Below are 57671 nucleotides of genomic sequence, written 5' to 3' on the forward strand. Positions count from 1 at the left end.
GGCATAGATGTATATTTCTGTGACCCACATTCACCTTGGCAAAAAGGCACATGCGAAAATATGAATGGTTTAATTAGGCAATATTTACCTAAAGGGATTGATTTAAATCAGGCAGATCAGCATTATTTAAATCAAGTTGCCATGTCACTGAATACTCGTCCTAGAAAGGCGTTAGATTGGCTTACACCATTAGAGAAATTTGCTCAGCTTGTTGATTATCATATGGCTTTTGAAACTGTCGCACCTCATGTTTGAATTCGCCGAATAAAGAATACTTAGATGCTTGGGCCTTATTAGCTGAATTGGAAACAGATATAGTTTTTTTAGAAAAAAATATTGACGATAACTTTTCTAAAATATATAAAGTTTTCTTTTATAAAAAAATGATAGAAAATTGGCAATCCTTATTTCCGTATAAAATATTTTTCAGTATGGGGTTTACTGTAAAATATTATTTATGCTCAATTTGTTCGGAAGTAGTAAAGCCACGGAATAGGTGTAAGCATAAAAAAGGTATGCTTTATAATGGAGAGCTATGTTTCCATATTGGGGGGGAAATTGAGGAAATTAAAGAAATCTCTATTGTAAAAACACCAATGCAGAAAATTTGTATACCACATATAGATTATGACTATTCTATTGTAGATTATGTTTCTGAAAGGCTTCAGCACCCTTTTGATGGATGGGAACCTTTTAAATCGAAAATAACGTTGAATAGATCTGAATTTAACCACCTTAGTGAGGGAGCTATATGTCCGTGTCAAGAAGAAATGGTTTTATTCAAAGACTGTTGTTTTAATAAGGATAAAATTGAAATTCCTCATCTCGATATAATTTTTGAGAAAAATTTTTCTCCAGAATTGGAAAATGAAATTATTAAAATCGGAAGTAAAGTCTTAACAGGGACTATCTAGTTGTAAGTATTTCTAAAATTAACATAATACGCCTTATGCGAAATTTAATTTTTTATCTGATATAAATCATAGTTTTATTTTTTAACAAAAGCCCAACTCATAGTACTTGGGCTTTTTTAATGATTTGTCATCTTTCAGGATTACTTATTGATCAACTCCCCCCAATTTCATGTAATCTCTCTTAGTCTAAAGCTGATCAATATCTAATCTAAATCCTTCATATATCGTAAGAGTTACTAAACTTTTGAATTACTGAAATAGAAAATGACAACTTATGTGTCACATGACAAACAGAAACCATGGCTTATGTCCGCTAGCTCAAATCCAAATACCCAAACACAGCCCTTTCAACTCGCTGCTGCAAATCATTTAAATTACTTTCCCCTGCTATACCTGCCGCGTTAATCATTCCTTTACTTAAGGCAATTACATCTTGTGCGGCTATCTGTGCATGTGAAATATCAGAACGTATAAACAGATCAGAAATTATGGTTTCAAGCTCGTGTTGATGCTCACTTTCCTCAATGTCTTTTCCAATGAGTTCAGAAGCAAATTCTAGAGTTCGTGCCAATTGCGGACGGCTCAATTGATGTTGCACAGCAGTTTGGATGATGAGTTTTAGTTTATCTTTTAAGTCTGCGGCATCGTGTTGCTGTATGGCTTCAACAATATGGGTTGAAAGCTTGGCGCGCTCACGTCGAATTAACTCAACGATTAAAGCATCTTTAGATGGAAAGTACTGATATAGGCTACCAATGCTTACACCAGCAAGTTCAGCCACAGCATTTGTGTTAAATCCAGCAAAGCCTAAAGACTCCAAAATGCGAGCAGCCGCCTCTAAAATAGCTTCAAATGTAGCCACTGAGCGTGCTTGACGCGGGCGTTTTCGTGGGTCTGGGAGGGTTTCTGACATGAGCCGAAATGCGAGTATTTAATGTGAGTAATCACTCATATACTGACTGAGTCATATTGATATGACAAGCAAATGCTGTCTTTTCAGTTGAGCTACAACTCGCCTCAGTCATGGAGTGGTTATGTCTAGAACCTATACTTTTTTTATTCATTTAAGAGCCTTGCCCGCTTGGTTGGTTTTAGCTCGTGAAAAGCGGGCTGAGTTTAATACACAAAAGCTTGAACCTATTTTTGAGAAGTACCCGACTGTAAAGGTTCGGTGGTATGACGTTGAAGCGTTTAGCACTAAAGCCAGTGATATTGCTGTGTTTGAGACGACATCTTTGCAAGATTATTATTTTGTGATTGATGCAATTCGAGCCTCTGAATTTTGTACAGTGCCCTACTTTGAGTTTGTAGAGATTATTCCAGCAATTGAAGATGAATATGTGGAGTATAAAAGTTCTTTATAAACTCTATTAGTCTAATTAATTAAAAACAGATATTACATATCAATTTCAAACAATTACAATAAATTTTTAAAATTTGTAAGAACATATAAAATTAAATCTACTAAAAATAAAAAAATATTCAAAAAAACAACACCATTACCACTTCAGGGTCATGGTGTTATTACAAATAATCTATTTTACTTAAACCAATTTAAAATCCATGTTTTAATATTATTGAAAGTACTAACAATAGAATCCCAAGCACCTTTTATCCATACAATAATATCTGAAACAATTTTAACAATATAATCAACCAACCTAGTAAATAAATCATTGATTAAATCACTAATTTTTTGTGCTGCAACGATGATAAGGTTTTGAGCTACAGGAAAAGTATTACCAATCTTTTCTGCTTCTGCAAAAATCTTCTCAATATTATCATTTGCTTTCTTCTTAGCATCCTCTTTAATTTTATTCAGTTTATCTTTAAATTTTGATTGTGAACTATCAGAATTACCACTGTCTTTCAGCTCTTTAGCAGATTTTTTTAATTCTTCTTCGATAGTTGAAGCAGTATTTGTAGACAAATCCTTTGCTTGATTTTGTAAATCATTCAATTTACTTTGAACAGAATTATCTGCTAATTCACTATCATCAGCGACCAGATACTTATTCGTTGCCTCCATTAAACCTAAAGAATCTTCAACCAAATTAGGATAATATGGTATTGCCACACCATTATTAATATTATTTTGGTAGTGCTCTTTCATTTCACTTAGAACATTAACGAAGTTTGTCATATATTATTCCTATAATACTTTTAATAATTAGTAAGATATTTATTATGATTAGATTTTTTAAACTTTATCATTATGATTAGTATAAAATAATTCTCATCACAATATAAAATAGATTAACATAGCAAATCTATAATTAAATATCTCACTCCACACTAATTACAAATAAAAAACAATAAAATTATTATCAAATTAAAATTAAAAATTATTTAAAAAAATCACAAAAGCGCTTAAAAAAAATACATTTTAATTAATTATTTTAAATATTAAAATAATCTAAATAATATTGTTAGCAGAAGTATTTCATAAATGTTTTAATGCGAACTGTCACCTCTAAAATATCCTCAAATTATACCCTGAACCTATACTTTTTTTATTCATTTAAGAGCTTTTCCTGCTTGGTTGGCTTTAGCTCGTGAAAAGCGGGCTGAGTTTAGTGCACAGAAACTTGAACCTATTTTTGATATGTACCCGACTGTAAAAGTTCGGTGGTATGACGTTGAAGCGTTTAGCACTAAAGCCAGTGATATTGCTGTGTTTGAGACGACATCTTTGCAAGATTATTATTTTGTGATTGATGCGATTCGAGACTCTGCATTTTGTACAGTGCCCTACTTTGAGTTTGTAGAGATTATTCCTGCAATTGAAGATGGGTATGTGGAGTATGGAAGTTCTTTATAAAAGTTTTGGTTCCACTTAATCAGGTCTTAGGCTGTTCTAAGTACATAGCCAAGCTACTGATTTTTATATATGATTAAAAAAATTCAATTCTTTTTTCATATATGAATACTAAAAAGAAAGGCGACGCTTTTGAAAATTTTGTTTTTGATTATTTCTCGATCCTACTCAGAAAGGGTTACTTAGGCATTAACCCTAATCAAGCTAAAATTTACAAACAGAAAAAGTACTATTCAAAGGATAGAGAGGGCTACATTATCTTTGATGTAGCTATTGAAGTTTCCTTCTTTGAACAAGAAGATCCATTTCTAGTTATTCTTATTGAATGTAAAGATTATGGTAAAAAAGTACCTGTTGATGATATTGAGGAATTTTCAACCAAAGTTAGTCAAGTCGGAAAGCATAATACTAAGGCTATCTGCATTACTAAAAATGGCTTCCAAAAAGGAGCATTAAAAATTGCAAAAAATAGAAATATAGGACTATGGAAAATCACCACTAATGATAATCATGAAGTTATCTTTAATAGAACAATTAATAGAATAAAGAATAATGATGAAATCATAAGTAATGCACTCACTTCAGAAAATTTCCAAGATATTTCTGCTACGAATATCTTTATTCAAACACCCCTACGCTTTACAAGCATTCCAAAAGATTTAATTTATGATTTCCTTTCTTTGCAGAAAGATGTATCTCCAAAAGAATTCTTCACACAACACCGTGTAAATTCATACTCTAAAACTATCCCTTATAAATCTAAAAAAGAGTTAAGCATCCTTGCAGAAAACTTATTTGATAAATTTTATAAAAACGATGAGATAGATTTAAATGAAATAATAAATACTCTAGGTTATAAACTTATTGAGATTGATACTCCCGAACACCCCAATATTATTGGTAAGCTAGAAACTAAATTAAAAACTATTACTATTTTGGGAACTACCTTCTTTTCTCAACATCAGATTAATTTTGCAAAAGCACATGAAATAGCACATATTTTTCTTAACCATAGCAAATATATAATTTCAGAGAACTTTTCACCAGCTATGGAATCTCACTCTGTAGATATAGAAATTACCCAAAATATTGATCGACTAGAATTTCAAGCAAATTATTTTGCAGGTTGCTTACTACTGCCTGAAAATCGGTTAAAAGCAACTTTAAACTATTATTTACAACATTATGGCATCAGAAATAGAGGATTCTCACCACTCTACATTGACTCACAACCATGTAACTTTGAAAATTATAGAAGAATCATTTTACCTTTGACTGAAATTTTTAACGTTTCCCAAGAAACAATGAAAATTAGACTAACAGAATTAGGTTTAGCTCAATTTGCTTTTCAACCTACTTCTACCAATAAGGTAAAGAAGTCATATATAGATCGGTTCTAAGCCCTCCCCCAAAACCTCTCCAACACCACATCCCGTTCATTCAAACTGTTAGAGCTTAAAACTTGTAACATCAAGCCATCAATTAAGTTTAAAACCATGTTGGCATCGGGTTTGAGTTTGTTGGTTTCTAAACTAAAGACCAAATCAAAAATTTCTTTTAGTAGCCATTTTCGATATTCAACTGCCATGCGGTAAGCCCGTGGATAAAGCAGTTTTAATTCAAAAATAGCTTTAAACAAAAGATGGTAAAGGCTATTTACATCGACATGTAAACGAACAATTTCTTTAAGTTTATCGGCTGCGGTTGGGTAGCGATGTGAGTAGACAATTGCCAGAACTTCTTCTTTAAGTCGGCTTTTTTGAAAGATTAGGCACATTTCAACAAGCCGTTCTTTTGAGTGAAAGTAGTTATAAAACGTGGCTTTTTGAATTTTGGATTTTTTGATAATCAGGTCTACGCCTGCATTATGGAATCCATGCGTGGTAAAGAGTTGGATGGCAGTTTGAACAACCTGTAATTTTTTGGAAGATCTTTCTAAAGTTGGCATCGTTTTACCTTTATAAATTCTTGTTGTTTCTAAATGAGATAAAAAGCCTGTGCCCTTTCTGGGAGAAAAAAAGGCACAGCAAAGCCGTAAGACGGTGCTTGGCACATCTCAAGTTTTGTTGTTGCTAAGTTTTAAGTAAAAATGACTTAAAGCCTGAAAACCTTATGGCGTTCAAGCTGCTGTAAATTTTTAAGCTGTGTCGTTATAGCTTTTGGCACTGAGGGCCAAAAAATGATGGATGTGCATAGCCAACTCCTGATTTTGGGAGTTCTGCCAAAGCATTCATTTGGAATTATGGTGGCAGAACGAAAGAGGGTTAGCAGACTGGCTTCGAGAACCCAGCACACCCGAAGGTGTCCCCCTTCCGTCCTACCGCTACAAAAAGGGAGACGAGTGGGTCTACATCAAAAAAATGAATTTTTTCAATGTCCTCAAAGAACGGTCTGCTAAAACCGACTGGCAATGTGGCCAGCACGCAAAGCATAATCTGAGAGTTTAGAAGTGTCAATGTAGCTTTTAGGACAAATGATTAAATATCTTATTGTTTTTCATTAGATTAACTTAATTATTATTTTAGATATTATATTTAATTGTATTTATTCATTTTTTAAAAAGAGTCAGATACGGTAAGCTAAACCTCATAAATTTTACTTTTTGATTTTGAATATTTTTTAGAACTTTACGAGAACATAAATGATAAGACTATCTTCAAAGTCCATTTTAATATTAACAACTGGGTGTTTATTGAATGGTTGTAGCCAAGGCCCTCTTCCATTAGAGGTTACACTACATCAAGATTATGTATGTGCCTTTACCAATAAACCTCCAAAAACCACTTATCCTGTTGATAATAGTTTTTTGATTTATATGGGGAAAATCGACAATAGAAACGCATATTCAAGTTCTTATGAGAAGTTTTACCCAAGCGGTCCGTTACCAATAGAAGAAAAGGATTGTGTAAAAATTCCTTTAAAAGAATTTGAAAAGAATGTGGTTTATGACATTACTTTGGATACATACAAAACTTTCGATACACGTATTTGTGTAGTAGAACATAACAATAAGCTAGAAATTCGAGAGCCTGAACCCGGTGAAACAACTTGTAAATAGGCTTGTTCCTAGGTCCTCATTTCATCCTTTCAGAAACAACAAAACAGGTGGGATTAGACAATCTCGGTCTGCCCCACTTGGTGATAAGCACGGTTAAAATAAACCAAACTTTGGTCATGTTGGCTTTGTTTAATCGCTACAATCGGACATATAAAAATTGTGTGTGTACCGACTTGTTGAATTTGCTCAATCTCACAATCGAAACTTACCAAAGCATCATCTAACACAGGTGAACCCGTTTCTAACTCAATCCATGCGCCATGTTTAAAGCGCTCTTCTGGTGTGAGTTTAGATGAAAATGCTTTTGAAATATGTTCGTGATGCGCGCCTAAAACATTCACAGTTAAGATTTTGTTATCTAGGAAATGTGCATGCGAACTCGCAGATTGGTTCATACACACCAATAATGTCGGCGGTGTGTCAGTCACACTACAAACAGCAGAGGCAGTAAATCCAAAACGGCCAGACATGCCTGCCGTGGTCACAACACTAACTGCACTTGTGAGTAAAGACATTGCATTTCTAAAGTCTGTTGCTTGAACCATGACATTATTCCTAAATTGAACCGTACCTTGTCCTGTGTGTTTGCTATACCGCCCAACTCCATCAGGAAGGTACTATCGACATGCGATCTGATTAGAGCGACATGTAGTAAGTAAAATGAGGGTTACTTGTTTGATTATCAACTGCCATCAAAAAAGTAACCCTTTATACCACTTATTGGTAAATATTAAGCAGTAAGATCATAACCAGTCAGTTCTCGGCGAACGATTTCTGCACCTGCACTTAAAGCATTTAACTTGCCACGTGCCACTTCACGAGAAAGAGGTGCCATGCCGCAGTTTGTGCAAGGGTAAAGCTTGTCAGCATCTACAAACTGAAGCGCTTTACGTAGTGTGTTAGCCACTTCTTCTGGTGTTTCAATCTGGTTAGATGCAACATCAATTGCGCCGACCATGACTTTTTTACCGCGAATGAGTTCGAGTAAATCGATAGGCACATGTGAGTTGTGACATTCTAACGAGATGATATCAATGTTAGACGTTTGAAGTTTCGGGAAAGCTTCTTCGTATTGACGCCATTCAGAACCAAGTGTCTTTTTCCAGTCAGTGTTGGCTTTAATGCCGTAACCGTAGCAAATGTGGACCGCAGTTTCACATTTTAGACCTTCAATTGCACGCTCTAAAGTCGCGATGCCCCAGTCATTTACTTCGTCAAAGAATACGTTAAATGCAGGTTCGTCAAACTGAATGATGTCTACACCAGCAGCTTCTAACTCACGTGCTTCTTGGTTCAAGATTTTGGCAAATTCCCAAGCCAGTTTTTCACGGCTCTTGTAGTGGCCATCGTAAAGCGTATCAATCATGGTCATTGGGCCAGGTAATGCCCACTTAATTGGTTGATCGGTTTGCTGACGTAAAAATTTTGCATCTTCAACAAACACAGGCTTTTGACGAGACACCGCACCTACCACAGACGGTACGCTTGCATCGTAACGATCACGAATACGAACGGTTTCGCGCTTCTCAAAATCTACGCCATTTAAGTGTTCAATAAACGTGGTCACAAAGTGTTGGCGGGTTTGTTCGCCATCGCTCACAATATCGATGCCAGCAAGTTGTTGTTCGTGCAACGCCAAACGTAACGCGTCTTTTTTACCTTCGGCTAAGCCTTCGTTTTCAAGTTTCCAAGGCGACCAAAGCTTTTCAGGTTCTGCAAGCCAAGACGGTTTTGGTAAGCTGCCAGCAGTTGAAGTCGGTAATAATTTTTTCATGATCAATGACCCGTATATTGATTAATTAGGAGCGTAATTAGCAGACCACTGCTCAAGAATCGCTTGGTATGGTTTGATAAATTGCTCTTCAACAAACTTCCCCTGCTCAATAGCCAAACGGCTACGTTCTTCACGGTCATACACAATTCGAGTAAGTGAATAATCTTCGTGCTTCAAGCTTGGTTGATAAGATTTTCCAGCCACTGAATTTGCGTTATAAATTTCAGGACGGTAAATCTTTTGGAATGTTTCCATCGTACTAATGGTACTAATCAACTCAAGGTTGGTGTAATCACTCAACAAATCGCCTGTAAAATAGAACGCTAACGGCGCAACGCTATTTGGCGGCATAAAGTAGCGAACTTTTAAGCCCATTTTTTGGAAATATTCATCAGTGAGTGAATAGTCTTCTTGCTTGTATTCAACACCTAAAACTGGATGTTCGTTTTCAGTACGGTGATACTCTTTAGTCGTCGAAACGCTTAAGCAAATCACAGGCGCCTTTTTAAAGTTGGCTTTATAAGTCTCAGAGTTAATAAAGCTCTTAAACAAGTTACCGTGCAACTCACCAAACTTTTCTGGCGTGCTAAACGTAGACTTGTTCTTGTTGTGATCTAACAACAGCACACTAAAGTCATAGTCACGTACATAAGACGAGAAGTTGTTGCCCACAATACCTTCGATGCGTTCATTGGTTTTCTTATCAACAATATTGGTTTTCAATATTTCGATTAAAGGAAGCCCGCTGGTACGATTTTCGGCATCAATATTCATTTCAACTGAAATGATTTCAAGTTCAACGCCATAGCGGTCGCCTTTAGGGTTGTCCCAATGAGCTAAGGCATTGAAACGATTGTCGATCATCTGCAATGTATTGCGCAAATTTTCTTCGCGGCTCATCCCTCTTGCCAAGTTAGCAAAGTTGGTTGTAATACGTGTATTGTCTGCTGGACGATAGTTCTCATCGAAACAAATACTCTTAATCGTAAATGTAAATTCTTTACTCATTGTGATCAGTACCCTAATTTCTGAGATAAAACCTAAATAAAAACTTTTTGCTCTTTTTAAACTTTCCAGACTTGTCAGATTTGTGCCTTATGGTCTTATCAAAGTGAATTACTGGAGCGCTTCAGAGCATGAATAGATTTATACCGCAATCAGAACATGAATAAAAATGATTTAGTCTCATTATAAACTGAGTGAAATTCATGTTTAGGGTTTAACAAATAAGTATGAAGTTAAATATTTTTCATCTTAGGAAATTTTAGACAGCAGAAATTCAATATACAGCGCTCACACGGCACCTTAATTATTTTAAATATTCATTATTTTTTCAAATACTTATAAACAATTAATTAAGTTAAAAAGAATCAAACTAAAGTAATGTGTGCTGACTCTCATTCATCTCTGCTTTTAGCCATTCTAAAAATATGGTTTTACGTGAATCTTCCTCAAAAGCGCTATGAGAAAGTAAAAAATAGGCTGAATTATCTTGCACAACAGGTGAAATTCTTTTCAGTAAGTTCCATTCAAGCTCTTTTTCAATCATGTAAATTGAGATCACAGTTGCGCCAAGTCCTGCCAAACAACCTTCTAAACATAGATAAAAATGTTCGAGTTCAACTTTGGTGTAGCCTTTCAAATTTTGCTTTAACTCAGCAATGCGACTCATGCTTTTGAAAAAATTCGGTCTAGAGGTCGAAATGAGTAAGTCGTTTGTTTCCGATGGCTTGATTGCTTGAACTAGAGCGATATATTCATCAGCAATCTTTTCGCTATAAATATGCTCTCCCCAATCAAAGTCATTTCTGCGAATTGCGATATCAATATTATCTTTTTCAAAATCGACCACGCCACCTGCGGTAAGTAACACAACCTCAAAATCATGACCGAGCTTTTTAAATTTTGATAACCGAGGAATGAGCCATTTCATGGAAAGCGTCGGTTCACACGACAAGACCAGTTGCTTGTTGTGAGTTTTAGGCTGGCTGAGTTCTATTAAACATTCATCGAGTTGACCAAAAACTTGATGGCAACAACTCAATAAAATTTCGCCCTGCTCGGTCATCACAAGTGTTTTATTTTTACGATCGAATAAAGTCGTATTTAAAGCTTCTTCCAAATTATAAATCTGTTTACTGACCGCACTTTGCGTCACAAATAATTTCTTTGCAGCTAAAGTCACACTGCCATACTTCGCCACAAAATAGAAAAATTTTAGTGAATTCAGCGATATTCTTTCAATCATTCCAAAAACTCATAGATATATAGTCGTTTTTATCGATTTTTATTTTTAGATTTCTGTTCAAAATAAAAATCATCTTTATTAAACCCCATTTTAGATGATGAAAAACATATTGAATATCGATATCTATCTTCACAGGCGTATAGATAGAGCTTATTACGTGGAAAAAATAACTGCTTTAAGCAAAACAGTTCACCTCTCAAATACATTCCAAAAAGTACAGATGAATTACCTCGTTTTCAGTGAGAGTGCAAGATAATGGCAGAGTTTATTGCGGTTATTCTTATTACGATTTTGGCGGTGGTTAGCCCCGGCGCTGACTTCGCGATTGTGACTAAAAACAGTTATCTGTACGGTAGAAAAATAGGTGTGTTCACTTCACTGGGAATATCACTTGGCGTGTTGGTGCATGTGACCTACACATTAGTTGCCGTTGCCTTTGTAATGACTTATACGCCGCAAATTTTGAATATTGTTAAGTACATTGGTGCACTTTACCTGATCTATATTGGCTATAAAACCTTTACGCAAAAACCTGTTTTAGACGCTGTTGCTTTAAACGCTATAGGCAGTTTTCAAGCCATAAAATACGGCTTTTTTACCAATGCCCTCAACCCTAAAACCACACTATTTGTAATTAGTACCTATACGCAAATTGTGAGTTTAACTACACCTGAAAGCGTTCTTATAGCTTATGGCCTTTTTATGTCTTTTGCCCATTTTGTATGGTTCTCACTAGTAGCTGTGCTGTTTTCATCCATGCTATTGAGGCAAAAAATGTTAGCCAAGCAGGTGCAAATTAATAAGGTGATTGGTTCAATTTTATGTGTCTTAGGCGTGATTTTACTTTTTACTAAGTTTCAGTAGAGCCGTTTAATTTTTAAGAAACTCTATAGTGAAATTATGGTTAATGGACTGAGTGCTTCGTACAGAACTCAGTCCATTTGAGTGAGATAAAAAGCTATGTTTTAACTTTTTGATTCTGATAAATCATTTACGTTCCAACGGTTTGCTCTTTTAAAGGTTCCGACATCGTTAAACCGCACTCCCATATCACGCATGACTTTATGGGCAACTGGTGCCGTCATTTGGCGAATGTAGAATGGTTCTTTCACCACAAAATGATGGATAGCATGTGTTGAACCAAAGTTAAAGCAAAACAATTGGAACGGTATCATCCACCACGGCGTTAATACTTGAGTTTGTTGAATGACATTACCCAATTCAACATCACCGTAGTAATGCATATTGCTAGTCACAAAGTGCAAGCAGAAGGTACGCAGCACATTCGGCGCAACCCAAACAACAGTCAAAATATTAACTACATGCATGATATTTAAAGTGGTAGCTGACCAAGCAATTGGTGCATCCGCCCAACCTGCAACAGCATCAACTGTATGAAAACCTAAAAAGATATACCACAGCGACCAGTGAATAATCCCTAGCGGAAAATAAGCCATAAATGCACGTTTAAAAATGACTTTTCTAACCGTCCAATTGCTTGCAGAAATAATACGGAACAAGACAGCCAAGCCGTTATCACCAATCGCGATGAGTCGACGTATGCTCCACTGCTCTCCATTGGTTAAAGCTCTTTCTTCTAAATCAACTTCGGTGCCTGAGTTTTTATGATGGTTAAAATGCAGCTCACGACGTTTCCACGGGTTAATGGTACTTGGTCGAGCTAACCAGACTAAGCCCATCATTAAATGATGTGCCCATGGTTTCTTTCTAAAATACATCCAGTGAATCAGGTCATGCTCTAACTCATGGGTGAGCGATGCAAAAAAAGCAATAATTGGAATTGCAAACCAAGCTGAAAGTTGATGATTTATATAGAGCACGGCAGTCGCTATCATGCTGACCAAAGATATAAATAGAATCATCGCCCCAATGGCATTTTGATGGTTCAAAATAGGATGGCATTTGCGTAAAGCCACGCCTTCTGCTGTTACTACTTTTTTAATATGTTCGGTTTTTTCGCTATCGGTCATTCCGGCAGGATTTTTATAAATATAGGTCATCCGTTATTCCTCAGTTTTTCATGCCCCTACTTTATTTAGATCACCCTAAGTGTGCTTAGCTCGAAACGCCAATTTATTGGCTATGGATGCCAAAATAAAAAGATTCAAAATAAACAAAAGATTTTTTAGTTTTGAATCTTTTATACTGTTCACAGGAATATGAGTCACAAGTTATAGGACATAACATGCCACAGACAGCAACGGCACTGGCTAGCTGGGTAAAAGCGATTCAAAAAGCGCTTGAAAAAGCCGGTGTTGATAGTCAGCCTTTATTAGAAAAAGCAGGTTTAGATATTCAGGCTCTGAGTAATCCTGATGCACGATATTCATTAAAACAAACAGCAAATTTATGGAAATTAGCAGTTCATAAAACTCAAGATTCATGTTTTGGCCTTAAAGTTGCCAGCCAAGTCAATCAAAATACTTTTCATGTGTTAGGGCATTCACTGATTACCAGCACCACCCTAAAAGAGATGTTTCTAAGAATTATTCGTTATTTTCGTGTGGTTACAGATATTCCAGAGCTAGAGTTTTATGGGCAAGGAAATAGCCATTATTTCGTTATTCATGTTCCCGACGAAGTTCAGCCCGAATCAATAGATGCATTTATTTCCGTTTTTATTCGTTCAAGTCGTGCTTTACAAGGCTCTGTTTTTTCGCCATTACGCATTGAACTTAGACGTTCAGAACCTGAAGATTTAGAAACTTTTCAGAGTATTTTAAAAGCTCCGATTGTTTTTAATGCACCCAAAGATATGATTGTGTTTGATACAGCAACCATAGAACAACCACTAGAAGGTGCAAATCCTACTCTTACCCAAGAATATGATGAAATTATTAATCGTTATCTGGCACGGTTCGATAAAGAAAATATACTGGCACGTGTGAAAGTAAAATTAATCGAAAAATTATCTACAGGTGATTTTCAACAACAAGACGTTGCGAAAAGTCTTGGCTTAAGCATACGGAGTCTGCAACGCAAACTTTCTGCCGAAAACACCTCTTATAGTGAATTACTGGATCAGACTAGGCATGAACTCGCCTTATCTTATATTAAAAACTCAAACCATAATATTACTGAGATTGCTTATATTCTTGGCTTTACCGATGTCAGTAGTTTTACCCGTGCGTTTCGCCGCTGGACCGATTTATCACCTATCCATTATCGAGAAAAATATTTGGCTTGCTCTTAACTTTTGAAAACTTAGATAAAAAAGATGCATGTGAGTGCATCTTTTTTATGAGTAACTTACTTTTTAGTAAGCAGTTCTAGCATCGAAACTGTAGTGACTTTAGCTCCCACTGGTAAAGCTTTTAAGTCAACAATGTAGTTTGGACTATGTGGAATATAAGGCACAGGTTTGCCTTGCTTGACTGCATTTGCAAACACAACTGGGTCTGCCACACCAATAAACATAAAGTTAAAAGGAATGTCTTTTTGGTCGCCTAACAAATGATGAACATCTTCTGATCCCATAACCGCGGGATACTCAGTTAGAACATGTTTATCGCCCAATAGTGCCTTTAAAGGCCCATTTAAACGTGCCGAAAATTCTTTATTATTAATTACTGGTGTGCTTGAACCTTTAAAAGTAAAGGTCGGCATTTGGTCTTTACCCATCCCCTGCATTTGGGCCGCACCTTCACTCATAGACTTAATGTTATTTAACATGGTTTCGCGTACTTTAGGATCAAACCAGCGCAAGTTCATTTTGACCAATGCTGTAGAAGGAATCACGTTATTCGAATTTCCAGCCTGAATTGAACCTATCGATAATACTGCCGCTTGTTGCGGATCAACTGCATTACCCATAATAGTTTGATATTGATTTACTGCATTGGCCGCCATGCTAATTGGGTTTTTGGTGAGCATTGGTAGTGAACCATGCCCACCCACACCTTTAAATAAAACATCAAGCTGATCGGTTCCCGCCATACGTGGCCCCGGTGCATTGATGACCACGCCCACAGGTGCAGGTGTGGTATGCACTGCAAAGAAATAATCAGGTTTTGGCAAGTTATATTTTGTCCATAAGCCATCGGTCACCATAGCTTTTGCACCTGTGATCGGCTCTTCTGCAGGTTGCGCGACTAAAATAATAGTTCCGCTCCATTCCTTTTTTAAAGCGACTAATGTTTTTGCCATGCTGAGCATCCATGTCACATGTGCATCATGACCGCACATATGTGCTACAGGTGTTTCAGTTCCATCATCAAGTTTTACACGCACTTTACTCGCGTATGGTAAACCAGTCGCTTCTTCAACAGTGTTGGCATCCATATCGGCACGGTACATGACTGTTGGCCCTTCACCATTTTTTAAAATGCCGACCACGCCTGTTTTGGCTATTCCCGTTTTAACGTCAAAACCTAGTGACTTAAGCTCTTTGGCAACAATTGCTGAAGTACGCGTTTCCATAAACCCAAGTTCAGGGTGTTCATGAATGTCTTTATAGACCTTGCTTAACCATTCTGTTTGCCTATCAATAATGGTTAACGCTTTTTGCGAAACCGCCGGCAAAGTTGTTGGACTTGCTTCAGCATGAAGGAGAGTTCCATAACCTGCAATGAAAGTCGACAAACCTAAAAATATACCGTTTTTGATCATTTTATTCATGTAATTAAAACCTTATAAATGACTGATTTAATTTTAAAATTTATATCCAATTTTTAAGCCATAGCTGACTGAGTGGTTATCCTTAAACTCACCTACATAATAGTCACTACCCGCCTGTGCGCCAAGCTGAGCTTTTGCATCGCCTAACCAAAAATATTTAATACCACCAGAAATAAAGTATTGCGATGTCGGGCTATATTGAGCACCCACGCCCAAGTTGTAATATCCCTTGCTTGGGCCACCCGTTGAGACTTTATCACCTGCTCCCGAGTCCCATCCAACCGACACAGAGCCTAACCATTTAGGTGAAAAGCGTTGTCCAACCCCCAAATTTAAAGACCATTGGTCGTCATAATAACGAACCAAATTAAAACCTTCTGGACGGCTTGGCGTTGATAGTACGCCAACAACTTTTGAGATCTCACCAAAGCGATAAGGTTGCAAAGCAAGATCACTCCAATTTACCCAGCGTAAACCACCAAACAGTAACGTTCCCTGACGAAGTCCGGTCTGGAACTCTAAATTCACTGAATCAGGAGATTTAAATTTTGTTGTACCTGTATCTTCTTGTTCTGGCAAATTGGCAATAATCTGGTTTAAGTAAGCTTTCTTTTGTGGAGTCATCTGACCAATAGAAATCATGTAGTCTAGATGCTGATTAACTAAATCACGACCTTGTTGAGTGCTTAACATCTCAATGAGTGGGGCATTTTCAGTCGCGTTTAGTTTGTGAGTAATGGCTGAACGGTAGGTTAATGAGACTTTCACAGCTTTTTCTGGAATCTGGTAGGCAAGCCCTGCTAACCATCCCAAGTCACCTACAGTTTTGGTGTGAAAGTCATAGCCGTTGTAAAGACTAAATACATTACCCCTTAATTCAACCTGACTTTTAAAGGTTTGATAGACTGGCCCCGCATAAAGATTCCAGTTTTTTGTGGGTTGATATCCCAAAATAAAGCTTAAATTTTGTATATCAAATTCTGATTTTGCATTTCCTGTAGGAGCCTGACCAGAAGTAGCATTGGCAAGTCCTGCTGTTGTAATGCCGGGTAACATAACCGTGTCTTTTGGCGTTGCGACAAAGCCATTTAGGCCTGAATATTCTGTGTCGGCACCAAATGGTTGATCGTAAAGCAAGCCAAATGAATACTGCGGTGCTAACTGTAGTTTTAAAGCTGCGGTAGGTCGATAATCGGTGTTGGCTATATCTGAAATTGAATGATGTGACGGGTTTGTACCCGACTCTACACCACTTAAATCGGCATCTGTGATTCCTAAACTTGCTTCAAAATAGTTACCCGGTTGTAAAAATGCCGCTACAGACTGCCCTGTTTTATCAAATGCAGCCGCATGTAAGGTGCTTGTGCAAATTGAAGTTATTCCTAAGATCAATATTTTTTTATTCACAACAAAACTCATGGATCCATCCTGGATATTTTTTATTTTGATTCCTCACTTTATGTAGATTTGAATGCTTCTGCTTAGCTCCAAACGCCAATGATTTGATCGTAGATGCCATATTGAAAAGTTATGGTTTGTGTAGCGGTAAGCAGAACAAAATTTTTATATTAAAAAGGGTCTTACTTTTTAGATTTAAAAAACAATTGCAGACTGTATTGATAAAAAAAGCGTGTAGTGAGAATTACGAAAATTAATCTTGAGAGTTGAAAGGAAACGACGATGGGTACTGCGAGTCCAAGAGCTTTAGCCATCAGTGACATTTCTGCGATGCCTCCGGGTGAAAGGCCTAAAATCAAGATTTGTTTTTCTGTATGACTTAAATTAACCAGTAATAAAGCAACACTGATCGATAACGCTAAAGCCAGTAAATTGAATATCAGTGTGATTCCAATAAATTTTTTATTTTTCCTTAAAAAGCTAAATGGAAATTTGCTGCCTAATGACCAGCCAATACAGACTTGACCAAAGGCAGTAAACCATTCAGGCAATTTCATCTGAAGTATTCCACAAAATGACAATAACCCAATAATGGCAAGTGGCCCCAAAATCCAAGCATTCAAAAGATTAAAAAATTGAAAGACCTTACCCACAAACAGAGCCAGACAAAACAGCAACACAACCTGAAAAAAGCTAAATTGATCCGATACTGGTATCTTTAAACCAGTCCATTCGACATGAAAATAAAGCTCCATAAAAATTGGAACCAGCACAACCAAAATCACAATTCTCAAACTATGGGCAGCAACGACTTTATCGACTTGAGCTTGATATCGTTCTGCAATATTCACCATTTCACTGGCGCTACCAATCGCAGAAGAAAACCATGCAGTTGCCCAATCCAAGGCATTAACTCGATATTGCAATCCAGCCAGTAATGTACCCAACACAAGTGACCATGCCAAACCTATGAGGATAAAGCCCCAATATGCTGCCACTGCCTGTACCAAAGCTGGTGAAAAGTATAGGCCTAAAGCCATACCAATAATGACCTGCCCTATGCGTCGCCACTGGGGATCACAGGCAAGTGAATGACCAACACTACCGAACAATAAAGCCGTCAATAAAGGTCCAAGCAACCAAGGCAAGGGAATATGCAAATATTTGGCAATTAAAGCTCCGACCAGAGCAATTGCTAATCCTTTGAGATTTGAGCTTATTTTTTCCATAATTCAGAGCAATAATAGCCAACCAATGCTGACTATTATTGCTGTCCTATTAAGCTTGTTGCTTTTTGATAAACAAGTATTTACGAGCGATTGGCAAGATCAATAATAATCCTGACATGATCCAAAGTCCTATACTAATGTTACTGCTCCATAAGACATCAAGTTCCCCTTGAGAAATTGAAAGTGCACGGCGCAGATTCGATTCCATTAATTCGCCAAGTACAAAACCAAGAATCAGTGGAGCTAAGGGAAAATCAAATTTTCTGAGAATATATCCACATACACCTAAGCCCATACATAACAGCAAGTCAAAGATATTGCTATGAATAGCATACACACCAACAAAACTCACACTTGCGATGATCGGGATCAGAATGTAATTAGGAATACTCAGCATGCGGGCAAAGAAGCCTACCAATGGCAAGTTTAATACCAACAGAATGATATTACCCACCATAAGCGATGCAATCAGCGACCACACCAATACAGGTTGCTGAACAAATAACTGCGGACCTGGTGCGATGTTGTACATAAGCAATGCGCCCATCATGACCGCAGTCGTCCCCGAGCCCGGCACACCTAGTGTCAACATAGGTACAAATGAACCACAAGCGGCTGCGTTATTCGCACTTTCTGGTGCAGCAAGCCCACGTAAGTCACCTTTACCAAACTTGCTACTATCTTTTGCCATTTTTCGTTCAGTGGTATAGGCCATCGCACTTGCAACGGTTGCACCTGCTCCTGGAAGAATACCCAAGAAGAAACCAATCACTGAACTGCGGATAATAGCAACCAACGAGAAAAAGAACTCTTTAAGATTAAAAAGAGAACGCTTTCCTTGTTTTAAGGCAACTTGACCAATTGTCGTGCGTTCGAGCATTAATAGGATTTCGCTTACACTAAATAGGCCAATAACCAAAGTAGTAAAAGCAATACCGTCACTTAAACCCACACTGTTAAAGGTAAAGCGATATACACCTGTAATTGTATCCATTCCCACAGTTGAAAGTGCTAGGCCCATGAGTGCCATAATTAAAGTTTTAAAAGGCTGCGTACTGACCAGACCAGTTAAACAAACAATGGCAAAAACCATCAGAGCAAAATATTCAGCGGGACCAAACGCAATTGCCCATTTCGCCAATATAGGAGCAAACAACACAATCCCAATAAAGGCGACCGTACTCCCAACAAAGGAACTAACCGATGACAAAGACAATGCAATTCCTGCCTTTCCTTGCTGTGCCAATGGATAACCATCTAAAGTAGTCATAATGGCTCCAGCATCTCCGGGTACGTTTAACAGAATCGCTGAAATACGTCCGCCATATTCACAGCCCAAATAAACTGCTGCCAATAAAATCAAGGCACTATCTACAGGTAAACCCAAGGCGTAAGCAAACGGCAATAAAATTGCCACCCCATTAATTGGACCTAAACCCGGTAATAAGCCAACAATCGTTCCAATAAATGCGCCAATCAAAGCAATTAAAAGATTCTGCGGTTGCAAAGCAACCTCAAACCCCATCATTAAAAAACTTAATACATCCATATCGGGTCATCCTTAACCAAAAAATCCAAGTGGTAATGGCACATCCAAGAAACGGTCAAACATATAGTAGGTACTCATGCTAAGTACCAAACCTGTCACCAAAACCGGTATGGTTTTGCCATGGAAAAGTTTGCCCACTGCAATGGTCATCAACAGGGTTGCAACAATAAAACCTAGCCATTCAAAAACTAATGCGTATAGCGTTAAAGCCACCGCACATAACGCTAACTTAACGACTAGATGTTTTGTCCACCCCAACTCAACGGGTTCAAACATAATGGCCGGTCGAATAGTGAGATACGCTGCACTCGCTGTAATTAAGCCCATTAATAAAATAGGAAAAGCTTTAGGACCCACTGGATCGTAGGAAATTGGGGCTTCAAAATTGCTCGCATAAATCAACAAAAATAACCCACAAACCGTAATAATGGCGGTAAGAATCCGTTCAGATTTCATCATCTATCCTCAGAAAAAAACTGAGCTGAAAAATAGCTTCTCAACCCAGCCGATTTGTTATTGTGATAATTTATATTCTTGCGATAACTGCCGCATTTCCGCGGTCTGTTTATAAACATAAGCTTTGAGTTCTTCACCTGTCAGCTGAAATGGGAGTAGATCCTGATTTTCACGGACTGCGTCAAATTTCTGGTTAGCCATCATTTTATCGAAGGCATTTTTCCACCAACCATAAGCTTCATCACTGACCTTTGGCCCCATATAGAAACCACGGATCACCGGCCACTCAATGTCATAGCCTTGCTCTTTTGCAGTAGGTAATTTTGAGAACTTTCCGTCTAACCGCTTGTTAGCAAAAACTGCCAAAACCCGAATATCACCAGACTCTAGGTATGAACTGACTTCACTAATATTGCCGACCCCAACTTGAATATGCTGACCAAGTAATGAAGTCAGCACTTCCCCACCACCTTCAAGTGCAACAAATCTTAAATCGGAAGGACTAATGCCTGCTTTTTTTGCCAACATTGCTGTTTGCATCCAGTCTTGACCGCCCACACTTCCGGCACCACCAAAACTAAGTGCTTTTGGGTTTTCTCTGAGTGCTTTCATCAAGTCATCAAGGTTTTTCAATGGTGAGTCTTTATGTACCGAAACCAGACCATAATCGACGGCGACGCCAGACAACCATTTCACATCTTTTTCAGTGAAGTGTCCGAATTTTCCTTGTGCTAAGTTCAAGAGTGAACCAGTGGAAAATGCAACCACGGCATTATTATTCGCAGGGTCACTGTTAACGATTTTGTTATAGGCTACGGCACCTACCCCACCCGGCATATAGGTTACGCGTATTGGATCTTTGAGCTGGTCTGTTTGTTTAAAGCCAGATTGGATTAATTTACAGGTCATATCAAACCCGCCACCCGGCTTAGCCGGGGCTATACATTCCGGACGTTTTGGCTGACCCGCCTCTTTAGAAGCATTTCCTGAGCCACACCCAGCCATTGTCACACTGACGCATGTTAATGCGAGTAAAGTTAAATTTTTCATGTTACATACATCCTTATAACGTTTGCTCTATTCATATTTTGATTTTTACCAATCTCCATAATCGACCTCCTTGGCACGATCATGCTTATCGGTTTTTAGTTTTAGTCTTATGTTTTGAAATGCGCTTTTTTACAGCGAATTTCAGAAATGCAGCGTTACTATAAAAATTACGAATCAATCGACTGAAAGGAATAGCTAAGGAGAGGGAAAGTTAGGACAATCACCAGATCTATAATGAGAATTAAAACCTTTGCAAAAATATCTAAAAATGCTTCGGTTAAATAATACTGATGAATAACAACAAGATAGTAAAAACGTAATCTATTGAGTTGTCTTTTGCATATCCATGCTATGGGTAACGTTAATATTTAAATAAATAAACCTATTTACCCAATTTTCCCTTCTGATCAAATGAGCTAAATACTCATATATTTTTCCAATAGTTATTGAATCAGTTACTCTTCTTCATAATTTGAAAATCCATCATATTTTCTAATGCATCATGCATTTAATGTGCTCCTTTTTTCATTTGAAAAGATTAAAGCACAGATCAAGAAAACATCGTGATACCAATAAATTAAAGGGGGCATTAGTAAAATTAAATAGGTTAAAATTCTAAGAATAGGGAATGTGAAAGACTGAAAATCTAGCGGTAAATTTATCGTAATAATAAATAAAAGTTAGAGAATAAATTTTAATATTAAAGTTGAAAAAGATCGTTTTATTGTTTTTAGAATATCAAATTAAAGATCTTTTTTATGGATTGCTGTTAATATTAAAGCGCATGATAGATTTCCCAATCCTTCATATCTGTATAAATTAAATCAAGGATGATGAGCGAACACATTTATTATGGAAATCAAACAAATAAAGTATTTTTTGACTGTGGTTGAAGCGGGCAGTATTGGTAAAGCTGCCCAAAAACTTGATGTGGGTGCTTCTGCTATTAGCCAGCAAATTAGTAAATTAGAACAAGAGCTAAGCATTCGCCTATTACAGCGTAATGCCTTTGGTGTCACTCCTACTCCCGCAGGTCTCGCCTTTTTAAAACATTCTCAACTTATTTTACGTCAAGTAAACTTCGCGGTAGATGCTGCTCATTCTGCACGACTGTCTGGGCATGTCAGCCTTGGCTTTCCACCGACGATTACTGCTTTGATTGGTATCCCTTTAATGAAACTAATGTCTGAACGTTACCCAGATATTCGTTTAGAGATTGTGGAAACGCTATCGGGCAATCTAATTCAGTCTATTAACTCGCGTCAGCTCGATATCGCGATTATTTTTACCAATGAAATTGATAAACAGTGGTCGATTCAACCCTTGGTACGCGAGCAAATGTATTTAATGGCACGCAAGGAAGTGCTAGAAGAATATGGCCTTGCCGAATGCATCAAAAGTGGTGTGATTCAGTCTCAACAAATTGGAGACCTTCCTTTAGTATTACCACGCCAGCGCCATAGTTTAAGAAAGTTGCTTGAGCACAAGATTGGTCAGCTTAATGTCGTCTATGAAATTGATGGCCTACACTTACTCATGGACAGTCTAATTCACCTCGACCTTGCCAGCGTCCGCCCAGGTAGCGCTTGTCTGCAAGAGTACAAACATAAGCTTCAATTACTCAAGTTAGTAGACCCTGAAGTTGAACGAATCAATTACTTGGTAAGCCTTGCCGAAGAAGAATTATCACCTGCTGCACTTGCTGCAAAGTCAGCCATTAAGGCTTGTGTGAAAGATTTGATTCAAAACCAGATTTGGCCATGTTCTGAAATTATTTTATAAAGAGTCATTAATTTTATTAAATACCTAATTAATTTTGCCCTCTCACTCCCTCTTGCTTTTTGAGATTACATTTTCGTCCGAATGATAAGTGGTTTTCTGCTTATCGAAATACAGATGTGTAGTTTGAACTGGAAACAAGGCATCACATTTTCTGCAAAGGACCTCGCTAAATCTCATCTCTAACCTATTTGCTCTTTAGATTTATTGATTGAATCAATTTAGGTCCAGCCTCGAAAATCGTGAATGTTTCCATTTTGTCAGGCCAAGGAGGTCTCCAATGGATGTCGTGAATAACCGTAGGTCTACTTTTAAAAAAATATTAAATGTAACGAGTGGCAACTTTTTAGAGCAGTACGACTTTTTTCTTTTTGGTTTCTATGCCACTTATATCGCGGCAAAATTTTTCCACTCTGAAAATGAATATGTCTCTTTAATGATGACATTTACCGTGTTTGCTGCGGGCTTTCTTATGCGTCCTCTCGGCGCTATTTTCTTGGGCGCTTATGTCGACAGAGTTGGTCGACGTAAAGGTCTCATTGTTACTTTAAGTCTTATGGCCATCGGAACCATCTTAATTACCTTTGTACCAGGTTATGAAACCATAGGTATTATTGCGCCGATTTTGGTGGTGATTGGACGTCTATTACAAGGCTTCTCGGCAGGTGTTGAATCTGGCGGTGTTTCTATTTATTTAGCAGAGATTGCAACGGATAAAAATCGCGGATTTATCACAAGCTGGCAGTCTGGCAGCCAACAAGTTGCTGTTGTGTTTGCCGCATTACTTGGCTACTGGCTCAACACCATCTTAACTACGGCTCAAGTGGGTGAATGGGGCTGGCGCATTCCGTTCTTAATCGGTTGTTTGATTATTCCTTTAATCTTCTTGTTCCGTCGTACGTTAGAGGAAACTGAAGACTTTAAATCGCAAAAGACTCATCCTTCAACAAAAGAAATTTTTAGCACACTGGCAAGCAACTGGCGCATCGTACTTGCAGGTATGATGATGAGTGCCATGACGACGACCACTTTCTACTTTATTACGGTTTACACCACAGTGTATGCAAAACGTACTTTAGAAATGTCAGTAACAGATAGCCTTTTAGCAACAGTGTTTGTTGGTTTGTCTAATTTCTTCTGGTTACCAATGGGTGGTTTGCTTTCAGACAAAATTGGTCGCCGCCCAGTTCTAGTCGGCATTACCACACTTGCTCTCTTTACAAGTTATCCGGTTTTAAGTTGGTTAGTGAGCAACATTAGCTTCTCAAACCTTCTAATTACGCTTGCTTACTTCTCGTTCTTCTTTGGTATGTACAACGGAACCATGGTCGCAACGCTTGCAGAAGTGATGCCGAAACGTGTACGTACAGTTGGTTTCTCTCTAGCATTCAGCCTTGCAGCCGCTATTTTTGGTGGTATGACACCAATGGCTTGTACCTTCCTTGTCGAAAACACAGGCAACCCAAGTACCCCTGCTTTCTGGCTCATGCTTGCTGCGGTCTGTAGCCTCATCTCAAGCTTGTATCTATGCCGCGGTTCTAAACAGAAAAATACTGACGCGATTGCTGAACCTGCAAAAATTAGCGCTTAAAACAACTACTACTTAACCTGAAATTTTAATGAACAGTACGGCAGATCTTAAATCTCCGTACTGTGTTCTCCTGTCATTAAAGCGAGATACTATGAAAAAGTCCCCTATCTTCATGACCATTTGCCTAGCTAGTGCTGGCTTAGGCTCAACTCTTGCTAACGCAGATACTATAGAAGTAATTAGCTCAGGTGGTTTTTATTCATCTATGGAAAAACTCATTCCATTATTTGAAAAACAAACAGGCCATACCGTGCATCTCTCGTCTGGTTCATCAATGGGTGCATCACCGACTGCAATTCCAAACCGTCTTGACCGTGGTGAACGTTTTGACGTGGTGGTCTTGGCTGCACCTGAACTGAGCAAGCTCGCAGAAAAGGGTTATGTAGACCCAAATTCACAAAGTCCTTTAGTAAATTCAAGCATCGGCATGGCTGTGCCTAAAGGTGCACCAAAGCCAGATATTAGTTCTGCAGAAAAATTTGAAAAAGTTTTATTAAATGCCAAACACATCGGCTATTCAGCAAGTGCGAGCGGTACGCATCTTGAAAAAGATGTTTTTCCAAGCTTCCCGCCTGTCGAGTACAAAGTAATTTCGAGTAAGGCAGAAAAAGTAGTTGGTGACCGTGTTGCAAAACGTATCGCCGAAGGCCAGTTTGATATTGGTTTCCAGCAAATTAGTGAAATCAAACCTTTTACTGGCAAATATGGTCAAGTTGAATTAGTTGGTCCAATTCCTGCACCTTATCAAAAAGTCACCGTGTTTGCGGCGGGCATTGGTAAAAACTCGGAACATGCAAAAGTCGCAAAAGAGTTAATTAAATTTGTGAAATCGCCACAAGCCACCCAAATTATTGAAGAACAGGGTCTTGAGCAGGTTAAAGAATAAAAGCTCTAAAAGGCAACATCTTGAGGTGATGTTGCCTTTTCTCTTTTAGTGGTTTACTCAAAGCAATAGAGTAAAAACTATAGCGACAAACCAGTGTAGAATTAATCCATAAAGGTTAATGTAGTATTTGCCGTGGAACTCAAACAATTAAAGTATTTTATTGCAGTGATCGAGTCAGGAAGCTTGGGTAAAGCTGCAAAAAATCTCGATATTGGAACTTCTGCATTAAGCCAGCAAATCTCAAAATTAGAAAGTGAACTTTCCATTCGCCTTTTACAACGTACCGCTTTGGGTACGGTTCCCACCCCTGCGGGTTTAGCTTTTTTTCAACAAGTGCAACTGGCTCTTAGACACCTAGACCATGCCGTAGACTCTGCGCATTCTTCACGTTTAAGTGGTCACGTCACCGTAGGTTTTTCGCCAAGTGTTGCGGCTGTTATTGGCACGCACTTTTTAAAACTGATGAGAAACCGTTATCCCGACATTAAAGTCCGTTTAATTGAAGGGTTATCGGGTGACCTCAAAGCCTTGGTTAATGCAAGGCAGCTCGATGTCGCGATCATCTTTAGTGACGATGTCGACCCACAATGGGCCATACAGCCTTTAGTCAAAGAACAAATGTTTTTAATCTCACCTAAAGAAGTACTGAGTCAGTACCACCTTGAAAGCTGTATCGATACTCAAGCCATTAATCATTCACAGCTTAAAGAACTCCCTCTGATTTTACCGAGTCAACGACATGGACTGCGTTTATTGCTCGAACAGAAAATTCATCAGCTTAAAGTGGCCTATGAAATTGATGGGCTGCATTTGTTAATGGAAAGCATTAACCAACTTGAAATGGCAACCATCCAACCTGCGGGTGCATCATTAAACTCACGGCAAGACCTATGTTTACTGCGCATTGTAGAACCTGCCATTGAACGCATTAACTATTTAATTAGCCTTTCTGAAGAAGAAATCTCGCCTGCCACCTTAGCCACGAAGGTAGTGATTCGTGCATGTGTAGCAAACTTGATTAATGAAAAACGCTGGCCCGGTGCGGAACTCATAAACACTTAAGCTGTTAGTGTTTATTTTTACTAAACACCCATTCAAGCCTAGCCTCTCACTTCATATTCCCTTTTAAAGCTACATTAGCCCTAGCTGAGAAAGGGAGAAATCCATGCATGATGTGATTGTAATTGGTGGTGGGAATGCCGCACTGTGTGCCGCGCTTACGGCAAAAGAAAGTGGCGCGTCTGTGCTTGTCATAGAAGCAGCACCTAAAGAATGGCGTGGTGGTAATTCACAACACACTCGTAACCTTCGCTGTATGCATGATGCTCCTCAAGACGTATTGGTTGATGCCTACCCCGAAGAAGAATATTGGCAAGACCTACTTAAAGTGACTGCGGGCAAAACCAATGAGCACTTAGCCCGTCTGGTTATTCGTAGTACGGCCACCTGCCGCGACTGGATGCGTAAACATGGTGTGAATTTTCAGCCACCACTATCGGGTGCTTTACATGTTGCACGTACCAATGCCTTTTTTATGGGTGGCGGTAAAGCCCTCATTAATGCGTACTACCGTAGTGCTCAAGAACTTGGTATCGAAATTTTATACAACACAAAAATTAAAGATCTAAAGTTAAATCAAGGACATTTTGAAGCTGCAATTGCTGAAGATGGCCGTGTATTTAAAGCAAAAAGCTGTGTATTGGCCGCAGGTGGTTTTGAATCAAATCTTGAATGGTTAAGAGAAGCATGGGGACAAAATGAAAACGGCGAATGGCCTGCCGATAATTTCATTATTCGTGGTACCCGCTTTAATCAAGGCAACTTGCTTAAATTTATGATAGATCAAGGTGCCGATATTATTGGTGACCCATCGCAATCGCACTGTGTCGCCGTAGATGCACGTGCACCGTTATATGACGGTGGTATTTGTACTCGTATTGACTGCGTTTCCTTGGGAATTGTGGTCAATAACAAAGCTGAACGTTTTTATGATGAAGGCGAAGACTTCTGGCCAAAACGTTATGCGATTTGGGGCCGTCTTGTTGCTAAACAACCCCAGCAAATTGCTTATTCGATTATTGATTCAAAAGCCATTGGTCGCTTTATGCCCCCTGTATTTGCTGGTGTAAAAGCAAATAGCATTCAAGAGTTAGCCGAAAAAATCGGGCTAGATGCCAAAACCTTGTGCCATACCGTAGAAGAATTTAATCAAGCCTGTGTGCAAGGCACCTTTAATCATACTGTTTTAGATGACTGTACCACCGAAAATATTGTTCCCAACAAAACTCATTGGGCCGTTCATCTCGACCAGCCACCCTTCTATGCCTATGCCCTTAAACCCGGCATTACCTTTACCTATTTAGGTTTAAAAGTCGAAGACGATGCTGCTGTACGTTTTAACAATAAGCCAAGCCACAACCTGTTTGTCGCAGGTGAAATGATGGCAGGCAACGTACTTGGTCAGGGTTATACCGCAGGCGTTGGCATGTCGATTGGCACGACCTTTGGACGCATTGCCGGAAAAAATGCCGCCCACTATGCACTTTCACAAGGAGTTGAACATGAATGCTAATAGCAAAGCCCTAATTCCAGTTGTTCAGCTCTCTGACCATGAGCAAGAAGTTCAAAGAGCCCTACAGATTTGTAATGCTTGTCGCTACTGTGAGTCTTTTTGCGCTGTTTTTGCAGCCATGACCAAACGCCTTGAGTTTAATCAAGCCGATATTCATTACCTCGCAAACCTCTGCCATAACTGTGGTGCTTGTTTACACGCTTGCCAATATGCCCCACCGCATGAGTTTGGCGTAAACATTCCAAAAGCGATGGCACAAGTACGTTTAGAAACTTACCAAGAGTTTGCGACCCCTCAGCCTTTAGGTCGACTTTATAAGTCTGTAGGTATTCCTTTTGTCTCGGCTTTAACACTTATTTTCTTTTTTTGCATGTTAGCTGTGGTGTGGTACAAAGGCACCGACCTGTTTGCAGGCTACCAAGGTAATTTCTATGCGATTTTCCCGCATAACTTTTTAGCCCTACTTTTTGGAGCAACCTTTACAGTTGCGATTGTTCTGCTCGGCATTGGAATTAGCAAATTCTGGCGACAAACCTCTAAAGTCATTCATGGCAAAGTTGAGAAACCCGATCTGGTTCAAGCCACCCAAAATGTTTTAACACTTAAATATTTAGATGGTGGGCATGGTAAAGGCTGTAATGAGCAAGATGACCGTTACACACAAATCCGCCGCGTATTCCATCACCTCACCTTTTATGGCTTTATGCTCTGCTTTGCAGCTACAGGTGTAGCGACTTTATATCACTATTTTCTTGACCTACATGCGCCTTATCCTTACCTAAGTTTGCCTGTGATTTTAGGCACTTTAGGTGGAATTGGCTTAGTTGTCGGGCCTGCTGGCTTACTCTATTTAAATCTTAAACGTCATCCGTTGCATGGTGACCGTGAGCAAAAACCTGTAGATCGAGGCTTTATTTTCCTTCTACTTATCGTTAGTGCTTCAGGGCTAGCACTCATGGCATTTCGCAATACCCCTTACATGGCACTTTTATTGATTTTCCATTTAGCTACAGTCATGACTTTCTTTATTACCATGCCATTTGGAAAGTTCGCACATGGTTTTTACCGCAGTGCTTCTTTACTCAAATTTGCCATCGAAGAACGTATTTCTAAGAAGTCATAATTTCATTCAAAAGTATTCACTATCTTGGCATAGTGAATACTTTTATTATTTTTAAGCTCAAAACATTTCATACCGTCTCTACTTTTTACTATTTAAAATTCCTAAGCCATACATCGGCCATTTCGTACTCGCTTTAATATTATTAATCAGCATCGCCACTAAAACTAAAGACACTGCACCGACCAAAACAGGGAAAATTAAGAAATTCCACTCGTAATGTATGCTGCTTGCGGTGAGCAAAATAACCAAAGGATTAGCTCCAGCAGGTGGATGAACACATTTAAAAACCTGCATGAGCGCAATGGCACAGCCCACGGAAAAAGCAATTGTAAAAATGGAAACGCCGACAAATTTTAGAAAAAACAAACCTACAAAAGCTGAAATAAGATGTCCAAATATAATATTTCTCGGCTGTGCCAAAGGTGATTGCGACACGGTATAGAGCAATACACAGGTCGCACCAAACGGCGCCATGATAAAGATATTGTGTGTGATCTTACTCAACCACAACAGTATAAAAATACTGACCGTCCCCCCAACAAGGCTTCTTAAAATATCAATTTTATTGGGCGATGGTGCTAGTTTTTCTTTGCCATAAAAAATAGAGAACATGATTTTTATTCCTTAGACAGAAGTTGCTTTTTAAAAAGCATATAGATAAAATTTCAAATAGTACAGATCTGTACTATTTTATTGTTTGGAAAAGACACATGTCAAAATCTGCCTTAAAAATATTAGATACAGCCGAGAAGTTATTTAATGAAAATAGTTTTGTCGGAGTTGGTGTCGATCTGATTCGCGATGAATCTGGCTGCTCTAAAACCACCATGTACACCTACTATAAAAATAAAAATCAACTGGTTAAGTCTGTGCTCGTTGCACGTGATGAGCGATTCAAGCAAAGCCTTTTGGGCTATGTAGGAGATACAACAGGGTTAGAAGCCATCAATAAGATTCTGGATTGGCACACCAACTGGTTTAGGCAAGATTTTTTTAAGGGCTGTTTATTTGTAAGAGCTGTCGCTGAATCTAACCAAGATGACCAAGACATTATTTCGATTTCAAAAGCCCATAAACAATGGATTAAAGAGCTCATAGCCGCAAACTGTAATATGCTGAATGGTGAAGCTTTATCTGAGCTGATCTATACGGTGATTGAAGGCTTAATTAGCCGCTTTTTAGTCGATGGTTTCGATGAAACACTTGCGATAAACATGAAAAATTCGATTAATCAATTATTTAATATTCATCAACATTAGCATGAGAACTTAAAATGGAAGTGGACCATATTTTTATTTGTGTACAATCAGGCGCTCCCGAAGCTGAAACTTTAAAAAAATTCGGTCTAACAGAAGGTTCATCCAACAAGCACCCGGGTCAAGGTACCGAAAACAGACGCTTTTTCTTTAAAAACAGTTTTATCGAGTTAATCTTTTTAAATAATCCAGAAGAAGCCTCAAGCGATCTCACCAAACCAACTCTGCTTTTTGAACGACTCAGTGCTCAAGATAATATCGCATCCCCTTTTGGAATTTGCTTTAGACCTAAAAATAAAGATGATAACGGCGCAAAATTTCCTAATTGGGTTTACAAGCCAAGCTATTTACCAGCCAGCTTAGAAGTAAATGTTGCCAAAGATGCTGTTGTATCTGAACCGATGTGGTTCTTCCTTTCATTTGCTTCACGACCAGATCTTGCTGTAAAAGACAAACAACAACCACTTGTGCATAGCAAAGATTTATCAGAAATCACCGCGATTAAGGTTTCTATTCCAAACCTTAAGCAGCATCCTACTTCATTACTGTTCAATACACTTGATAATTTTGAAGTCACCGATGGACCGGAGCATTTAATGGAAATTAGTTTTGATCATAAACCTCAAGGAATGATTCATGATTTCAGACCAGAGCTGCCGCTTATTTTTAAATATTAAGAGTCTTATTTTCTAATGAGAAACTGTGATTTATTGCGAATCACAGTTTTCATTTAAATTGAATCACATTAAAAGCGGCAATAGCTTAAGCAATTTTCCCATCAATAATGCCTTTCTCTTTTAACGTAGCCAGCTCCTCTGCTGTTTTAAATCTCGATAAGATTTGAGCAGTATGTTCACCAAGTTCTGGCGGTGCATGATGATATTCAACTGGAGTATCAGACAGTTTGATGGGTGAGCCAATGGTTTGGAAGTTTTCATTTAAACGATGAGGAATATTAACCACCAAGTTGCGATGCACGATTTGTGGTTCAGCCAAAGCTTCTTCAATAGAATTGATAACACCTACTGGCACTTTAAGCGCATGAATCATCTCAACCCATTCTTTGGCAGTTTTTTGCAAAAAGTGCTCCGACAATAAAGGAATTAGTTCATCTCGATATTTGACGCGATCTTGATTACGCACAAACTTTTCATTTTCGAGTAACTCTGAATAACCAATCCCAATACACAAATCTTTAAACTGTTTGTCGTTACCGCAAGCAATAATAAATTCTTTATCTTTAGCCTTAAAAGTTTGATATGGCACAATACTTGGGTGTTGATTACCCATGCGCTGTGGGGCTTTACCCGAAGCTAAATAATTCATTCCCTGATTTGCTAGTGCCGCGACCTGTACATCAAGGAGTGACATATCAATATACTGACCGCGTCCCGTGTGCGAACGTGCAATCAAGGCAGCTTGAATGGCAATGGTGGAATATAGACCAGTTTGAATATCTACCACAGCCACTCCAACCTTTTGTGCACCACCGCCTACCACATCATCAGGCTCACCAGTAATGCTCATTAAGCCAGACACACCCTGAATAATAAAATCATAGCCGGGTTCTTCTGCACGTGGACCATCTTGTCCAAAACCCGTAATCGAGCAATAAATAATATTTGGGTTTAGCTCACTTAATGACGCGTAGTCCAAACCATATTTAGCCAAAGACCCTGTCTTATAATTTTCAATGACCACGTCGGCAGTCTTGGCGATTTCATAAATTAAAGCCTGACCTTCGGGTGTAGTTATGTCTACCGCAACCGAATATTTATTGCGGTTGGTACACTGGAAATAACCAGATTCACGGGTCATGTTTCCATCTTGATCGGGCATCCATGGTGGACCCCACATACGGGTGTCATCACCTACTCGAGGACGTTCAATTTTAATGACTTCCGCGCCAAGGTCTGCCAAAATTTGCCCACACCAAGGCCCAGCAAGCACACGACTTAAATCTAAAACCCGAATTCCTTGTAATGCACCCATAACGATACCCTTATCTTTTAGAAGGCACTCAACGCACCTTCTTGTCATTGTTTATGATTGTCTTTGTGGATCGTACTGACGATCTTTAATAAATAAGCCCGGCAATACACCCGCAACAAAATACGCAGCTCCCATCACAATAAAGGCCATGGTAAACGTACCACCCGATGCCAAGAAACCAATGGTAGCTGGTGCAATAGCGGCTCCGACACGACCAATGTTATAGGCACCGCCAATGGCTGTTCCGCGCACGTCGGTTGAAAAACTTTCAGCCATATAAGTCGCGTTCACACCGTATGGAATGCCATATAAAAAGCCAAAAGTGATTAATAAATACAAAATATTGTCAGAGGTATTGAAGAAAATAATGATTGGCAAAAACACGGCGCTGGCAATTGTGCCAAACACAAAAACAGCACGGCGGTTAAATTTATCTGCAAGATAACCCGCTAAAATTTTGCCTAAAATCATTGCTGTATATGAACCCACCATATAACTGGTTAAGTTTTTAAAGTTCATATGCACTTCTGTTTCTAAATAACTTGGCATCCAGTTGTTAATGCCGTAATAACCAAACTGTAAGAAGAATGCTGTGGTCATCCACAACAAAAACATCTTACGGTGCTTAAAGTTATTAAAAATTTGCTTATAGATACTGCCACTTTTCGGCTTTTCAGCCACCACTCTTTCTTTAGGTTGTCTGTTGCCTTGTAAGCTTTCAATTTTGGTGAGCTGCCAAGATTTTGGCTCTGGCACAAATCGTTGCAGGAAAATATTAACAAAAGCAGGCACCACGGTCAGGAAGAATAAAACGCGCCAGCCATGATCTGGAATAATTGCGCCAGCTAATAACGTCGCAGCAATATAACCTACGGTTTGACCTGTCTGTAATGTACCCAAGACCGTTGTACGGTAAGTAGTCGGTACATATTCAGCCATTAAGGTATTACAAGCCATATAGAGTGCTCCAATACCCAAAGCACCAATAAAACGTAGAGCCATAAATTGCTCAAAGCTTTGCGTAAAGCCTAACAAACAAGTCGCTACCGAAAAGAAAGTAACTGAGTTGGCAATCGTTCGTACACGACCAAACTTATCACATGCCCAACCACCCAAAATACCGCCAATACCCATACCCGCCAAAGAAGCACTGCCTAATGCACCCGCTTGAAAGGTACTTAAACCAAACTCTGCCTTTAAACTGGTCAAGCTATAAGACAGCAGCATAATATCAATGCCATCGACCACCATCGCAAAATAGGCAAATAACAACGCCCATTTCCATGTATGAGGGCCAATCTTTTCATATGTTCCAAGGTTATTTGGAAATGTAGTCCTTAATTCTTTCGATATTACTTGAACGTCATTGTTCATCTTTAGTTCCTCATTTTCCCAAATGAGTCATCGGTAGCTTACTTATGTTTTCTGTATGACTTAATCTTCTATACTTTTCATCATCTTACATTTAGTTTTAAGTACACAGAGGTACATCTTCACATGAGTATCCTTACGATGAATCTTGTCATTTTCCATAAATTTTTGCGTAAAAATCCCTAAAGGTGCTCTCGAAAGAACACCTCGATCTGTTAAAAATGAATGAGTTAGTTACTAAATGCGGCTATGCCTGTTTGTGCACGACCTAAAATCAAGGCATGAACATCATGTGTGCCTTCATAGGTGTTCACAACTTCAAGATTGACTAAATGGCGTGCTACACCAAACTCATCACTAATACCGTTTCCACCCATCATGTCACGCGCCATGCGAGCAATATCAAGTGCTTTCCCACAGTTGTTACGCTTAATTAGAGATGTGCCTTCAACTGATGCAATACCTTCATCTTTCATACGGCCAAAACGTAAAGCCACTTGCAAACCCAACGCAATTTCAGTTTGCATATCTGCCAGTTTCTTTTGAATTAACTGATTTGCAGCCAATGGACGACCAAATTGTTTACGGTCCATGGTGTATTGATGTGCGGTATGCCAACAAAACTCAGCAGCCCCCATTGCACCCCATGCAATTCCATAACGAGCGCTATTTAGACAGGTAAATGGGCCTTTTAAACCTCGAATTTCTGGGAACACATTTTCTTCAGGTACAAAAACGTTATCCATCACGATTTCACCTGTAATCGAGGCACGTAAACCGACCTTGCCATGAATTGCGGGTGCAGATAGGCCTTCCCAGCCCTTTTCTAAAATGAAGCCGCGAATATCACCGACATTGCCTTCAGCAGAAACTTCTTTTGCCCAGACTACAAATACATCGGCAATTGGACTATTGGTAATCCACATTTTTGCGCCAGTCAAACGGTAACCACCATCAACTTTTTTAGCACGGGTAATCATACTGCCCGGGTCTGAGCCATGATCAGGTTCTGTCAAACCAAAACAACCAATATATTCACCCGTAGCTAGTTTAGGTAAATACTTTTGCTTTTGCTCTTCGGTACCAAATTCATGAATCGGAACCATGACCAATGAGCTTTGCACGCTCGCCATAGAGCGGTAACCCGAATCGACATATTCAATTTCACGTGCAACCAAACCATAACTCACATAGTTCAAACCCGCGCCGCCATATTGCTCAGGGATGGTTGGCCCCAGTAAGCCAAGCTCTCCCATTTCACGGAAAATAGATGGATCTGTTGTTTCATGACGGAATTGTTCAAGTACACGTGGTTGCAAACGTTCTTGGCAATAGGCATGAGCCGCATCACGAATCATACGCTCATCTGGACTAAGCTGTTGCTCAATTAAAAATGGGTCTTGCCAGTTAAATTGAACTTTTGCTTTTTTTGTTGTCACCATGTGATTCATCGCATCCTCTGCTTGATTGGATCTTCTTTATTTAACTCGATGTTATGCGTGAAAAATGCAGTAATCAAACGATAAATGTTCATGCAGATATGCGACTTACGCATATTTAAAATAAGACGCATAAAATTTAGATATTTAATTCGTTGTATTTCATTAAAAATGGCTTATTTTTATACTAAACTTAGATATCTGCATGTAGATCATATGCTGTTTTGAAATATGACGACAAATAAAAGGATTTATTTATGCGAAGAAGCATCCCTTCCATTCAGGGTCTAATTTGCTTTGAAAGTGCAGCAAAACATCTAAGCTATACCTATGCTGCGCAAGAGCTATGCATTACTCAAAGTGCAGTTTCGCGCCAAATTCAGCAGTTAGAAGATTTCTTGGGCGTTGAACTCTTTATACGTACTCGGCATGGCGTTGAACTCACCATTGCAGGTCAGCAGTATTTTAAAAGCATTAAACCCTATTTATTGGGTTTAGAGAAATGTACAGCCGATGTGATTTCTCATAAGGGTTTAGGAGGCACACTAAAATTAGGTGTGGTTCCTACCTTTGCAACGCGCTGGCTGTTACCCAAGCTCCATCTTTTAAATCAAAAACACCCTGAAATTACGGTTCACTTAGAAACCAGTACCAAACCTTTTTTATTTAATGACAATATTTTTGACGCTGCCATTTTTGCAGGTACGCAGCAGCAAATTGACCACTGGCCCGGCATACAAGCGCATTATTTAATGGATGAAGAAATTGTACCTGTATGCTCGCCAAGTCTAATCGAAAAGTATTTTCCAGATGCTGTGATGATTAATGAAAATACCTATGATTTAAGCTCGGAAAATTTGCTAAAAATTCCCCTGCTACAACAAACCACTCGGCCAAGCATTTGGCAAGAATGGTTTCTGACCCATCACATGCAGCACCCTAAACCTTTTGATGGACAGCGCCATGAGTTATTTTCGATGCTTGCGGTTGCTGCCAGTCATGACATGGGAATGGCTCTAATTCCGCAAATGTTGATTGAGTCTGAACTACAAAAAAAGGAACTGGTGATTGTTTCTAATAAAAAACTAAAAGGTAGCCGAAAGTACTACCTCATTCACTCAAGCCAAGACATCTCACCGACTATTCAAAAATTTGTTGAGTGGATTTACCAAGAACTAGAACAACTAAAGACCAATACGAATTAGCTCAATAGCCTTTATTTATGCCCAATAACGCGAACTACTCATAAAAAAGATTGTGATTGATGAGATCACAATCTTTTTAGTTAAGCGTAAATGACTTTGAATTAATGACTCATCAATTGAATATCTGAACCACTACGCTTCGGGTCAATCAAGATTTTGGCATGCTGTTCAGGATCACGTAACGCTTCAAATGCACTGGTAACACCTTCTAGGCCAACAACACCAGTAATCAGTGGTGAACAGTTCACTTTCCCTTCTGCAATCATGTGTAGTGCATCTCTAAACTCAAGCGGTGTATAGCCCAACACAAACTGAATTTCTAACTCTTTATTAATTGCAAGTGCGGGTTCTATTTTGTCACTTTGCATGCACACGCCCACCCCAACAATTCGGGAAAACAAAGGTGCACCTTCAATAATTTGCTGCAAAACACCCGGTACGCCCACACACTCAAAAATAACAGGACGTTTTGGCAGAGCACCTAACTTATCAATCATGCGCCATCCATGCCACCACGGTAAGCGTGTCGCTTGCAACTTATCAAACAGCCCCATACCCATGTTAATTGCATCAGAAACATTGCCAAGCAAACCAAACTCTTTCCAGTTGGCAAATGGCGATGTCTCTTTAGGGTCTACCACAATATCTGCACCACATTGCTCGGCAAGCTTACGGCGATTTGGTGAAAAGTCACTGGCAACTACAGTTTTAACTCCAGCCGCTTTAAGCATTAATATGACACCTAGCCCAACAGGACCACAGCCAATCACAATCGCAGGTTCACCAGTTTTCACACGACTACGGCGAACGGCATGCAATGCAACCGCCATAGGTTCAGTCATGGCAGCACTATCTGCATCTAGACCGTTAGGTACTTCAAACATCAAGCTTGATTGAGCCAATACTTGCTCGGCGTAGCCACCCGAAGCATTTGGAGAAAGCCCTGTTGACAAATAACCATGCTGATCTACATTTAAAAGCGGCATTGCACAAACGAGTGTGTCGGCTTTAAATTTATGACATGTTTTTGGACCATAGTCTAAAACCTTGCCACAAAATTCATGTCCTAGTACAAACGGATCTGTAGACTTGGCTAAACCATTAAACCCGACACGTGCAGCCAAATCATGCATGTGGTCGCAGTGGTGCTGCATATGTAAATCTGAACCACAGATCCCACATCGCACCACTTCCAATAAAACCTGCCCTTTTGCAGGCGTTAAGTTCGGTTGGTCCACCACTTGTAATTTTGCTTGATGACAAAGTACCGACTTCATTTGAGCGCTTCCTATTTCTTCTTTTTCATTTACTTGCCTGAAATAGATTTCTACAGATAAATTAATCGCTTTATCAGTTTGGTCTTTAGCAAGCCTTTATTCATCTTTACAAGTAAAAGGCAAAATACCAATGACCATTCTTCAGCCAATCCACTATTGAAGAGTCAACAGACAAACAGGCTCAGCGAAATTAAAAACAATAAAAATCTTGGTGCTCGTATCTTACACAGACTGCGTTGTCTTCTTAGGCCAGAACAATGTCATCAAAATTAAAACTTATACAAATATAGTAAGTTCAAAAAACTCAACTCAACGCTTTTCACAAAAACATAGCAAATCCAAACTTTTATCAGCGCAACTAAACATGCATGATGAATTGATACGAACAGATAAGAAGAAATTTATGATTACTAAAACGCTTCCACTTACAGATATACACCGCCACCTTGATGGCAACATCCGCATTCAAACCATTTTAGACTTGGGGCAACAATACAATTTAGACTTACCTGCTTACGACATTGAATCTTTACGACCCCACGTACAAGTGATGGATAACCAACCAGACTTATTAAGTTTTTTATCTAAGCTCGATTGGGGTGTAAAAGTATTAGCGAGCCTAGATGCCTGCAAACGTATTGCTTTTGAAAACATGCAAGATGCAGCACAGCAAGGCCTAGACTATGTAGAGCTGCGTTTTTCCCCGGGTTATATGGGAATGACACATCAACTCCCGCTCGAAGGTGTTGTTGAAGCTGTGATTGCTGGCGTAAAAGAGGGTAGTCAGGTGTACGGGGTAAAAGCGAATTTAATTGGCATTATGAGTCGTACTTTTGGTCAAGAAGCCTGCGAAAAAGAATTAAATGCCCTGCTTGCCCATAAAAATGATATTAAAGCGTTGGATCTCGCTGGAGATGAGCTTGGTTTTCCGGGCAATTTATTTATTGATCACTTTAAAAAAGCACGTGATGCAGGTTGGCACATTACCGTACATGCAGGCGAAGCTGCTGGCCCAGAAAGTATTTGGCAAGCCATTGTAGAATTAGGTGCAGAACGGATTGGACATGGTGTTAAAGCAGTTCAAGATTTAAAACTTCTAGATTATTTGGCTAAACACCAGATTGGGATTGAATCTTGTCTCACCTCAAATATTCAAACCAACACAGTGCCTTCTTTAGCAGAGCATCCATTAAAGACTTTTTTAGAACATGGTGTGCTTGCTACCATTAATACGGATGACCCAGCAGTAGAAGGCATTGAGATACAACATGAATATTTAACTGCTGCCCCACTAGCAGGTTTAAGCCCTGAGCATATTTATACAGCTCAAGAAAATGGACTTAAAATCGCATTTTTATCAGAACAAGAAAAAGATGAGTTAAGACAGAAATATTGAAAGAAAAAACTGCCTTATGTAGTACCTTATTTAAATGATCATAAGAGCATGATTATAATTTTTTTAATGGTCTTCTCAAAAAAGGACACTCAATAAACTTATAAGTAAACAAAGATACTATCGTCACCAATAATGCTGTAGGCAAGAAGAATGAATAATATTTTTCCAATGAAATTGTCTTCAAATCCACAATATTAATTACGGTAAAAATTGTATATAATACAAGCCCGTGTATTAGATAAATACTATAACTTATTTCTCCAAGTACTTTTAAACCCTTATGATTTAAGATACCAAAGCTATATCCACTAACAATAAATGAGAAAATAACAGCCAAACTTAGCATCTGAAACCATGAATAAGCTTCAGTGAAGAATAATACTATGATGCTTAAAATGCCTAATACAATATGGGTAATAGCAGGTTTAGTCTGCATGAATTGCTTAAACCTATCCTTATACAATACTGCTGGAATTGCAAGGAAAAATAATGCATATAAGTGATGAGACTTATGCTTAAAGATATATACCATAAAAGCAATGACTAGAATACTAGATATCCATTTGGGAATCTTTTGCTGCCAGATCACAAAGATTAGGGGTAAAGCGAAATAAAATTTCCATTCGTATATTAATGTCCAATGAACACCAGCAATGACTAACCCACTTTCAAAGTTCTGAAAACTTCCACCTTTAAATAGAATCCAGTCACTAACCCACTTTAGGAATTCTATGTAATTTGATGCTGTAATCTGAACATTGAGTAATGTAATTGCCAAAATAAATAAAAAGACAAATAGATATAAAGGAATGATTCGCTTGATACGTGAAATGTAAATTTGCTTCCATGAAACTTCATCTTTTCTGATTTTTGAGATAAACAGATAACCTGTAATCAAAAAAAATAATGAGACTGCTACTCCACCAAAATTATCTATTAAAATATTTTCGGGCTTTTTCCACTCTCCTACTGTTTTCCATATATATGTAATGTAGAAATGATGTGTCATAACCGATAAGGCTAGTATGCCTCGCAGACCATCAATGGTTGATGTTCTGCCAGAATTTGTCTCTGGCAAAATATTAATTTTGGTGAAGATAAGGGAAAATATAGTTACAGAAAAACATAGTAAAACAAGCAAGAGCAATGCTTCACTTTGAAAAAGTGTCATAAAAATATAAACTTACTTCTTAGGAATAAAGAGTATTCTAATTTTTATTGTGTTAAATTTCTATACAAAAGTTTACAAAAAATAAAATTATGTTTAAAAAATTGAGAAGGAGTAAAGATATAAAAAAACAAATTATATCTGAATATTACTTTAAAAATCATCTTGTATTCAAATTTTAAGAACTTCGCGATTTTTGAGAAAATAAAAAAATTAAATTTTTGCTAATTTATAAAAATAGGATAATTAAATAAACTATTTAAGAAATGAAAAAATTATTCAAATGGTCGGAGCAGTAGGATTCGAACCTACGACCCCCTGGTCCCAAACCAGGTGCACTACCAGGCTGTGCTATGCTCCGAAATTGGGGTGAATGACGGGATTCGAACCCGCGACAACTGGAATCACAATCCAGGGCTCTACCAACTGAGCTACATCCACCATCAAATAAGTTCTACATACCAAGCTACCAAATGGCGCGCCTGACAGGATTCGAACCTGTGACCATCCGCTTAGAAGGCGGATGCTCTATCCAACTGAGCTACAGGCGCTTAACCGATGATGCTTATCATGCGATACTTCGCCGATCTTAAAATATTCTTTTAAGTGGTCGGAGCAGTAGGATTCGAACCTACGACCCCCTGGTCCCAAACCAGGTGCACTACCAGGCTGTGCTATGCTCCGATCTATCTCAGCTTTTGCTGTATCGCACATCGTGCGGTACGGTGTGCATTCTAGGCGCGACGCCCTCAGACGTCAACACCTATTGTCAAAAAAAGTTAAAAATCCTTATCAAATGTATATTTAACAAGCATTTTGAGGCTTTTTAACGTTTTAATGATGCACTAAAGGCTAACATTCGATCTAAAGGCATTTTGGCACGTTCAGCAAGTGCTGGGTCAACGTGTATTTCTTGATCACCTTTTTGTAAAACTTCTAAAATTCCATCAAGTTCATTCATGGCCATCCATGGACAATGTGCACATGAACGACAAGTTGCGCCCTCACCCGCTGTTGGGGCTTCAACCAGAATCTTATCTGGTACTGCTTGCTGCATTTTGTAGAAAATGCCACGGTCCGTTGCCACGATTAGACGTTGGTGTGGCAAAGTCTGTGCAGCTTTAATCAATTGAGATGTACTACCCACTGCATCTGCAATTTCTACCACCGACTCTGGTGACTCAGGATGGACCAATACAGCCGCATCTGGGTACAGTGCTTTCATGTTAGCAATGCCACGTGCACGGAATTCTTCATGCACAATACATGCGCCATCCCAAAGCAACATATCAGCGCCGGTTTTCTTTTGAATATAGCGACCTAAGTGCTGATCTGGTGCCCAAATAATTTTTTCGCCTAAGCTATCTAGATGCTCAACAATTTCAACTGCACAACTTGAAGTCACCACCCAATCCGCACGAGCTTTAACAGCAGCCGATGTATTGGCATAAACCACTACGGTGTGGTCAGGGTGCTGATCACAAAATGCCGTGAACTCATCGACTGGACAACCTAAGTCAAGTGAACAGGTTGCTTCAAGTGTCGGCATCAGAATTGTTTTTTCAGGAGACAGAATTTTTGCTGTTTCGCCCATAAACTTAACGCCAGCCACAACCAGTGTAGAGGCTGCATGATCTCGTCCAAAACGGGCCATTTCTAAAGAGTCAGAAACGCATCCACCTGTTTTCTCGGCAAGTTCTTGTACATCTGGATCGCAATAGTAGTGAGCAACAAGGACAGCATCACGTTTTTTGAGCTCTGCTTCGATCTGTGCAAACTTTTGTTGTTTTGCTTCTTCACTTAGGCGGTTGTCTTTTGGCTCACCTAAACGGTCTAAATGCGCTTGTACAATGTTTTTTGCATCGTTGGCAATTAAAGTCGCATCACTCATAAAACGTCTTCTCTATCCTTCATGCTGGCATACCTGCTCGCATATAACGTTACTGCTTAAACGATTTACTAAATTCAATCATTTAATATCAAAAGATGGGGCTAATAAAAAAGCCTCTTTGTCGAGGCTTGATTATAACTGATATTTAAGAACGGTAATCAGCATTAATTTTGACATAGTCGTAAGATAAGTCACAGGTATATACCGTGTCTTTGGCCTGACCACGTCCTAAATCAACACGAATGGTAATTTCGGTTTGAGCCATAACACGCGCACCCGCTTCTTCGGTATATTCCTCAGCTGCGCCACCATCTTTACAGATTTGTACATCGTCTAACCACACTTGAATTTTAGACACGTCTAAGTCTTTAACCCCTGCATAGCCAATCGCAGCTAAAATACGTCCCCAGTTCGGGTCCGATGCAAAGAGTGCAGTTTTGACAAGTGGTGAATGCGCAATGCTATATGCAATGTCACAACATTCTTGAGTATTTGCGCCGCCTTCTACAGCAACAGTAATAAATTTCGTCGCACCTTCACCATCACGGACAATTAACTGTGCTAAACGATTCATTACACGAGCAAGAACTTCTAAAACTTTAGCGTAGCGTGCATCGTTGTCTGATATGATTTCAGTGCCACCCGCCTGACCTGTTGCTACGAAAATACAAGAGTCATTGGTCGAAGTATCGCCATCAATCGTAATACGGTTAAATGAATGCTCAACCGTGGTTTTTAGTAGCTTTTGTACTAAATCACGGCGAATAGGTGCGTCTGTTGCCACAAAGCTCAACATGGTTGCCATGTTCGGGCGAATCATTCCAGCGCCTTTACTAATACCTGTCATGGTATAAGTAATGCCATCAAGCTCAAATTGTTCAGATGCGCCTTTAGGCACAGTGTCTGTCGTCATAATGCCAGTTGCAGCATCATTCCAAGCCGCATCTTGTACGCTATTTAATGCAGGCTGAAGTCCAGCAAGTAAACGCTCCATTGGAAGCTGCTCGCCAATCACCCCCGTAGAAAACGGAAGTACTTCAGAGCTATTTACTCCAGCAAGCTCCGCTAACTTCGCACAAGTATCCTGAGCGTTTTTCAAACCCGTAGGTCCGGTTCCCGCATTGGCATTACCCGTATTAATCACTAAATAACGAGGGTTACCTTCGGCAAGATGGGCTTTAGAGACATGAACAGGCGCTGCACAAAATGCATTTTGCGTAAATACACCAGCAACATTTGAGCCTTCTGCAAACTCAAAAATGACTAAATCTCGTCGGTTTTGGTAACGTACATATGCTTCTGTTGAGCCAATTTTTACACCTTTTACCACATGCATTTGTGGCATTGTTACGTCACCGACAGCCATTTTTAGAACATCCAAAGTTTGTTGAATAAGATCAATATTTCAAAAAAAGCGATGCAGTAAAGCACCGACCTTATGAAATATCATAGTGGACAGCTTAGTAGAAAAGTCTAAAAAAATCGAGCGCAAAAACGGCTCATTGTTGCTCTAGTTTTAATAAAATATCTTTCTTATCAAGCCCACCAGCAAAACCAACTAAAGCTCCACCCGCACCAATTACTCGGTGACAAGGTGCAATAATGGAAATTGGTTTTTTACCGTTTGCCGCACCAACTGCTCTCACCGCTTTTTCATTGCCAATTTGAAGTGCAATATCTTTATAACTTCTTGTTTCCCCATAAGGGATGGTCAGTAATGCAGCCCATACTTGTTTTTGAAATACAGTCCCTTCGAAATCGAGTGGCAATGTAAACTCACGGCGTTTACCTTCAAAATATTCTACTAATTGTTGTTCGGTCTTTAATAAAACTGGATGTTCAAGTTGTTCGACCAGCTCAGCCAGCCGAACACGTTTTGGATTTTCATTGTCCCAGAGTACTGCCACCAAAGCATTTTCATTCGCAACTAGCTTTAATTGCCCAACAGGCGAATTGATATACTTATAAGACAGTAACATAGTTTTATTCTCTTAAGACGGCGATGAAATTTTCATTAAAACCAAGCCTGACACAATTAATACAGCGGCAATCATTCGCATAGCTCCAATAGGCTCATGAAGAAAAAATATACCTACAAGAAATGACCCAATCGCGCCAATGCCTGTCCAAACCGTATAGGCAGTGCCAAGAGGTAAAGTTTTCATTGAAATTGAAAGTAGAACCACACTCAAAATCATAAAAACTACGGTAATAATACTAGGGGTTAAACGGGTAAAACCTTCGGACATTTTCATAGAATATGCCCAAATGATTTCAAATACACCTGCTAAAATTAAAATAGCCCAAGCCATAACATTCACTGATTTTTATAGCGTCAGGTCGTCCCGACATGATTACCCATTATGGGGGAGGTCGTTCCTCCTTTATGTGTGAACTCAGTTTACTTTAAAATAAAAAATGAAGGCAAACCCTATCTAAAGCTTGCCTGTCTTAGAGAAACTTATTCACTTTTTAATTGTAAAATTTTTCGTGCACTATTTAAAACAAACAAAACAATAATCAATCCAATCATTAAGTCAGGATAACGCGAACCTGTAATGGCAACCAATATTCCAGCGACAATGACACCCAAGTTAACGATGACATCATTTGCAGAAAAGATATAACTCGCCTTCATATATGCCCCGCTCTCTTTATGGTCACTCATTAAGTAAAGACAACTAATGTTGGCCGCAAGCGCCAATCCACCAATTAAAATCATTAAAATTGAAACTGGTTCACTGCCATATATAAAACGGCGCAGCACATCAATTAACACAATCATGGCTAAGCCAAACTGCAACCACCCCGAAAGATGCGCGGCTTTTAATTGGGCATTTAGATTTTTACCCACCACAAATAAAGCAATGCCATAAATTGCAGCATCAGCAAACATATCGAGCGAATCGGCAATTAATCCTGTAGAGGAAGCGATAATGCCGGCCATAAACTCAATGACAAACATGACGCCATTAATCAGTAACAACCATTGTAAAACTTGCTTTTGTGCTGCATTAGTTGAAGAACTAGCTCGAACCTTTTTAGGTTTTTCAACTGGTTCATAATGTGGCTGCGTTTGTTGTAACTCTGCTCCTAATCCTAGACGCTGTAAACTTTGAGTAATCATTTCAGCCTGAACACTGTGATAAATCGCCAAATGACGCGCTGGTAAGTCAAAATGAAGTTCTTGAATATCGTCATTGTAAGGGGCCAAAGCCATCCGTACCATTTGCTCTTCGGCTGCACAGTCCATGCGAGGAATATGGTAATAACTTACCCATTGACTCTTTTTAGCCACAGATTCACTAGGCGTGAAACACTCCTGAGACGTCGTGCTTGGGCACCCACAGCTAGAGCTAGTTTTACTTAAATGTATTTGATTATCTTGTTTTTCTAAAGCCATCTTTGCACCATAACTGACACAAAAAACAATGCCATTAGTATAAACCAATGGCATATGTTTAAGCTTACTTTTTGTTCGGCAATTAGAATTTTAGTGTTAACCCAGCTCCATAATACCAACCATGTTCGGAGTCGGTTCCAGTTTGCCAAGCAGTTTGTTTTAAACCTTTTTCATAGCCGTAACCAACATCAACAAATGGCATCACCTTTTTATTGATTTCATAACGGGTTTGAAAGCCAGCTTGTAAACTAGATAGCCCTGTTTTACTGGCATAGCGAGATTCATCTTGCAAAACAACATCTGCTTTTAAATAAGGTTTACCAATTAACTTTTGGGTAAAGAGTAAGTCCCTTTCTGTTTCTAAACTTAACTTCCATAGCTGGTCTTCACCTGCATAAAGATATGCATCGGTTTCAAAAAAGTAAGGCGCCATACCATGTAAACCCACAACACCAGCCCAGCGATCTTGCTTTTCATCTTCGCGTTGCAAACGTTCGTAGTTTATACCGGCCTGTACATCCCAATAGTCAGCTACATTTCGACTATAAAGTACTGAACCGCCATAATTGGCATCTTCTGACTCTGCTTTTTCAACGTGGGCTTTAATGAACAATTTATTTTCATCCGTTCCCACCCAAGTTTCTAATTCCGAAGAAAAACTACCTTCTCCCTCTTCGTTTTGAGTCCATCCCGTATCAATCGTGGTTGCTTGATAGATCTGACCACCGTGTTCGCGTAAATGATCATGAGTTAAAGGCTCTTGAGCAAAAGTAAATACTGATATGCTCGAGAAAGCACCGCAATATAACATTTGAGAAAATAACTTAGTGATGCGCATGACTAGCTCCTTTCTCATTTTCAGATTGAACAGGTGATTGAGCTTGAGCAGGTTGTTGTCCATCATTCACTTGAGCCACAATCAACTTATTCATCATTCCCGCACTCATGTGGTAGAGCAAATGGCAATGAATCGCCCATTCGCCTAAGGCATCGGCTGTCAATAACGCAGTAACGGTTTTTCCTGGTGGAACAATAAGAGTATGTTTATTTGGTAAGTTTTCAGCTTGTTGGCCATTTTCTAATTGCATGAACATGCCATGTAAATGCATTGGGTGAGCCATCATGCTGTCATTCACAAACTTCAAGCGAATACGTTCGCCATACTTAACTTGTAATGGCTCAGCTTCGCTAAATTTTTTGCCATTAATGGTCCAGATATAACGCTCCATGTTACCACCTAAACGAATAACTAATTCACGTTCTGGTGCACGCGTGTCTGGCTGAGGTGTTAAAGATTGCAAATCACTATATTGCAGTGCTTTCATACCCGCTGGTGTCGAAGCATTTGCCCAGCCATAAACGGGTTCATCCTTTTTAGACTTATTCTCAGATTGCGCAAGCATCTCATGTTTCATATTCATCATAGCGTGGTCATGTTCACTCGATGACATTGCCTGCATATCATGCTTCATTTCAGGCATCGCTGACATGTCATGCTTCATTTGCATCATAGAATGATCATGTTTTTCAGAGGACATATTTTTCATGTCATGATCCATGTTCATTTGATGGCCAGCATGTTCATCACTTGCCCCATTGCCATGACTCATGCCCATATCTTCCATAGTTAACAAAGCGCGCGGACGTGGCTGTGGCATTTGAATTGGCCCTACAGCCTGTGCATTTTCATTGTGCAAAGTACCGATAGCGAAACCACTACGGTCAATAGACTCTGCTTCAATGTGATAATTTGATTGCGTAGGTTCTACAATGACATCGTAGGTTTCGGCTGTACCAATACGGAACTCGTCAATTGCAACTGGCTTAACTGGCTGCCCGTCTGCACTCACAACAGCCATTTTCAAATTTGGAATTCTGACATCAAAAAATGACATCGCTGATGCATTAATAAATCGTAATCGAACCTTATCACCAGCTTTAAAGTTAGCTGTCCAGTTTTGCTGCGGTGTTTTGCCGTTGACTAAGAAGGTATAGCCCGTCACATCAGACATATCGGTTTTTAACATCCGCATTTGATTCCACATCGAACGATCTTGCCAAGTTGCTTTTAAGCCTTGTGTTTTAACTTGCTTCAAAACATCAGATACAGTTTCACGGCGGTTTTGATAATACTCAGCAGATTTCTTCAAATTCTTCATAATGCTATCGCTAGAAGAATTATGAAAATCTGAAAGCATTACCACGTAATCACGGTCTGTTTTCTCATGAGCAGCAACAGGTATTTTTCCTTTTGGATAAATCACGAGCGGGCCATATAAACCATCTTGCTCTTGGCCTTTACTATGCGCGTGATACCAATAGGTGCCGTTTTGTTTCACCTTAAAGCGGTAAACAAAATCTCCGTTTGGCGCAATTCCTTTAAAACCATTGAAACCCGGTACGCCATCCATTAACCCTGGCAGTAATAAGCCATGCCAGTGTAAAGACGTATCTTGATTCTTTAATTGGTTATGGACGTGAATAACAGCTTCATCCCCCTCCTCAAACTCAAGGAGTGGTGCTGTAAACTTGCCATTTACGGTAATTCGTTTAAGGGGTTTGCCCGTAACATTGACCTGTTGTTCATTAATATTAAGGTGATATTCCTTAATTGCTGCGAGGGTCCATGGTGAAACCAATAGACCAAATACAGCGACGAGGCTGCTAATTGTTTTATGAGACATTGCTGTGATCCTTTTTAATTAAAAAAATAAGTAAATAAGGATCAAGCTTTAGGAGGACGTAAAATCTCTTGCCAGTATCCGGCTAAATGTTGAGCCTGATAAATACTGCTAAATTGATATGAAATAGGAATAAGTGGGGATTCAACGTCAGGTACAGCTTGCTGCAGAGCTAAATTCACCATTTGGCAATGGACTGGGTTACAGTCCTGACAATGCTCACCATGCGAATGAAGAGACTGAGTCATCTTTTGATGACATACGGTCTGATCATTTGCTTGAGTATGCATATTGTTATGCGAAAATTTTTCGCTATGACACGGCATAGTATGAAGATCATGTTGCATAGGCGTCTGTGCAATAGACACACCACTCCACCCAATGACGAAAGCCATTAGGAACACAAACCAAGCATACTTGCGTAAGTGTTGTAGAGCCATTGTGATTTATCGCCTAGAGCCGATGGGTGATCTTAATGCCATTAGCATAACGAAGTTTTAAAAGAGATACAATTTTCTATCTTAACTGCTTGTTATAGAGCAATTAAGCAAATGGAGGTTGATGCTGAAGGACTAAATCAATCACCTCTAATGCGCCTTCTTGTTCATTACTTACAGTGGTATAAGGCGCCACCGCTTTTAATGCTTCTACTGCATTTTCAACTGCAAACCCATAACCCACAGCTTTAATCATCTGCATATCATTGTTGTTATCACCAATCGCAACCACTTGATTAGGTTCAACCTGCCATTTTTGTAGTAATAAGTTCAAACCGTGTGCTTTATGCTGGTCGGGAAGAATCAAATCGATAAAATTAAAACCACTTGAAACAGGTACCAAAACTTTATCTGCTACAAAACTTTGCTTCTGAAAATGCTCAAAAATCGCAAAGCTTTCGTTTTCCTGAGCGGTAAAAGTAATTTTGCACACTAAGTCATCTAGTGCATAAAAGTCATCTACAACTGTCAGTTTTTCAAAATATCGGGCAACCTTGGCATAGTCCTCTGCGTTCATGCTGCTATGCACATAAGCACTCTGTTTCCCGCAGATCACCATGGTTGAGGTATATGAAGGATCAATCGCTTTTAGAATCTCAATATATTGTTGCTGACTTAAATGAGCAAAAGCTAATTCTTGCCCTGCATCTACAACATGCGCGCCATTTTCTGCAATAAAAGCAATTTCATGACTAATTTCTGGAAAATAGGTAATCAGCTTTGCGAGTTGATTACCACTGGCTACCACAAAATGAATATTATTTTGTTTTAGTTGTTCGTATTGTTTTAAAAAACGTGCTTTGTTGTACTGCTTTTTGGAATTAAGAAAAGTCCCATCCATATCTACCGCTAAAATTTTTACTGTCATTAATTATCGAGGTCTCTTACTAAAAACTTATTAAACCAAATTTAGCTTTATTTTTCATGACACTTTTACAGTTTTATACGTATCTATGCACAAAAAGTTTTCCACAGAGCTACATCGTTTTTTGCACAGGTTATTTTTTAGCAAAGCTTAAAAAAAATCAGATAATAAAATATTCAACACGCATAAAAAAAGAACGCCAAAACGTTCTTTTTTCATACATTTCGCTTAGAGAATAAACGGTTGATCTAATTTTGTTTATTTTACCAACATCTTATCCATACGGTTATCAACACAGTTATCCATATAGTTATAAACAAAGTTATCCACAAGCTTATTCTCAGTTCAACATACTTTTTAAGCGTCTACACTGCCCACTTTCGCAAGCTCTGCACGCATTTGATCAATCACAACTTTATAATCTGGTTGACCAAAAATAGCTGAACCAGCAACAAACATATCTGCACCCGCTTCAGCAATTTCACGAATATTTGCAGGGCCAACACCACCATCAACTTCTAAACGAATATCACGACCACTTGCATCGATAACTTTACGAGCTTCACGCAACTTTTCTAATGTCATTGGAATGAACTTTTGTCCACCAAAACCTGGGTTTACACTCATTATTAAAATTTGATCTACTTTATCAAGCACGTAATCTAAATAGTGCAACGGCGTTGCTGGGTTAAAGACTAAGCCAGCTTTAGCACCACCTGACTTAATTAACTGTAATGAACGATCGATGTGGTGCGATGCTTCTGGATGGAAAGTAATAATATCTGCACCAGCTTCCAAAAAGTCTCCAATAATTCGATCAACTGGAGATACCATTAGATGCACGTCAACAGGAGCTGTAATCCCATAATTTTTTAAAGCCTTACATACACCAGCACCAAAAGTTAAATTTGGAACATAGTGATTATCCATCACATCAAAATGTACTACATCGGCACCTGCGGCTAACACTTTGTCTACATCTTCACCTAAACGAGCAAAATCGGCAGATAAAATAGAAGGAGCAATCAAGTAAGGCTTGGACATAGGTGGATGACCTGGCTAAAAATTTAAGGAGAGGCTGAAAATTATAACAAAAAAGAACCTACTTGGCCTGCCCTTCCTTGCTTAAATGACAACATTTCAAACTTGCAACGTAACGTTGCAACAATAGAATGCTAACGGCGAAACGAATTTGTTAAGGTACATTAAACCAATGTGAGGATTGATAATGAAAAGCACAACTCATCTATTAACAAACGATGGAAAACGCATTGCAAAACGTCTAGTTAATCATTGGAAGCACAAGTTTGAAGTACAAGAAACTGAACAAGATTTTAAAATCTTAATGCCTACAGCAACGATTACGCTTGCACCAGAAACAGAGCAGTTAAACGTTGCTATTGATAGCCAGTTAGATGACCACGATCACTTAGAAAAAGTAGTGCTTGATCATCTAAACCGTATGGCTCAACAAGAATTTCAGGTGGAATGGCAACACTAATTAGCCAGCGACCTTTTCTAATTGGATTGCATGGAACTGTAAATGCTCATCCATAAAGGTTTGAATAAAATAATAACCATGGTCATAGCCAGCATGTTGTCTTAAAGTTAAAGGCTGTCCTGCTTTTAAACATGCTTGCTTAAATTTTTCAGGGTGAAGTTGTTCATAAAATTGGTCATCTAATCCCTGATCAACCAAAATTTCGTCAAATACTGCACCATTTTTTGATACTAAAGCTGTGGCATCATGAGCCAACCAGCTATCACGATCTGCACCTAAATAATGACTAAAGGCTTTGTCTCCCCAAGCACATTCAGTTGGTGCACAGATCGGTGCGAAAGCAGATACCGACTTAAACTTTTCAGGATATTTAAACGCTAAAGTTAGTGCGCCGTGTCCACCCATTGAGTGCCCAAAGATACCAACTTGTTGAGCGTTTACAGGAAAGCTTTTTAAAATGAGTGGATATAACTCATCAATTAAATAGCTTTCCATTTGATAATGCTCAGACCATGGTGCTTGGGTAGCATTAATATAAAAGCCCGCCCCTTGCCCAATATCCCAATGATCCCCTGCTGCGACTTGGTCTCCACGAGGAGAAGTGTCTGGGGTAATCAATATTAGGCTCAGCTGTGCTGCCATATGCTGCGCATGTGCTTTAATGGCAAAGGTTTCTTCAGTACATGTTAACCCAGCTAAGTAAAACAAAGTTGAGCAAGCTTTACCTTCTAGAGCTGCTGGTGGTAAATAAACACCAAACTTCGCTGGTCCTTTTAAATAAGAAGATTCAAATTGGTATATACGCTGCTCGCCCTCAAAGCAGCGGTTTTTTTGCAGGAGTTGCATCGTTTTTAGCCTCTGTTTTTGTTTGAGCAATATCTACACTACCTGTATTTTGCTGAGGAAATAGATACTTTTCCAATTGAGGTAGCATAAGTTCCATATTTTTACCAATCATCCACTGAGGCTCTGAAGGTTCAACACCTTGAGCCACTTCCCATTTGGTTACTGTTTGCTTAGCTGTGTTAAATGAGTCTTTCATCGACGATTGTTCTCGCATAGCCAAATCAAAGAAAGCTCGTCCAAAATAGGTATAGTCAGCTTCGTTATTACATCCAAAAGAAGTTTTATCAGCAGCCGATGCGGTAATAATTAAGGTATCAGGAGACTGTAAAGCAGGAATAAAGCTTCCTGAATAACAGGCTGAGATCACAATTACACGCCAGCGAATACCGGATTTGTCCAGTGTTTCTCGCAACCATTTCGGGTCCACTTGCCCTAAATCTAATGGCGCATTTTCAATTTCGAAGTGATTTTGTTCACCGTGTGAAGTCATATATAAAAATAGTACATCACTATCACGGTTCATTTGCTGGCCCATGCGGCGTAGGGCTAACTCGATACTGGTTTTAGAGGCAATCGGAATATCTGTGCGGGTATCTGGATTATTAACCAGCATCATCGAACGTCCAATCGTTCCGAAACGTGTATCAAACTGTTCTTTAATACGGACCACTTCCGATTTAAAAACATCTTGATAACTATCACCAGCAACACCTAAAAAATACCAATGGCTTTTGGCGAGCTCACCATATTGAACTTGCTCTAAAGAATCATTTAATAGTTTACTTTGTGCATAAAAAGCATCTTCAGCAAACGTTGGAGCCGTATCTTCTACCTTCCAAATCGGTTGATCTTTTACAGAAAGTTGCCAAACCACCATCGTTGCAATGGTCGCAACCATAACCAGTGCACGTTCCCACCATGGCCACTTAAGCTCACGTGAGAAAACCCAAATTACGGCTAAACTTTGCCACACGAATAAAGCTACAAATAAACTCGGTAAAATTCCGTTATAAATAGCATCGGGAATAAAGTTGAGATAACCGTTAGACCCCAAATACTGGATTAAACATTGAATTAATAAGATATTTGTATCTAGAACCAGCCAAAGTAAAGCAGGAACTAGCATTAAGCGAGGTTGGTTGGTTCGCTGAGATAAAAAAATACCAACAATTAAGGCAATGAATGGCCAAAGTGCATAACCAATTAAACCTTGTGAATTAAAATCACCGATTTGACCAGCTACAAGCCAGCTATAAAGAGAGTTGGTACATCCTCCTAAAATTCCCCAAACAATAAGCTGAAGAATAGATGGATGTACAATCTGTAAAGAACGTCTTGACCCCAAAAACAGCCACATTCCGGCAATTTGGTTGCTTTTAAAATCATGCCAAAAGTTAATGGAGGGTTTAAGATCAATCATAAAAGGTTTTCAAAAATTTCGTTTTTGACAGGCATCTTAAGTGTATGCCTGCTAAGAATTTTAGCAATCATGCTTTTGAACTATATCACATATATTTGTGCATTATTCAAGCAATAAAACCTAACCTTACATAAGCCTACTGAAAATACGCATCAAAACGACAAGCATCCCCTTGCCATTGATGAGCTGGCTCTTGATTTGCCAAGAAAATAGCATGGCGTGGTCGCTTAACGACTACACGTTTAGCAACTCTCTGTGCCAAAACTAGCAAATTATCCCCCAAATCCATCTCACCATCTTCAGGTAAAAGAAGATGTAAAAGCTGCATTTGTTTTTTGACTTGAGCTTGTTTTTTAATTGCTTGTTGATTATGGTCGCGCTGTGGGAACATCGGGTCAAGGTAGACTACATCAACCGTTTTTGCTTCTTGATGTAATTGCTGTAAATAGCTTCCAGAGTCAGCAAAGATCAGTTGAATACGTTCCATAAATTGACTTAAAAATGGATCACGTTCCGCCAGAGCTTTTGAATCTTCAAGTAAAGTAAATAAAATCGGATGGCGCTCAACAAGCTGGATTTGGGCACCTAGATAAGCCATAAGTAAGCTGTCATGGCCTAAACCCGCTGTTGCATCAACCAGTACTGGCTTTTCACCTAACTGACAAGCACGGGCAATCATTTCCGATTTAAGACTTGCACGTTTTAAACGTGGAATTTCAGCTTTCCAGTCGGGTTGCATTTTCATGCCATTAGCAGATAACCAAAGTCCGTTTTCATCTACACAAAGGGCAATTTCAGGATTGAAGCGTAAAAACCGTGCATTCAGCCTTTCAATTGGCTGTAAATCGACAGTCACACCTCTAGAACAAAGCACAGCTTGGTAGTGCTGTGCTTGTTCTTGAAAATCTTCTTCAAAATATATATGCATGAGTACTGCCTTTACTTTGCTTTACCCTGATGCGCTATCTTTTTCCACGCATCATCACGTAAATAAACTGGCAAAGCATGCTCGGCATTCACCCATTGCTTTTGTGCAGCATAGACACGTGCAATAGAAGCAATATCCTGTGCAGTTGCAGTGATTGTTTGATGCTCTGCATCAGCTTGAAGTAACTTTGTGCCCGAACCAATTAAGCAATGTTTTGCATAAGCTGCTGCTGGCTCATAGCTCATTAATTTTTCTTCATCAATACACTGCATAATTCCTTGTTCATCTAGAACAAAACTTGCAATGTAAACTTCGTTCATACGCGCATCAAGCACCGCAGTCACTTGTTCCAAACCTTCAAGTCGGTAAGCAGCTTGTGCTAAAGCTTGCAATGTAGAAACGGGAATTACTGGTAAATCTTGTGACCAAGCTAAAGCCTGGGCAACAGCAGCATTAATTCGAACACCACTAAAAGAACCTGGCCCACGGCTAAAGGCAATCGCATCTAAACCAGCAACTTCAAGACCTGTTTGTTGTAGCCCCTGCTCAATCATGGGCAAAATAGTCTGTGTTTGTGCTTTCGCCCGCGTATCGAGTTGAAAAAACAGTTCTTGGGTTTCATCGACTAATGAAATAGAACACTGCTCATTTGCAGTTTCCAACGCCAGCAATTTCATGCACAACCTTAGTATTAAATCAGATTAAAAACGAAGGTTATGATACCCCACTCGGCTCTGATAGGCGAGTTGTTCTATCTCTAAATAAAAATGCCAAGCTTGTGCTTGGCATAGAAAATAACTTATTAAAAGATTTTAAAAGTGAAACTCTTTTAAATCTGCATAGCTCTTAAAGTGTTCAGCATAATGTAATGCACTCAAGCGTATTTTCGCTGCCCCATCTTCATCTAAAGTTTTGACAATTTTGCCTGGTGAACCCATCACCACTGAATTATCTGGAATCACCTTCCCTTCAGGAATTAAAGCATTAGCACCGATAATACAATTTTTACCAATCACCGCCCGATTTAAAATTACGGCGTTCATACCAATCAAACTATTATCACCAATCGTACAACCATGCAGCATGACTTTATGACCGACTGTGACATATTCACCAATATTTAACTCAAGTCCAGCATCGGTATGTAAGACAGAATTTTCTTGAATATTAGAGAAATCACCAATCCGAACGACACAGTTATCAGCACGAACTACTGCACCAAACCAAATGCTGACTTGACGCCCTAACTCTACTTGTCCAATTAGCGTTGCAGTTGGAGCAACCCAACCATCCCATGGCTCATGTAATGCTTTTGGGTGCTGTCCTTGATAGCTATACATCATAATTTATCAATCCTGATCTTTATTTTTTATGAGAAAACTTTGGCATTCCAAAGGTTGGTGAGTTAAGTAAAAATGGCCAATCTTTTTGATAACCTAGTCCATATTTAAACAGAGCAACTAACATACGAGCAGTTAACCCCCAAATAATTTCATTATCAATCTGTAAGCTTGGGAAATATAAAGACTGATGAGCATATCGAACTTCATAGGGTGTCGGACGCGTCTCGATCAGTTGCTGTAACGGGACAAAGAAAATTCGATCAATTTCGGTAGGCTGAGGTATTAAAGTGACCTCAGGAGGAATAAGCCCAACGATCGGTTTTACAGACAAACCGCTTCTTGCTCGCTGCATCGGCAAATCACCTAACAACTGTACATCAAACGGATTTAAAGCTGTCTCTTCTTGAGCTTCTCTTAATGCAACAACAATATTACTGGTATCACTAGGATCACGCTTTCCCCCAGGAAAAGAGACTTCCCCCGCATGGTTGTTCATATGTATTGAACGGCGTGTAAGCAGTACCTTAGGATCATTCTCATTCGTAATGGCAATGAGTACTGCAGCTTGTGCTTCTTGTATGCGGGTGGAAAAGCGCAATCTTTGCTGTAACTTTTGTGTTAGCAAGTGCTCTTCCATACCATTCACCTATTATTCTGTCTCTCTTTGCATCATATCTGAAAATCAAAGTTAGGGAATAGAGTTGATGCGTAAGTCTAAAAATTCAGTTATGCTGGGTCATCTCTATACTCGATGATAATTATGAGTTTCTGTGTAGCGTGTGGGCATAAAACCGAACAAAAAATTCCTTTAGGTGATCATAAAGTACGCCGTGTTTGTACTCATTGTGGAAATATTCATTATGAAAACCCCAAAGTAATCTGCGGTGCCTTAGCGTTATGGGAAGACAAAGTATTACTTTGTCGTCGTGCGATTGAACCTCGTTATGGCTTATGGACATTACCTGCTGGTTATATGGAATTGTACGAAACCATGGAACAAGGTGCAGCACGTGAAACTCGTGAAGAAGCAGAAGCCGAGATAGAAATAGAACAACTTTATTGTATGTACAATATTCCGCGTATTGGTCAAATTTATGTTCTTTTCAAAGCACAGCTGAAAGATGGCATTTTTGGTGCTGGTGAAGAAAGCATCGAAAGTCGTCTGTTTGAAGAGCATGAAATTCCATGGGGAGAACTGGCCTTTCCTAGTGTCGAACATACATTAAGACATTATTTTGAAGATCGTAATAAACAAGTTTTTCCAACACATCTTGAAACTTTGGGTACTCGTTTAGACCATACAGGTTAATCAATTAGATAATAAAAAAGACCGCTTTCGCGGTCTTTTTTATATGTCTTTTATTTTTTTAAGATTTAGTCTTAATCTGATAACAATCAGCTGTTCTAAGTGTCACAGTTCCAGTCATACGTTGACCTAAAGCTTTTTCAGTCTCAGTCGGAGCAGGTGAAATATCTTTAATATTATTATAAACTTGTTGATAGAAAGCGTACGGATTTAACCATGAAACTGTTTTGTTATCATAGGTAGTAAGATTCGCACCACTGGTCTGCCCTTGTAATAGATTAGCAACGTTAATTTTTGCGCCACTTACAAGTAAAGTTTGGCTACCAGTTTGAGAAGTACTTTGAACTACATTTGAATTTAGGCCTACCACAATGCCATTTAACTTCCCTAATTGAGGCACCCCAAAAATCATTCTTACTGTAATTGACTTATCATTGGTGGCCGACTCTGTTCCTCCAGTTGTGCCAATTCTGTACTGCTGAACGCCATTGTTATCAATTAAACTCGTATTCGAAACCACTCCACACTGACCAGACATGTCTGTTGCAGTAGCATTAGGTTTAATATCTGTTCTAATGTCTCCATTTTCATCAACTACAATACCCAAATCAATAGGGGCAATTCCTGCTGTATCAAATTTAAAGTTTAGAGTTGCATATAATGGGAAAATATAAGTTTGACCAGATTTGACATTATTAGCTGTTTTAAAGATCTGATTAGACAGATAGCTCGCAGGGCTTACCTTATAAATATCCATAGAACCATTATAATTTTGGTTATCAACACTCTGTTTCCATAAAGCA

The 57671-nt window shown here is 39.0% G+C and carries 56 protein-coding genes, 4 tRNA genes and 1 pseudogene (1 of these 61 cut by a window edge); 20 read left to right on the top strand and 41 right to left on the bottom strand.

Features of this window, described 5'->3' with window-relative positions:
* On the top strand, positions 1-255 hold a 255-nt coding region (locus HMPREF0013_RS12300), incomplete at its 5' end, for an IS30 family transposase (protein WP_000452158.1).
* Positions 252-914: a hypothetical protein gene (locus HMPREF0013_RS12305; RefSeq protein ID WP_005803280.1), complete on the top strand. Its 663-nt coding sequence runs from the start codon at positions 252-254 to the stop codon at positions 912-914. The genes HMPREF0013_RS12300 and HMPREF0013_RS12305, both read left to right, overlap by 4 nt.
* A gap of 313 nt (positions 915-1227) precedes the next feature.
* Here HMPREF0013_RS12305 and HMPREF0013_RS12310 read toward each other — a convergent pair whose 3' ends face one another.
* Entirely contained in the window at positions 1228-1827 is a 600-nt protein-coding gene (locus HMPREF0013_RS12310) for a TetR/AcrR family transcriptional regulator (RefSeq protein ID WP_005803281.1), read from the bottom strand.
* A 121-nt stretch (positions 1828-1948) separates the two neighbouring features.
* Here HMPREF0013_RS12310 and HMPREF0013_RS12315 point away from each other — a divergent pair, with 121 nt between their 5' ends.
* A complete protein-coding gene (locus HMPREF0013_RS12315) occupies positions 1949-2278 on the top strand; it encodes a darcynin family protein (protein WP_005803282.1) in 330 nt (109 codons plus the stop codon).
* 176 nt (positions 2279-2454) lie between these two features.
* On the opposite strand, the gene HMPREF0013_RS12320 is transcribed toward HMPREF0013_RS12315, so the two are convergent.
* A complete protein-coding gene (locus HMPREF0013_RS12320) occupies positions 2455-3057 on the bottom strand; it encodes a YtxH domain-containing protein (RefSeq protein WP_005803283.1) in 603 nt (200 codons plus the stop codon).
* A 372-nt stretch (positions 3058-3429) separates the two neighbouring features.
* Between HMPREF0013_RS12320 and HMPREF0013_RS12325 the strand changes: the two genes are divergently transcribed.
* On the top strand, positions 3430-3735 hold the full coding sequence (locus HMPREF0013_RS12325; protein ID WP_068558335.1) for a darcynin family protein: 306 nt from the start codon (positions 3430-3432) through the stop codon (positions 3733-3735).
* Positions 3736-3836: 101 nt separating this feature from the next.
* Entirely contained in the window at positions 3837-5132 is a 1296-nt protein-coding gene (locus HMPREF0013_RS12330) for an ImmA/IrrE family metallo-endopeptidase (protein ID WP_005075179.1), read from the top strand.
* Here the strand turns inward: HMPREF0013_RS12330 and HMPREF0013_RS12335 are convergent.
* Positions 5129-5680: a TetR/AcrR family transcriptional regulator gene (locus tag HMPREF0013_RS12335; RefSeq protein WP_019767943.1), complete on the bottom strand. Its 552-nt coding sequence runs from the start codon at positions 5678-5680 to the stop codon at positions 5129-5131. The two genes, HMPREF0013_RS12330 and HMPREF0013_RS12335, sit on opposite strands and share 4 nt — an antisense overlap.
* A 693-nt stretch (positions 5681-6373) precedes the next feature.
* Between HMPREF0013_RS12335 and HMPREF0013_RS25475 the strand changes: the two genes are divergently transcribed.
* Complete coding sequence (locus HMPREF0013_RS25475) at positions 6374-6790, top strand: NF045616 family extracytoplasmic (lipo)protein (RefSeq protein WP_005803288.1); 417 nt, start codon at positions 6374-6376, stop codon at positions 6788-6790.
* A gap of 53 nt (positions 6791-6843) precedes the next feature.
* Here HMPREF0013_RS25475 and HMPREF0013_RS12345 read toward each other — a convergent pair whose 3' ends face one another.
* The 4 genes from HMPREF0013_RS12345 to HMPREF0013_RS0105340 form a co-directional block, all read right to left on the bottom strand.
* Positions 6844-7335: a flavin reductase gene (locus tag HMPREF0013_RS12345; protein ID WP_000249487.1), complete on the bottom strand. Its 492-nt coding sequence runs from the start codon at positions 7333-7335 to the stop codon at positions 6844-6846.
* A gap of 185 nt (positions 7336-7520) precedes the next feature.
* Complete coding sequence (locus tag HMPREF0013_RS12350) at positions 7521-8564, bottom strand: methionine synthase (protein WP_005803291.1); 1044 nt, start codon at positions 8562-8564, stop codon at positions 7521-7523.
* Between the two features lie 21 nt (positions 8565-8585).
* Positions 8586-9572, bottom strand: coding sequence for a DUF1852 domain-containing protein (locus HMPREF0013_RS12355; RefSeq protein WP_000031350.1), 987 nt, complete (start codon positions 9570-9572; stop codon positions 8586-8588).
* Positions 9573-9939: 367 nt separating this feature from the next.
* A complete protein-coding gene (locus HMPREF0013_RS0105340) occupies positions 9940-10812 on the bottom strand; it encodes a LysR family transcriptional regulator (protein WP_017402932.1) in 873 nt (290 codons plus the stop codon).
* Positions 10813-11067: 255 nt separating this feature from the next.
* Between HMPREF0013_RS0105340 and HMPREF0013_RS12360 the strand changes: the two genes are divergently transcribed.
* Positions 11068-11676, top strand: coding sequence for a LysE family translocator (locus HMPREF0013_RS12360; protein WP_005803295.1), 609 nt, complete (start codon positions 11068-11070; stop codon positions 11674-11676).
* A gap of 101 nt (positions 11677-11777) precedes the next feature.
* On the opposite strand, the gene HMPREF0013_RS12365 is transcribed toward HMPREF0013_RS12360, so the two are convergent.
* On the bottom strand, positions 11778-12803 hold the full coding sequence (locus HMPREF0013_RS12365) for a fatty acid desaturase (RefSeq protein ID WP_079377704.1): 1026 nt from the start codon (positions 12801-12803) through the stop codon (positions 11778-11780).
* A 215-nt stretch (positions 12804-13018) separates the two neighbouring features.
* Between HMPREF0013_RS12365 and HMPREF0013_RS12370 the strand changes: the two genes are divergently transcribed.
* Complete coding sequence (locus HMPREF0013_RS12370; RefSeq protein ID WP_005803299.1) at positions 13019-14026, top strand: AraC family transcriptional regulator; 1008 nt, start codon at positions 13019-13021, stop codon at positions 14024-14026.
* 56 nt (positions 14027-14082) lie between these two features.
* Here the strand turns inward: HMPREF0013_RS12370 and HMPREF0013_RS12375 are convergent, their stop codons facing one another.
* From HMPREF0013_RS12375 to HMPREF0013_RS12400, 6 genes and pseudogenes are all read right to left on the bottom strand, one after another.
* Positions 14083-15450: an amidohydrolase gene (locus tag HMPREF0013_RS12375; protein WP_019767946.1), complete on the bottom strand. Its 1368-nt coding sequence runs from the start codon at positions 15448-15450 to the stop codon at positions 14083-14085.
* Positions 15451-15483: 33 nt separating this feature from the next.
* Positions 15484-16869 carry an outer membrane protein transport protein gene (locus HMPREF0013_RS12380; protein WP_005803303.1) on the bottom strand — a complete coding sequence of 462 codons (1386 nt, stop codon included), beginning with the start codon at positions 16867-16869 and terminating at the stop codon, positions 15484-15486.
* Between the two features lie 161 nt (positions 16870-17030).
* A complete protein-coding gene (locus HMPREF0013_RS12385) occupies positions 17031-18077 on the bottom strand; it encodes an AbrB family transcriptional regulator (protein WP_005803305.1) in 1047 nt (348 codons plus the stop codon).
* A gap of 49 nt (positions 18078-18126) precedes the next feature.
* Complete coding sequence (locus tag HMPREF0013_RS12390) at positions 18127-19626, bottom strand: tripartite tricarboxylate transporter permease (RefSeq protein ID WP_005803307.1); 1500 nt, start codon at positions 19624-19626, stop codon at positions 18127-18129.
* A gap of 12 nt (positions 19627-19638) precedes the next feature.
* On the bottom strand, positions 19639-20085 hold the full coding sequence (locus HMPREF0013_RS12395) for a tripartite tricarboxylate transporter TctB family protein (protein ID WP_005803309.1): 447 nt from the start codon (positions 20083-20085) through the stop codon (positions 19639-19641).
* A gap of 54 nt (positions 20086-20139) precedes the next feature.
* Positions 20140-21191 (bottom strand): annotated as a pseudogene (locus HMPREF0013_RS12400) (Bug family tripartite tricarboxylate transporter substrate binding protein).
* 793 nt (positions 21192-21984) lie between these two features.
* On the opposite strand from HMPREF0013_RS12400, the gene HMPREF0013_RS12405 reads away from it, so the two are divergent.
* From HMPREF0013_RS12405 to tcuB, 6 genes are all read left to right on the top strand, one after another.
* A complete protein-coding gene (locus HMPREF0013_RS12405; RefSeq protein ID WP_005803313.1) occupies positions 21985-22914 on the top strand; it encodes a LysR family transcriptional regulator in 930 nt (309 codons plus the stop codon).
* A 277-nt stretch (positions 22915-23191) separates the two neighbouring features.
* Positions 23192-24502, top strand: coding sequence for an MFS transporter (locus HMPREF0013_RS12410; protein ID WP_019767947.1), 1311 nt, complete (start codon positions 23192-23194; stop codon positions 24500-24502).
* Positions 24503-24593: 91 nt separating this feature from the next.
* The gene (locus HMPREF0013_RS12415; protein WP_005803317.1) at positions 24594-25388 is read left to right on the top strand and encodes a substrate-binding domain-containing protein; all 795 of its coding nucleotides are present in this window, start codon (positions 24594-24596) and stop codon (positions 25386-25388) included.
* Positions 25389-25520: 132 nt separating this feature from the next.
* A complete protein-coding gene (locus HMPREF0013_RS12420; protein WP_005803319.1) occupies positions 25521-26450 on the top strand; it encodes a LysR family transcriptional regulator in 930 nt (309 codons plus the stop codon).
* A 103-nt stretch (positions 26451-26553) separates the two neighbouring features.
* A complete protein-coding gene (tcuA, locus tag HMPREF0013_RS12425; RefSeq protein WP_005803320.1) occupies positions 26554-27960 on the top strand; it encodes an FAD-dependent tricarballylate dehydrogenase TcuA in 1407 nt (468 codons plus the stop codon).
* Positions 27950-29083 carry a tricarballylate utilization 4Fe-4S protein TcuB gene (tcuB, locus tag HMPREF0013_RS12430; protein WP_019767948.1) on the top strand — a complete coding sequence of 378 codons (1134 nt, stop codon included), beginning with the start codon at positions 27950-27952 and terminating at the stop codon, positions 29081-29083. Before tcuA ends, tcuB begins: the two co-directional genes overlap by 11 nt.
* 78 nt (positions 29084-29161) lie before the next feature.
* Here tcuB and HMPREF0013_RS12435 read toward each other — a convergent pair whose 3' ends face one another.
* Positions 29162-29695 (bottom strand): HPP family protein, encoded by a 534-nt coding sequence (locus HMPREF0013_RS12435; protein WP_005803324.1) that lies wholly within the window; start codon positions 29693-29695, stop codon positions 29162-29164.
* 98 nt (positions 29696-29793) lie between these two features.
* On the opposite strand from HMPREF0013_RS12435, the gene HMPREF0013_RS12440 reads away from it, so the two are divergent.
* Positions 29794-30342, top strand: a complete 549-nt coding sequence (locus tag HMPREF0013_RS12440; RefSeq protein ID WP_019767949.1) for a TetR/AcrR family transcriptional regulator — start codon at positions 29794-29796, stop codon at positions 30340-30342.
* A gap of 14 nt (positions 30343-30356) precedes the next feature.
* Positions 30357-31016 carry a VOC family protein gene (locus tag HMPREF0013_RS12445; protein WP_005803328.1) on the top strand — a complete coding sequence of 220 codons (660 nt, stop codon included), beginning with the start codon at positions 30357-30359 and terminating at the stop codon, positions 31014-31016.
* An 85-nt stretch (positions 31017-31101) separates the two neighbouring features.
* Here the strand turns inward: HMPREF0013_RS12445 and HMPREF0013_RS12450 are convergent, their stop codons facing one another.
* The 3 genes from HMPREF0013_RS12450 to HMPREF0013_RS12460 form a co-directional block, all read right to left on the bottom strand.
* A complete protein-coding gene (locus tag HMPREF0013_RS12450) occupies positions 31102-32331 on the bottom strand; it encodes a CaiB/BaiF CoA transferase family protein (protein ID WP_005803329.1) in 1230 nt (409 codons plus the stop codon).
* 51 nt (positions 32332-32382) lie between these two features.
* The gene (locus tag HMPREF0013_RS12455; RefSeq protein WP_005803331.1) at positions 32383-33705 is read right to left on the bottom strand and encodes an MFS transporter; all 1323 of its coding nucleotides are present in this window, start codon (positions 33703-33705) and stop codon (positions 32383-32385) included.
* A 227-nt stretch (positions 33706-33932) separates the two neighbouring features.
* Positions 33933-35153, bottom strand: coding sequence for an acyl-CoA dehydrogenase (locus HMPREF0013_RS12460; protein WP_019767951.1), 1221 nt, complete (start codon positions 35151-35153; stop codon positions 33933-33935).
* A gap of 245 nt (positions 35154-35398) precedes the next feature.
* Between HMPREF0013_RS12460 and HMPREF0013_RS12465 the strand changes: the two genes are divergently transcribed.
* Positions 35399-36346, top strand: a complete 948-nt coding sequence (locus tag HMPREF0013_RS12465; RefSeq protein WP_005803334.1) for a LysR substrate-binding domain-containing protein — start codon at positions 35399-35401, stop codon at positions 36344-36346.
* A gap of 101 nt (positions 36347-36447) precedes the next feature.
* Here the strand turns inward: HMPREF0013_RS12465 and HMPREF0013_RS12470 are convergent, their stop codons facing one another.
* Positions 36448-37623 (bottom strand): zinc-binding dehydrogenase, encoded by a 1176-nt coding sequence (locus HMPREF0013_RS12470; protein WP_005803335.1) that lies wholly within the window; start codon positions 37621-37623, stop codon positions 36448-36450.
* 403 nt (positions 37624-38026) lie between these two features.
* Between HMPREF0013_RS12470 and add the strand changes: the two genes are divergently transcribed.
* Complete coding sequence (add, locus tag HMPREF0013_RS12475; RefSeq protein WP_005803337.1) at positions 38027-39019, top strand: adenosine deaminase; 993 nt, start codon at positions 38027-38029, stop codon at positions 39017-39019.
* 52 nt (positions 39020-39071) lie between these two features.
* On the opposite strand, the gene HMPREF0013_RS12480 is transcribed toward add, so the two are convergent.
* The 15 genes from HMPREF0013_RS12480 to rpe all read right to left on the bottom strand — a co-directional run bounded on the left by HMPREF0013_RS12480 (position 39072) and on the right by rpe (position 50568).
* Positions 39072-40190: an acyltransferase family protein gene (locus tag HMPREF0013_RS12480; protein ID WP_005803338.1), complete on the bottom strand. Its 1119-nt coding sequence runs from the start codon at positions 40188-40190 to the stop codon at positions 39072-39074.
* Positions 40191-40471: 281 nt separating this feature from the next.
* A tRNA-Pro gene (locus HMPREF0013_RS12485) sits at positions 40472-40548 on the bottom strand.
* A gap of 4 nt (positions 40549-40552) precedes the next feature.
* Positions 40553-40628: transfer RNA gene (locus HMPREF0013_RS12490), tRNA-His, on the bottom strand.
* A 33-nt stretch (positions 40629-40661) separates the two neighbouring features.
* A tRNA-Arg gene (locus HMPREF0013_RS12495) sits at positions 40662-40738 on the bottom strand.
* Between the two features lie 56 nt (positions 40739-40794).
* Positions 40795-40871: transfer RNA gene (locus HMPREF0013_RS12500), tRNA-Pro, on the bottom strand.
* A gap of 142 nt (positions 40872-41013) precedes the next feature.
* Complete coding sequence (gene nadA, locus HMPREF0013_RS12505; protein ID WP_001278262.1) at positions 41014-42078, bottom strand: quinolinate synthase NadA; 1065 nt, start codon at positions 42076-42078, stop codon at positions 41014-41016.
* A 145-nt stretch (positions 42079-42223) separates the two neighbouring features.
* Positions 42224-43444, bottom strand: coding sequence for a bifunctional glutamate N-acetyltransferase/amino-acid acetyltransferase ArgJ (gene argJ / locus HMPREF0013_RS12510; protein ID WP_005803344.1), 1221 nt, complete (start codon positions 43442-43444; stop codon positions 42224-42226).
* 133 nt (positions 43445-43577) lie between these two features.
* Entirely contained in the window at positions 43578-44057 is a 480-nt protein-coding gene (locus HMPREF0013_RS12515) for a methylated-DNA--[protein]-cysteine S-methyltransferase (RefSeq protein ID WP_005803345.1), read from the bottom strand.
* Between the two features lie 12 nt (positions 44058-44069).
* A complete protein-coding gene (locus tag HMPREF0013_RS12520) occupies positions 44070-44390 on the bottom strand; it encodes a DMT family transporter (protein WP_004703760.1) in 321 nt (106 codons plus the stop codon).
* Positions 44391-44539: 149 nt separating this feature from the next.
* Positions 44540-45535 (bottom strand): cation transporter, encoded by a 996-nt coding sequence (locus tag HMPREF0013_RS12525; protein ID WP_019767952.1) that lies wholly within the window; start codon positions 45533-45535, stop codon positions 44540-44542.
* 28 nt (positions 45536-45563) lie between these two features.
* Positions 45564-46319 (bottom strand): copper resistance protein B, encoded by a 756-nt coding sequence (locus HMPREF0013_RS12530; RefSeq protein WP_019767953.1) that lies wholly within the window; start codon positions 46317-46319, stop codon positions 45564-45566.
* Positions 46306-48165 (bottom strand): copper resistance system multicopper oxidase, encoded by a 1860-nt coding sequence (locus tag HMPREF0013_RS12535; protein ID WP_005803352.1) that lies wholly within the window; start codon positions 48163-48165, stop codon positions 46306-46308. The genes HMPREF0013_RS12530 and HMPREF0013_RS12535 overlap by 14 nt, the downstream gene beginning before the upstream one ends.
* 41 nt (positions 48166-48206) lie before the next feature.
* Complete coding sequence (locus HMPREF0013_RS12540; RefSeq protein ID WP_005803354.1) at positions 48207-48602, bottom strand: hypothetical protein; 396 nt, start codon at positions 48600-48602, stop codon at positions 48207-48209.
* A gap of 103 nt (positions 48603-48705) precedes the next feature.
* Positions 48706-49527: a Cof-type HAD-IIB family hydrolase gene (locus HMPREF0013_RS12545; protein ID WP_005803356.1), complete on the bottom strand. Its 822-nt coding sequence runs from the start codon at positions 49525-49527 to the stop codon at positions 48706-48708.
* A gap of 354 nt (positions 49528-49881) precedes the next feature.
* Positions 49882-50568 carry a ribulose-phosphate 3-epimerase gene (rpe, locus tag HMPREF0013_RS12550; protein WP_005803358.1) on the bottom strand — a complete coding sequence of 229 codons (687 nt, stop codon included), beginning with the start codon at positions 50566-50568 and terminating at the stop codon, positions 49882-49884.
* 184 nt (positions 50569-50752) lie between these two features.
* Between rpe and HMPREF0013_RS12555 the strand changes: the two genes are divergently transcribed.
* Positions 50753-51025, top strand: a complete 273-nt coding sequence (locus HMPREF0013_RS12555) for a DUF2218 domain-containing protein (protein ID WP_000843452.1) — start codon at positions 50753-50755, stop codon at positions 51023-51025.
* Here HMPREF0013_RS12555 and fghA read toward each other — a convergent pair whose 3' ends face one another.
* The 6 genes from fghA to HMPREF0013_RS12585 form a co-directional block, all read right to left on the bottom strand.
* On the bottom strand, positions 51026-51871 hold the full coding sequence (gene fghA / locus HMPREF0013_RS12560) for an S-formylglutathione hydrolase (protein WP_023187692.1): 846 nt from the start codon (positions 51869-51871) through the stop codon (positions 51026-51028). It abuts the gene before it with no gap.
* The gene (locus HMPREF0013_RS12565) at positions 51840-53291 is read right to left on the bottom strand and encodes a C13 family peptidase (RefSeq protein ID WP_005803362.1); all 1452 of its coding nucleotides are present in this window, start codon (positions 53289-53291) and stop codon (positions 51840-51842) included. The genes fghA and HMPREF0013_RS12565 overlap by 32 nt, the downstream gene beginning before the upstream one ends.
* Positions 53292-53427: 136 nt before the next feature.
* Positions 53428-54219: a class I SAM-dependent methyltransferase gene (locus HMPREF0013_RS12570; RefSeq protein ID WP_005803363.1), complete on the bottom strand. Its 792-nt coding sequence runs from the start codon at positions 54217-54219 to the stop codon at positions 53428-53430.
* A gap of 11 nt (positions 54220-54230) precedes the next feature.
* The gene (gene tsaB, locus HMPREF0013_RS12575) at positions 54231-54896 is read right to left on the bottom strand and encodes a tRNA (adenosine(37)-N6)-threonylcarbamoyltransferase complex dimerization subunit type 1 TsaB (RefSeq protein WP_005803365.1); all 666 of its coding nucleotides are present in this window, start codon (positions 54894-54896) and stop codon (positions 54231-54233) included.
* A 135-nt stretch (positions 54897-55031) separates the two neighbouring features.
* A complete protein-coding gene (locus HMPREF0013_RS12580; protein WP_078210186.1) occupies positions 55032-55559 on the bottom strand; it encodes a gamma carbonic anhydrase family protein in 528 nt (175 codons plus the stop codon).
* A gap of 22 nt (positions 55560-55581) precedes the next feature.
* A complete protein-coding gene (locus HMPREF0013_RS12585) occupies positions 55582-56208 on the bottom strand; it encodes a CoA pyrophosphatase (protein ID WP_014208431.1) in 627 nt (208 codons plus the stop codon).
* Positions 56209-56322: 114 nt separating this feature from the next.
* Here HMPREF0013_RS12585 and HMPREF0013_RS12590 point away from each other — a divergent pair, with 114 nt between their 5' ends.
* On the top strand, positions 56323-56871 hold the full coding sequence (locus tag HMPREF0013_RS12590) for an NUDIX hydrolase (RefSeq protein WP_019767955.1): 549 nt from the start codon (positions 56323-56325) through the stop codon (positions 56869-56871).
* Positions 56872-56929: 58 nt separating this feature from the next.
* On the opposite strand, the gene HMPREF0013_RS12595 is transcribed toward HMPREF0013_RS12590, so the two are convergent.
* A protein-coding gene (locus HMPREF0013_RS12595) for a hypothetical protein (RefSeq protein ID WP_005803371.1) crosses the window boundary here: on the bottom strand, positions 56930-57671 show its final stretch. Its footprint extends 1187 nt past the window's final position; the window shows 742 of its 1929 coding nt (coding positions 1188-1929); its start codon lies off the right edge, out of view — the gene reads right to left on this strand; its stop codon occupies positions 56930-56932.

The sequence above is a fragment of the Acinetobacter sp. SH024 genome (assembly GCF_000163635.1).
Lineage (GTDB): Bacteria > Pseudomonadota > Gammaproteobacteria > Pseudomonadales > Moraxellaceae > Acinetobacter > Acinetobacter pittii.

What these genes read in the sequence shown, in the direction of transcription:
- HMPREF0013_RS12580 (WP_078210186.1), bottom strand. Translation starts at nt 55,559, where the DNA reads ATGTATAGCTATCAAGGACAGCACCCAAAAGCATTACATGAGCCATGG.
- HMPREF0013_RS12375 (WP_019767946.1), bottom strand. Translation starts at nt 15,450, where the DNA reads ATGAATAAAATGATCAAAAACGGTATATTTTTAGGTTTGTCGACTTTC.
- argJ (WP_005803344.1), bottom strand. Translation starts at nt 43,444, where the DNA reads ATGGCTGTCGGTGACGTAACAATGCCACAAATGCATGTGGTAAAAGGT.
- HMPREF0013_RS12355 (WP_000031350.1), bottom strand. Translation starts at nt 9,572, where the DNA reads ATGAGTAAAGAATTTACATTTACGATTAAGAGTATTTGTTTCGATGAG.
- HMPREF0013_RS12380 (WP_005803303.1), bottom strand. Translation starts at nt 16,869, where the DNA reads ATGAGTTTTGTTGTGAATAAAAAAATATTGATCTTAGGAATAACTTCA.
- HMPREF0013_RS12465 (WP_005803334.1), top strand. Translation starts at nt 35,399, where the DNA reads ATGCGAAGAAGCATCCCTTCCATTCAGGGTCTAATTTGCTTTGAAAGT.
- tsaB (WP_005803365.1), bottom strand. Translation starts at nt 54,896, where the DNA reads ATGAAATTGCTGGCGTTGGAAACTGCAAATGAGCAGTGTTCTATTTCA.
- HMPREF0013_RS12525 (WP_019767952.1), bottom strand. Translation starts at nt 45,535, where the DNA reads ATGCCATTGGTTTATACTAATGGCATTGTTTTTTGTGTCAGTTATGGT.
- rpe (WP_005803358.1), bottom strand. Translation starts at nt 50,568, where the DNA reads ATGTCCAAGCCTTACTTGATTGCTCCTTCTATTTTATCTGCCGATTTT.
- HMPREF0013_RS12520 (WP_004703760.1), bottom strand. Translation starts at nt 44,390, where the DNA reads ATGGCTTGGGCTATTTTAATTTTAGCAGGTGTATTTGAAATCATTTGG.
- add (WP_005803337.1), top strand. Translation starts at nt 38,027, where the DNA reads ATGATTACTAAAACGCTTCCACTTACAGATATACACCGCCACCTTGAT.
- HMPREF0013_RS0105340 (WP_017402932.1), bottom strand. Translation starts at nt 10,812, where the DNA reads ATGATTGAAAGAATATCGCTGAATTCACTAAAATTTTTCTATTTTGTG.
- HMPREF0013_RS12330 (WP_005075179.1), top strand. Translation starts at nt 3,837, where the DNA reads ATGAATACTAAAAAGAAAGGCGACGCTTTTGAAAATTTTGTTTTTGAT.
- HMPREF0013_RS12460 (WP_019767951.1), bottom strand. Translation starts at nt 35,153, where the DNA reads ATGAATCACATGGTGACAACAAAAAAAGCAAAAGTTCAATTTAACTGG.
- HMPREF0013_RS12570 (WP_005803363.1), bottom strand. Translation starts at nt 54,219, where the DNA reads ATGCATATATATTTTGAAGAAGATTTTCAAGAACAAGCACAGCACTAC.
- HMPREF0013_RS12415 (WP_005803317.1), top strand. Translation starts at nt 24,594, where the DNA reads ATGAAAAAGTCCCCTATCTTCATGACCATTTGCCTAGCTAGTGCTGGC.
- HMPREF0013_RS12350 (WP_005803291.1), bottom strand. Translation starts at nt 8,564, where the DNA reads ATGAAAAAATTATTACCGACTTCAACTGCTGGCAGCTTACCAAAACCG.
- HMPREF0013_RS12385 (WP_005803305.1), bottom strand. Translation starts at nt 18,077, where the DNA reads ATGGAAAAAATAAGCTCAAATCTCAAAGGATTAGCAATTGCTCTGGTC.
- HMPREF0013_RS12440 (WP_019767949.1), top strand. Translation starts at nt 29,794, where the DNA reads ATGTCAAAATCTGCCTTAAAAATATTAGATACAGCCGAGAAGTTATTT.
- HMPREF0013_RS12480 (WP_005803338.1), bottom strand. Translation starts at nt 40,190, where the DNA reads ATGACACTTTTTCAAAGTGAAGCATTGCTCTTGCTTGTTTTACTATGT.
- HMPREF0013_RS12445 (WP_005803328.1), top strand. Translation starts at nt 30,357, where the DNA reads ATGGAAGTGGACCATATTTTTATTTGTGTACAATCAGGCGCTCCCGAA.
- HMPREF0013_RS12450 (WP_005803329.1), bottom strand. Translation starts at nt 32,331, where the DNA reads ATGGGTGCATTACAAGGAATTCGGGTTTTAGATTTAAGTCGTGTGCTT.
- HMPREF0013_RS12530 (WP_019767953.1), bottom strand. Translation starts at nt 46,319, where the DNA reads ATGCGCATCACTAAGTTATTTTCTCAAATGTTATATTGCGGTGCTTTC.
- tcuB (WP_019767948.1), top strand. Translation starts at nt 27,950, where the DNA reads ATGAATGCTAATAGCAAAGCCCTAATTCCAGTTGTTCAGCTCTCTGAC.
- HMPREF0013_RS12515 (WP_005803345.1), bottom strand. Translation starts at nt 44,057, where the DNA reads ATGTTACTGTCTTATAAGTATATCAATTCGCCTGTTGGGCAATTAAAG.
- HMPREF0013_RS12395 (WP_005803309.1), bottom strand. Translation starts at nt 20,085, where the DNA reads ATGATGAAATCTGAACGGATTCTTACCGCCATTATTACGGTTTGTGGG.
- HMPREF0013_RS12540 (WP_005803354.1), bottom strand. Translation starts at nt 48,602, where the DNA reads ATGGCTCTACAACACTTACGCAAGTATGCTTGGTTTGTGTTCCTAATG.
- HMPREF0013_RS12365 (WP_079377704.1), bottom strand. Translation starts at nt 12,803, where the DNA reads ATGACCGATAGCGAAAAAACCGAACATATTAAAAAAGTAGTAACAGCA.
- HMPREF0013_RS12390 (WP_005803307.1), bottom strand. Translation starts at nt 19,626, where the DNA reads ATGGATGTATTAAGTTTTTTAATGATGGGGTTTGAGGTTGCTTTGCAA.
- HMPREF0013_RS12320 (WP_005803283.1), bottom strand. Translation starts at nt 3,057, where the DNA reads ATGACAAACTTCGTTAATGTTCTAAGTGAAATGAAAGAGCACTACCAA.
- HMPREF0013_RS12410 (WP_019767947.1), top strand. Translation starts at nt 23,192, where the DNA reads ATGGATGTCGTGAATAACCGTAGGTCTACTTTTAAAAAAATATTAAAT.
- HMPREF0013_RS12310 (WP_005803281.1), bottom strand. Translation starts at nt 1,827, where the DNA reads ATGTCAGAAACCCTCCCAGACCCACGAAAACGCCCGCGTCAAGCACGC.
- fghA (WP_023187692.1), bottom strand. Translation starts at nt 51,871, where the DNA reads ATGCAACTCCTGCAAAAAAACCGCTGCTTTGAGGGCGAGCAGCGTATA.
- nadA (WP_001278262.1), bottom strand. Translation starts at nt 42,078, where the DNA reads ATGAGTGATGCGACTTTAATTGCCAACGATGCAAAAAACATTGTACAA.
- HMPREF0013_RS12535 (WP_005803352.1), bottom strand. Translation starts at nt 48,165, where the DNA reads ATGTCTCATAAAACAATTAGCAGCCTCGTCGCTGTATTTGGTCTATTG.
- HMPREF0013_RS12335 (WP_019767943.1), bottom strand. Translation starts at nt 5,680, where the DNA reads ATGCCAACTTTAGAAAGATCTTCCAAAAAATTACAGGTTGTTCAAACT.
- HMPREF0013_RS12345 (WP_000249487.1), bottom strand. Translation starts at nt 7,335, where the DNA reads ATGGTTCAAGCAACAGACTTTAGAAATGCAATGTCTTTACTCACAAGT.
- HMPREF0013_RS12455 (WP_005803331.1), bottom strand. Translation starts at nt 33,705, where the DNA reads ATGAACAATGACGTTCAAGTAATATCGAAAGAATTAAGGACTACATTT.
- tcuA (WP_005803320.1), top strand. Translation starts at nt 26,554, where the DNA reads ATGCATGATGTGATTGTAATTGGTGGTGGGAATGCCGCACTGTGTGCC.
- HMPREF0013_RS12545 (WP_005803356.1), bottom strand. Translation starts at nt 49,527, where the DNA reads ATGACAGTAAAAATTTTAGCGGTAGATATGGATGGGACTTTTCTTAAT.
- HMPREF0013_RS25475 (WP_005803288.1), top strand. Translation starts at nt 6,374, where the DNA reads ATGATAAGACTATCTTCAAAGTCCATTTTAATATTAACAACTGGGTGT.
- HMPREF0013_RS12555 (WP_000843452.1), top strand. Translation starts at nt 50,753, where the DNA reads ATGAAAAGCACAACTCATCTATTAACAAACGATGGAAAACGCATTGCA.
- HMPREF0013_RS12590 (WP_019767955.1), top strand. Translation starts at nt 56,323, where the DNA reads ATGAGTTTCTGTGTAGCGTGTGGGCATAAAACCGAACAAAAAATTCCT.
- HMPREF0013_RS12565 (WP_005803362.1), bottom strand. Translation starts at nt 53,291, where the DNA reads ATGATTGATCTTAAACCCTCCATTAACTTTTGGCATGATTTTAAAAGC.
- HMPREF0013_RS12405 (WP_005803313.1), top strand. Translation starts at nt 21,985, where the DNA reads ATGGAAATCAAACAAATAAAGTATTTTTTGACTGTGGTTGAAGCGGGC.
- HMPREF0013_RS12435 (WP_005803324.1), bottom strand. Translation starts at nt 29,695, where the DNA reads ATGTTCTCTATTTTTTATGGCAAAGAAAAACTAGCACCATCGCCCAAT.
- HMPREF0013_RS12370 (WP_005803299.1), top strand. Translation starts at nt 13,019, where the DNA reads ATGCCACAGACAGCAACGGCACTGGCTAGCTGGGTAAAAGCGATTCAA.
- HMPREF0013_RS12360 (WP_005803295.1), top strand. Translation starts at nt 11,068, where the DNA reads ATGGCAGAGTTTATTGCGGTTATTCTTATTACGATTTTGGCGGTGGTT.
- HMPREF0013_RS12470 (WP_005803335.1), bottom strand. Translation starts at nt 37,623, where the DNA reads ATGAAGTCGGTACTTTGTCATCAAGCAAAATTACAAGTGGTGGACCAA.
- HMPREF0013_RS12315 (WP_005803282.1), top strand. Translation starts at nt 1,949, where the DNA reads ATGTCTAGAACCTATACTTTTTTTATTCATTTAAGAGCCTTGCCCGCT.